Here is a 57,671-nt window from a genome sequence, read left to right on the forward strand (position 1 = left end):
GACAAACGAGACCCTTCACGGAGCATGCCCTGAGCCAAAGCGAGACCCTTCGTTTCACTCAGGGTGACAAAAGCGAAGGGTTCAGGGCGACATTTTGGACACTTTTTCAATTGACTCAATTTAAGGCGTTTTTGAATAATAAAACTTAATTCACGCGTCAATAAAGGCATTGGAGAAATCATGGACAGAAACCTCGTTGAAAAAGTCACAAAACAAGTTATCGCCGACTACAGCCGCAAGTCCTCGTCGCCGCGAAAGATTATGGCGGTTTTTATGGGCGGAGACCGTAATCTCGACGATGCGCTGTCGGCCGTTCGCGAAATAGCCCGCGCGGGCAACGAAACCAAAATCCTGATAACCCGCTCCGCCGCCTCCGTGATAGGCGTTGACAGAATCAAAAATACTACCGGCGTTTCCGACGTGATAATCGACGACGGCAAACAGAATTCCGTGGCGCTTTCGTCGTGGCCGGATGCTCTGGTTATAGCCACCCTCACTCTGAACGGTCTTTCCAAAATAGCCAATCTCATAACCGACACGCTTCACTCCAATATCGTCGTAGGATGTCTTGAAAGACAAGTGCCGGTTATCGCCGCGCGCGACGCGGTTTTCTGCTCCTGCCATCCGGAGCCGTCTTCCGCGAGCGGCCTGGCCAGAAAAGTCGAGTCGATGGTTTACGATCTCAAAAATATGGGCGTAACGGTGACCACCGCCAAAAATCTCGCCCGCGATACGTCCTCGGCGACGGGCGCCCCAATCAAAAAAATTGAAGTTACCGTCGGAACGGCGGGAAAAGTGTTTTCGTACACGCCGCCCGCGGCCGTTGGCCCGGCCGATAATTGTCCTGCTTTTAAGGATGGCGCGGACTGCGCTTCCTGCGGTAAGTGCATTGAGAAAAAACCCGGTTCCGTCGGCGCGGTAATATCGGCCGGCGCCGACCGCGTAAGCGCCAGTGCGGGTACGCTTGCCCCCGGAAAACTCGCCAATTACATCGACCATACTCTCTTGAAAGCCAACGCCACTCAGGAAGAAATCGGCAAACTCTGCGAAGAAGCCGCCAAATATAAGTTCGTTTCCGTTTGCGTGAACCCCGCCTACGTGGCGATGTCCGCGCAGCTTTTGCGCGGCTCCGGCGTTAAGGTGTGCACGGTAATAGGATTTCCTCTGGGAGCCACAACGCCCACGGTAAAAGCCATCGAGGCCAGAGACGCCATAGCCAACGGAGCCGACGAGATAGATATGGTCATAAACGTCGGAGCCCTTAAAAGCGGAAACCATCAGTTGGTTCTTGAAGATATAAAAGCGGTGCGCGAAGCGACGCGCGGCAAAATACTCAAAGTCATTCTTGAAACCGCGTATCTCACGCGCGAAGAAAAAATCAAGGCCTGCGAATTATCCAAAGCGGCCGCCGCGGATTTTGTTAAAACTTCCACCGGCTTCGGCCCGTCGGGCGCGACCGCCGAGGATATAAAACTTATGCGCGACACCGTCGGGCCGTCGATGGGCGTAAAGGCCTCGGGCGGTATTCGTTCCACCGCCGACGCGACGGCAATGGTCGCCGCGGGCGCCACGCGCATAGGCGCCTCCGCCAGCGTGGCCATAGTGATGGGCAAAGACGCCGGCGCGGGAAAATATTAAAAGCAGTGGCGAGTGGCTAGTGATTAGTGGATAGTAAAGTCAAGAAGTTTTTCTAGCCACTAGCCACTAATCACTAGTCACTAACCACCATGGAGGTCGTAAAAATGTCGGAAATCAAAGAAGCGTTGGGTATGATTGAAACCAGAGGGCTCATCGGAATGATTGAGGCCTCTGATGCCATGGTCAAAGCCGCCAAAGTCCGTCTCGTCGGATATGAAAAGATCGGCGCCGGATTGGTCACCTCTATGGTCAGAGGAGAGGTCGGAGCCGTTCGCGCCGCCGTGGAAGCCGGAGCCGCCGCCGCCCAGAAAGTCGGCGAACTCGTAAGCGTTCACGTGATACCGCGTCCGCACGAAGACGTTGAAAAAATAATCCCCAACAAATAAACTTACCGCATCGGCGAATGTCCGGCCGCCGTCCGCGTGTCGGCCGGCATCCTTGCGTTCCGGCGGTTTTTCGTAAATGGATAAAAACGACATAGTCGACGTCGTGGCGGCCGTTCTTTCGTCCGCCCCCGCCCGCTCTTCCGGCGGCGAGCGGCCCGTTACGCCGTTTGGCGAGGCGGCCTCGCGGACGTATAAGTCCGGTGTTTACGCGTCAGGGTATCTGAAGCCGTTTACGGCGCTCAAAAGCGGTCGGCCTTTTCTGAGCGAGTACGACGTAAAGACAATGCTGAGTTCCAATCCGCGCGAAATAACGGTTCCCAAAAACGCCATTATCAGTCCGCTTGCCGAAGATCTTATACAGGAGAAAAACGTAAAAATCAATTATGTATGACGTAAAAAAACTTCTTGGCGCGATGATCCGCAACAACATATCGGACATCCATCTTAAATCTGATTCCGCGCCCTTAGTAAGAGTCAACGGAGAGCTTGTCACCGCGTCCGAGGAAAAGATAACGGCTGAAACGATGAAAACAATCGTTGAATCGGTGCTTTTGCCCGATCAGGCCGAGAAGTTTCGCAGGGATTGCGACATAGATTTTGCATACTCCGTCGAAGGTCTTTCGCGGTTCCGCGTCAATATGAGCATGGAAAGGGGTAATCCGTCCATTGTTCTTCGAGTTATTCCGACGGAAGTAAAAACCTTTGAGGAACTCAACCTCCCCGACGAAGCATTCAGAAAACTCGCCAACGAATCCCGCGGGCTCATACTGATAGCGGGAATAACCGGCTCCGGAAAAACAACCACTCTCAACGCCATTATCAATCACATCAACGAAAATACGCGCGCGAAGATCGTTACCATAGAAGATCCTATCGAGTATTATCATTTCGACAAAAAATCGTCGATCTCGCAGCGCGAAATCGGCCGCGACGCCAAATCGTTTGAGAGCGCGCTGAAATATTCTCTCAGACAGGACCCCGATATCATAGTGCTGGGCGAACTCAGAGATTCCGAGTCGATGAAAGCCGCCATACTGGCCGCCGAGACCGGGCATCTGGTGCTTTCCACCATCCACACCATAGATACTTCTCAGACGATAGACCGCATCATCAGTTCTTACCCTCCGCATCTTCAGTCGGGCGTATGCGCCCAACTCGCCTATGTGGTCAAGGGGATAGTGGCACAGCGTCTGGTGCCTTCCAAAGATTGCTCCGCGCAATACCCCATTTGCGAGATACTTATAGGCACGTCGCTTATAAAAAATATCATCGCGGAGAAAAAGCTCGGCGATATAGCCAAGGCGCTTGAACAGGGCTCTTTTTACGGTATGCGCACGTTCGACCAGGATATATACAAGCTTTTTACCGAAGGTAAGATTTCGTCGGAAACCGCGTTTGAAAACGCCACTAACGTAGACGATCTGTCTTTGCGGCTAAAGGGTATAGAGCGAACCTCATAAAGGGACTTGCCTCCGCCCGCAGAGCCGACATCCGCAGTTGAAAGTCCGCGATCAATGCTCAAAAAATGGGAATTTATCAGGCAGCCGGCGGAAAAAGATTCATCGCGCTGGCGTCTAAAACTCAAAATCGCCGAGGATGACGTCGACAAAATCCTGGGCGAGCTGCCGGGCAATAAGGGAAGGCCGTTTCTGGTCGAGGACGGCGTCTTTGATTTCGGCGCGTATTTTTACAATCTCACGCAAAACGACCACGCGGCCATAGCCGAAATACTCAAAAAGAAGTCGCCCGACGGCAAATGCGGCGGTTTTAACGAAGAAACCGAGGACGTTTTCGCTTCTCTGGCCGCCAAAATCGACGAATCCGCCCGCCTATCGCCGGTTTCTCAGGAATCCGCCAATCGTCCCGCGCCTCCTGCCGCGCCGCCATCCGGCCCACGCAACGGTCATCACAACGGTAATAACGTCCCTGCTTCGCAGGCGGGCGCGGATGCTGCGGTCTCGCCGCAGGAAACTTATTCCGGCGCATTTCTCGTGGAGGATATGCCGCTTAATCCGGAGTATATTTTCGAGCAGTTTGTCGTGGGTTCCAATAATCGCTTTACCCACGCCGCCGCGCTCGCCGTGGCCAAGGCGCCCGGTAAAACTTACAATCCTTTCTTCATACACGGCGGCGTCGGCCTGGGTAAAACCCATTTGATGCAGTCCATCGGGCATTACGTCAAAAAAAACTTTCCGGATTTGAAGGTCCTCTATGTCACCACGGAGAAGTTCGTAGGCGACGTCATCGACGCCATAAGCCACGGCGAAAACAACGCTCTGAGGAACTTTTATAAAACCATCGACGTGCTTCTGGTCGACGATATACAGTCGCTGTCGCAATCCGAATCCATGCAGGACGAATTCTTTCATATTTTCAACCTGTTGCATCAGAATAAAAAACAGATAGTCATAACCTGCGACCGCCCGCCGAAACTTCTTAATATTCTGGAAGATCGGCTTCGCTCCCGTTTCGAGTGGGGGCTTATTGCCGATATGAAATCTCCCACACTGGAAACAAGGGTCGCGATACTTAAGAAAAAAGAAGAAGCCGAGCATCTGGAACTCGACGATAATATACTGCTTTACATCGCTTCCAAGTTGAAATCCAATATAAGAGAACTCGAAGGTTTCCTGAAAAGAATAACCGCGTATTCCACGCTGACTAAGCAGGAAATCAATATTGCCCTGATAAAAACGCTTATGGCGGAACTTCTGCCCGGCGAGGAGAATCCGGATATTACCATGGCCGCCGAACAGGCAGCCAAGTCGCCTGTGCCGCAAATGCCGCCGCAGACAATTCCGAGTCAAAAAATACCCGAACACGATTCGCCCGAGCCGGAGCGTCCGTCTATGGATTCGCTTAGCGAGGCGGACATCAAAATAGTCCCCAAAGGCGTCCAATTTTCGCCCTCGCCGGCGCACACGATACCGCAGCCGGTTCATCAGCAGCCGTCCGTTCACGCCGCCGCGCACGCGTCATTGGATCCGACACTGCGTCCGGTTGATGTGGTGTTCTTTTTTCCGTCGGGGAAAGAGAATGAACTGGCGAAAATAAAAGACAAGTTCGCCGAGGTCATCAAAAAACACAAACTCAAATTTCAACTCGTTTCCGTATTTGACAAACCATACGAAAATAAGGGCAAGATAAATTACGCCATGTTTACCGAACTCTGCAAGACAAACAAGGTCGGCATCTCCGTGGTGCTTGCGCCCCCGCCGGATGCGGGCATTCGGGAAGAGGATTTTGTCAATATTCTGGGAGCGATGATGAGCGATGAAAAAATATCTCTTCAACTGGTTCCGTGGAACGAGATAAACAAGGACTACCGCTATCTCAATCTGGCGTTGGATATAACACTTTCCGGCGCCGACGGCAAGTGACGCCTCGACGATGAAAAAAACGGGATTTTTGCACTCTCTGATTCTTTTTGCTTTCGCCGTGCTGTGGGTCGGCGGCGGTTTGTGGATTACGGTCTGCGCTACGCGTTCCTATGCGGCCGCGCGCGCCGTATCGGCGGCGAAGTCGGCAGTTTCTTCAGGGACGTCGCGCGGCATATATGAGCATTTCGCATCGGAGAAGACACTGGTCAAGATCGGACGCGTATCCGCCAAAACGGGCGCGATAGAGAAGCCCGTGACAAAGACCTCGCGTATGCCGGTGGAGTTTTTCTCCGCGGAGTTCGAGGCAGGGGGGGAATATTACAGAATGTGGTATGCGGCGGCGTTTTATCTGGATTCGCTCAAGCATAAGATGACGCCGGTGGCAATCGGTTGGGTAGTGTGGCTGTTCGCGGGACTTTTTGCGGCGCACTGGCTCAACAGAAAACTTTTATTCGATCCATTGGATGCCCTCTCGTCGATCGAATCCTCGCCCGCCAGAATTCCCAAGGCCATCGAGGCCGCCGCAAGGGCGGTTTTCGACGCGCGATCCCATCTGGCGCTTCATTCGGTGCACTCTTCCGTGTTGCTGCAGGCCGCCAAATCCATATCTTCGCACGTGGACCTCAATCACGCCGTCTCGCGCATACTCGACATAGTTGTGGAGAAATTCCCCGACACTTCCTGCTCCGTGACGTTTCTCGACGATGACGGTTTCATAAGAATAAAAAACACCCGCGGGCTTTCCGCCGAGTTTATCAAAAAAATCAAGCTTCGCCGGGGAGAGGGTTTTGCGGGGGAATGCGTTGAAACCAAAAAAACCATAGTGGTACAGGATACCGATAAGACGTCGAATGCGGCCACCGATAAATTTGTCGCCGGTGAAAACATCAAATCGTTCGTCCACGTTCCCATAGTCGTCGAAAATCGCGCCATCGGGACATTCAATATCAACTCGTACAAGAAGGACTATTTTACCCGCGACATTCTCAGCGTGGCCGCCACGCTCAGCGAATATCTGTCCGTGGCCGTTTCCAACGCCAAACTCTACGAACGTCTGCGAGATTTCAACCGGCGTCTGGAATCGGAAGTGTCCTACACCACCAGCGAATTGCTCAAGACCAACGCGAAACTGGTGCGTAAAATCAGAACGATGAAGAGCGCCATGGAAATCTTCGGCTATTTTGAATCCGAATCCCCGTCGACCGAAATATTGACGAAAGTATTTACCAAAATCCGCGACGTTGTCGGCGCCGATTTTATAGCGTTTGTCACTTGCGACGCGGCTTGCGGACGGTTTAGGCCGCTTTTCAGGGTATCGGGTCTCGGCGATAACGAAACCGCTTTCGGCCGGACGGAATATGCGCCCGCCGAAGTCCCGCCCGCCGCCGAAGCTTTGGCGTCCGGCCGGCCCGTCATCAAAAATTCCCCGACGTCCGACGCTAAATGGAAGATAGTTCCGGAAGGCGTATTCATCAAAACGTCGGCGGTTTTTCCCGTTTTTGCCGGAGGAACCGCCGCGGGAGCCATAATACTGGCAAATAAAATCGGCGAAGGTTTCGACGACGCCGACGCGGAATTCGCAGTTATGGCGGCTTCCCGTCTGGGCGTTTATATACACTGCGAGTACCACTGTCACAAAAAAACGCCCGTTGCGGCGAAAAAATAATAATGCCTTGTCGATCCGGCCTCGCGCCGGCGGCGGCAAAAAACACGGAGGTTTTACAATGCAAATCAGATTAGCCGACAGATTGTCGCGGCTCGGCACCGAAACAGCGTTTGAAGTCCTGGCCAAAGCGAAAGCGCTCGAGGCCAAGGGCAAGGAAATGGTGCATCTTGAAATCGGCGAGCCGGATTTCGATACTCCTAAAAATATCCGCGACGCCGCCAAGAAAGCCATCGACGACGGATGGACGCATTACGGGCCGTCGGCCGGGCTTCCGGAACACCGCGCGGCGATAGCCGAATATATCTCAAAAACCCGCGGCATAAAAGTGCTCCCGGAGGAAGTGGTGGTTACACCCGGCGCCAAACCCATAATCTTCTACACTATGCTCACGGTGTTGAAACCCCGCGACGAGGTTATCTATCCTAACCCGGGTTTTCCGATATACGAGTCGATGATAAAATTCGTCAGCGGCATACCCGTGCCCATTCCCCTGCGCGAAGAAAACGACTTTAACTTCGACATAAAAGAATTCAAAAAACTGGTTACGCCCAACACCAAGGTCATAATACTCAACTCGCCTCAGAACCCCACGGGCGGAGTTCTTCCCAGAAAAGTTCTCGAGGAGATAGCCGATATAGTTCTTCAGCGCGACGACATCGTCGTTCTTTCCGACGAGGTTTACTCCCGTATGCTCTACGACGGACAGGAACATTTTTCCATTGCGTCCATACCCGGAATGAAGGACCGCACGATAATAATCGACGGATATTCCAAAACCTACGCGATGACGGGCTGGCGCGCGGGTTACGGCGTTATGAACAAGGAATACGCCGGCTGGATGACTAAACTTATGACCAACTCCAATTCCTGCACGGCTTCTTTCACGCAGATGGCCTGCATAGAGGCGTTGCGCGGCGACCAGAGCGAGGTCGACAAAATGGTTGCGGAGTTTGCCCGCCGCAGGGATGTTATGGTCGAAGGATTGAATAAAATCCCCGGCGTGAAATGCAAAAAACCCAAGGGAGCGTTTTACGTGTTCCCGAACTTCAGCGAATTCGGAATGAAGTCCAAAGAAATGGAAGAGTTCCTGCTGGAAGAGGCCGGCGTGGCCGCGCTTGCGGGAACATCCTTCGGAGATTACGGCGAGGGATACATACGTTTCTCTTACGCCAATTCCGTGGAGAACATCAAAAAGGCGCTTTCTAAAATAGAAACGGCCCTGAAGCGTCTCCGCTGATAAAAAGCATTTGACATCTCGTCGATAATTTCGTAGAATGTTCGGCTTTCCCCGATAGCCGCCGGGTTGTAGTTCTTCCGGCGGTCCGACGAAAATATCCACGCTTTGCGGATGGGCGTCGCGGCGCCGCTTCAAATCGCTTTCCCGACACAGTCGTTCCACAATATCAAAAGGAGGTCGGAAACCCTTCCAAAGAAAAAGACGGGGCTTCCGGTAATAACTATGAGTCAGAAAGAAATCGTGAGCGCATCGGCGCTGGCGGCAAAAACATCGTATCCATCCTCGGAAATCGCATCGGCCGAACGGCTATTCGCGGCATATCGTTCGATAGTCGTAATGCTGTTCAACTTCGTGCAATCGGGCCATCCGGGCGGGTCGATATCGATGGGAAGGCCGCTGCTTAACATTACCCTCAATAAAAACACCAAACTCGATATAACGGACCTCGACCGCCCCGACTCCGACATTATAGGTATGGCCGCCGGTCATAAGGCGCTGGGGCTGTATTCATATCTGGGGCTGCTCTTTGAGATAGTCAAAATAAAAGACCCCAAACTTTTTGAGTCGATAAAACGCAAAATGCGGTTCGAGGACCTTCTGGGCTTCCGCAAAAATCCCGCCACCGAACTTCCTCTGATGAAGAAATTCTCTTCCAAGCGGCTCGACGGACATCCCACTCCCGAAACACCGGGCGTAGTGGTGGCTACGGGAGCGTCGGGCGTGGGTTTCGGCGCCCTGGGCGGATATGCTTTTGCCAAAAAAGAGTATTACGACGCGCCTCCGACGATAAACATTATCGAGGGAGAGGGGGGAATGACTCCCGGCCGCGTGCACGAGAATCTCGCGCATTTCTGGGCGCTGGACCTTTGGAATCTTATAATTCACGTCGACTGGAACAACGCATCCATCGACGCCGACAATGTGTGCGCCACGGACAAGTGCCGCGGACAATATGTCAACTGGTCGCCTCACACGCTGGGAGCATTGCACGGCCTCAACGTAGTTTACGTCGAAGACGGACGCGACCCTTCAAAAGTCCGCGCCGCGCAGGATCACGTATTCGGCGAATTTATGAGCCGGAAAGAATCGCCCAATATGATAGTGTACCGCACGGTGAAGGGCGAGGGATACTGGGAAGGAAGAAAGTCCCACGGCGCCGGATTCAAGACGGACGCGCCGGAGTATTTCGCCGCGCAGAAAACTTTCGAGGACGCTTTCAACGTAAAAATGATACCCGCCCCCGAAAAACTGACTCTTGAAACAAGAGAAGAGTATCTTTATAAAAATCTGCTCGTCGTCGAACAGGCGTTGAAATCCGACACGAAACTCGTCGACTATGTATTCAACGCGCTGATGTCGTCCCGCGACGCCCTCAATAAAGCCGGCCGCAGGCCCGCGGCAAAAAGCGCCGATATATCGACGGTTAAGGCGCCGTCCGGCAAGTTCTCGGAAACGAATCCTCCCGCCGAAATCATCCATAAACCCGGTTCCGCGGTTACACTCAGGGAATCGCTCGGCAATACGCTTCATTACTTCAACGCTTACACGGGCGGCGGTCTTTACGGCTTCGCGGCCGACCTCGTGGGTTCCACAAGCTTAAATCTTATGTGCGAGGACTTTCAGAAAAAGGGATTCCTCACCTGCGAAAATCCCTACGCCAAAATAATTCCCACGGGAATTTGCGAAGACGGCGGCTCGTCGCTGATATCGGGCATTTCGGCCACCGGACATTATGTGGGAGTGGGAAGTTCGTACGCCACTTTCATGAGCCCCATGGGATTTACGGCCGCGCGGCTTTTTGCCATCGCCTACCAGGCGAAGCACGGCGCCGATATGGCTCCGATGATACTGATTAACGCTCACGCGGGTCTTAAAACCGGAGAGGACGGACCGACTCACGCCTGTCCGCAGACCCTTTCTCTGTGGAAGGGATTTGATAAATTAAACGTGAAAGTTGTCACGCTTACTCCCTGGGATCCCAACGAAATCTGGCCGCTTATGATAGCGGCTCTCAAACTTCGTCCCGCCGTCATAATTCCTTACGTGACGCGGCCGGCCGAGACGGTTGTCGACAGGGAAAAAATAGGACTTCCTCCCGCCGCCGTCGCCGCCGCCGACGGCATATACCGCGCGCGCACCGCTAAAAAATCTTCGAAAACGGTGATATATCAGGGCGCCGAAGTCGGCACGGAACTGCCGGGAGTGCTTGAAGCGCTGGACAAGGATGATGTTGACGTCAACATTCTCTACGTCGCGAGTTCCGAACTTTTCTCCAATCTTTCCGCCGATAAACGGGAAAAAATACTGCCGGTCGAGTTCAAGAAAAACGCTATGGCCGTCACCGGTTTTACGATTGATACAATGTACGAATACCTGCTTTCAGAAGAGGGCAGGGCAGCGTCGCTGCATCCTTTCAAGAAAGGCGTTTTCCTTGGTTCGGGACCGGGTTCGGAAGTGCTCAAACAGGCCGGACTCGACGCCGCTGCGCAAGTCAAAGCCATAAAAGAATTCGTCGGTAAGTGACTATGTCATTCTGAGGAGTCACCTTGCGGGTGACGACGAAGAATCTTGTCTTAATAGATTCTTCGCTTCTCTCAGAATGACGTGATTCGGACAATAATTATGCAGATAAGCGAACTGATTCGCGCGGCATCCGGAAGCGTCAAGCCGGATTTATGCCTGAAAAACGGCCGGGTCGTCAACGTGCTTTCGGGCGAAATCGAACGCGCCGATATTCTGGTGCACAAGGGCTATATAGCGGCCGTCGGCGCGCATTTGCCCCGCGCCCGACATTCCATAGATATGGGCGGATCGTTTGTCGCGCCCGGTTTTATCGACGGTCACGTGCATATAGAGTCGTCGATGATGTCCGTATCCGAGTTCGCCCGCGCCGTGTCGTCGCGCGGTGTGACATCGGTAATCACCGACGCCCACGAAATCGCCAACGTTCTTGGCATCGACGGAATAAAGTATATGCTTGAATCGGCAAAATATCAGCCGCTTAATGTATTTTTTATGCTTCCGTCGTGCGTTCCCGCCACCAAAATGGAAACGGCGGGCGCGCGTTTGTCCGGCTTCGACCTTTATCCGTTTCTTAAAGAAAAGTGGGTGGTCGGCCTGGGCGAAGTAATGAATTTTCCCGGCGTCATAATGGCCGACGAGGATTTGCTCGACAAAATGAAGATTGCCGCCGGCAAAAGAATCGACGGGCATTCTCCCGGACTTTCCGGAGCGGGTCTGGCCGCCTATATAGCATCCGGCATAACGTCGGACCACGAATCCACCACCCTTGCGGAGGCGCGCGAAAAACTTCGCAGAGGAATGTACGTAATGGTTCGCGAAGGCACTTCCGAGAAGAATCTCGCATCCCTGATACCTCTTGTCAACGAAAAAAATTACTCGCGCTTTTTCTTTGTTTCCGACGACAGACATCCGCACGACCTGGTGAAAGAGGGTTCCATAGATCATCTTGTAAGAAAAGCCGTGTCTCTGGGTCTGGCCCCCCTGACGGCCATAAGAATGGCCACGATAAACACTGCGGAATACTTCCGTCTTCCGCGCATCGGCGCGCTGGCTCCGGGTTATCAGGCCGACATCGCCGTGTTCGACAGTATGCGCGCAATTCGTCCGCGAATGGTTATGCGGCGCGGCGCGGTAGTCGCCAAAGACGGGAAGTTCGTTGCGCGCAAAGTCCGCATCGCGGCCCGTCTCAGAGGTTCGGTAAATGTGCGATGGCTCGACGCAAAAGATTTCGCGGTGCGCGCCGAGGGAAAGCGCATTAAAGTAATCGAGGTCGTTCCCCATCAAATAGTAACCCGCAAAAAAATAATGCGCGCAAAGGTCGAAAAAGGCCTGGCCGTTTCCGATACGGCGAACGACGCGCTTAAAATGGTCGTGGTGGAACGGCATCAGGCGTCGGGCGCAATCGGCAAAGGATTTGTGAAGGGCTTCGGTCTTAAAAGGGGCGCGATAGCCCAGTCCGTCGCGCACGACTCGCATAATATCATAGCGGTCGGCGCCGACGACCGGTCCATTTATTCGGCCTGCGTCGACATAGTAAAAATGGGCGGCGGTTTAAGCGTTGCCGACGGCGACAACATTCTTGCGCGTATGCCTCTGCCGATAGCCGGACTTATGACCGACGAGCCGCTTGAGTCGGTAGTGACGTCTCTGGAAGAACTGCTTGCCGCGGCGCGAAAACTCGGCTGCGGATTGCCCGATCCGTTTATGACGCTGTCTTTTATGGCGCTGCCGGTAATACCGGAACTGAAACTGACGGATAAAGGTCTTGTCGACGTAAATAAAATGAAAATTACGGAGCTTTTCGAATGACGCGCAAACTCGTCGCGCTTGTCATACTCGATTCATTCGGCGCGGGAGCCCTTCCCGACGCCGCTGAATACGGCGATGCGGGCGCCGACACGCTCGGTCACATCGCCGGACAAACCAAGAATTTTAATCTGCCCAATCTGGCGCGGCTGGGACTTTATGAATTGATAGCTCCTTCGGCCCGGCCGGCTTTTCCGCCCGGAAAAATCACCGGCTGCTACGGCAAAATGGCCGAGGCCTCGGACGGTAAAGACACGCCCATAGGCCACTGGGAGATAACGGGACTTATCACCGAAAAACCGCTGCCCACTTATCCCGACGGCTTTCCCAAAGAATTAATCGAGCGCTATGAAAAAATCATAGGCGTCAAAACCCTCGGCAATTACGCCGCCTCCGGCACGGAGATTTTAAAACAACTCGGCGACGAGCATTACAAAACCGGATATCCGATAGTATACACTTCGGCCGACAGCGTTTTTCAGGTGGCCGCGCACGAGGATCCCAAAATTTTCGGGCTCAAAAAACTTTACGAAATATGCGAAGCCGTCAGAAAAATGCTGGCGCCTCCGCATAACGTGGGCCGCGTTATCGCGCGGCCGTTTATCGGCGAGCCGGGGGCGTTTGCGCGCACGTCGAACCGTCACGATTACGCCCTCGACCCCGCCGGCGAGACGCTTCTTGACAAACTCCGGAAAGCCGGCGTGAGAGTGTCGGCCGTCGGAAAAATATACGACATATTCAACGGTAAAGGCATCGACGAAACCGTTCGCACGCGCGACAACCGCGACGGAATGGCGCGAACGCTTGAAGCCGTCCGCAAAGCCGTCGACGGGCCGTCGGGAACCAAAACTTTCGTGTTCACGAATCTGGTCGATTTCGATATGCTCTGGGGACATCGCAGAAATGTCGCGGCTTATTACGAGGGGCTTAAGGAGTTCGACGATTTTCTGCCGCGGCTGGAAGATGCTCTCGGCGATGAAGGCGTTCTTCTGATAGCGGCCGACCACGGCTGCGACCCCGCCTACGCCGCTCATACCGACCACACCCGCGAACACGTGCCCGTGCTTGTCTCGGGACAAGGCGTTAAGAAAGGAATAAATCTGGGCGTCCGCAAAACCTTCGCCGACGCCGGGCAGACAATATCCGAATTGTTCGGGGCGGAGCGAACCGCCGCGGGAGTTTCATTCGCCAAGGAAATAGTTCTTTGAGCGCTTCCTTGTTACTTATCGTTTTGATAGTTGTTGTCGCGTTGGCGTTCGATTTTACCAATGGATTCAACGACTCCGCCAATATTGTGGCGGCCGCCATAATGTCCCGCGCCATAGGACCGTCGACGGCGTTGTTGTTGGCGGCAGTTTCGGAATTCGTGGGAGCGTATTTTTTGGGAACGGCGGTCGCTTCAACGGTAGGGAAAGGCATCATAGACCCCGCGGGATTTACCGCTTCGGGCGGCGCCGCCGGCGGACTTGCGATTCTTTCGGCGCTGTTCGGCGCCATAGCGTGGAACGTAACTTCGTTGAGAATGGGAGTGCCGTCGTCGTCTTCGCACGCGCTCATAGGCGGACTTATCGGAGCATTCATAGCACTGGCCGGATTTCACAGCGTTTACTGGAACAAGGTCGCGCAGGTAATCTCTATAATGATAATATCGCCTGTCATCGGAATTGCCTCGACTTTTATATTCGCGAAACTCACGTTGCTGTTTGCATCGTGGAGTTCTCCGCGCATAAACAAGATATTCCGCAAGTTTCAGATCGTCGCTCTCGTGACACAGGCGCTTGCGCATGGCACCAACGACGCGCAGAAGACAATGGGAGTGATAACTTTTGCTTTGATAGCGATGGGCTTTCTTGCCGCGCCCGATGCCGCCGCCGCGCTGGTCGTGCCCAAATGGGTAACAGCCGCCTGCGCCGCGGCGATAGCGCTTGGAATGGGTTCGGGCGGACGCAAGATAATAAAAACTCTCGGCGGAAAACTTTATAAAATCCGGCCCGTTCACGGCTTCGCTTCTCAGACGGCTTCGTCATTGATAATCGCGGCGACATCGTTTTTCGGATATCCCATTTCGACGTCGCAGGTCATTTCGTCTTCGGTGATGGGCGCCGGCGCGGCATTCCGCCCCAAAATGGTCCGGTGGCAGGTCGCAAAGGATATGGGTATGGCGTGGCTCGTAACCATACCGGTGAGCGCCCTTGTCTCGGCTTTGATTTTTTCGGTCGTCAAAAAGATTTTACTTTAACAAAAACCTCGCGGCATAAGGAAGGTTAACATGTGGCCTTTTAAAAAACGTCCCGATTTTTTCGATATGCTCGCGGCGCAATCGGCAAAAGTCGAGGAAGGACTGCAGACGCTTGTCGAGTTTATGGATGAACCGTCCAAAGAAAAAGCAAAAAAAATTAACGATCTTGAGGAAGAGGCGGACGAACTCCGCAGAGTGTTAATCGACGAATTGAACCGCACTTTCGTCACGCCGATAGACCGCGAGGATATATTCGCCCTGTCGCGCGACATCGACGATTTGATAGATTACGCTAAATCCACCGTCGAGGAAATGACTCTTTTTGAAGTCAAACCGGATATATCCATAAAAAGCATGGTCGAAGCTCTTTCCGGCGCGGCGCGCGAGATAAACTTTGCGATGAAAAATCTCAAAGAACGTCCCGGCGTGGCCGAGGAACACATAGTAAGAGCCAAAAAAATAGAGAATTATGTAGAACATCGTTACAGGGAAGGTTTAGCCGAATTATTTAAGACAAACGACACCATAAATATAATGAAAACACGCGAGATTTACCGCCACCTTTCCAACGCGGCCGACCGCGTATCGGACGCCGCCGACGTTATGGGCGATATTCTCGTTAAAACCGCATAAAGGGAGACGTAGTAAGATGACTATAATTGAAAAACTCAAAGAATCCGAAAATTTTCTTGAGACCAAAACATCCATACGGCCCGAGATAGCGCTGGTTCTGGGCTCAGGTCTCGGCGGCGTGGTGGATATTATCGGGAACAAAACCGTGATACCTTACAAAGATATACCGCATTTTCCCGTGTCCACCGTTTGCGGACACGCCGGACAGCTCGTATTCGGAACGCTCGAAGGCAAGTCGGTCGTGGCTATGCAGGGCCGCGTGCATTTTTACGAAGGGCATCCGATGAGCGTAGTCACCTATCCGATACGCCTGATGAAAAAACTCGGCTGTTCCAAATTGATACTGACCTCCGCGGTGGGAGGTATAAACGAGAGCTATGCGCCCGGCGACGCCGTGGTCATAACCGACCATATAAACTTTATGGGCACGAATCCTCTTATAGGCGGGCATTGCGACGATTTCGGACAGAGATTCCCGGATATGAGCCGCGTATACTCGTCGCGCCTGGCGGGCATTGCGATTGATACCGCCCAAAAAATGAACATCCGCGCCCACGTCGGCGTTTATTTCGCGTCGACCGGCCCGTCATACGAGACACCTTCGGAAGTCAGGGCTTTTGCCAAACTCGGCGGCGACGTCGTGGGAATGTCGGTTGTGCCGGAAGCCATAGTGGCCAACCAGTCGGGCATTGAACTTCTGTGCCTTTCTTATGTGTCGAATATGGCCAGCGGAATTTCCAAAAAAGGACTCTCTCACGAAGAAGTCATGGAAGTCGGACGTGAGGCCGGCGGCCGCCTGTCTAAACTTATTGCCGCGGTCGTTAAGTCGGCTTAAACGCGGGAGATATATATGAGAATATACGACATAATCTATAAGAAGAGAAATAATCTGGAACTTTCCGCCGACGAAATTAAATATATCGTCGAGGCGTATACCAAAGGCGACGTCCCCGACTACCAGATGGCGGCCTTTCTTATGGCCGTTTTTATACGGGGGATGGCCGACGCCGAACTGGCCGAACTCACGGCCGCTATGACCGAATCCGGCGAGATAATGGATTTGTCCGACATAAAATCGCCCAAAATCGACAAACACTCCACGGGCGGCGTGGGCGACGGCATATCGCTGGCGCTGGCGCCCCTTGCGGCCAGTTTCGGCGTGGTCGTGCCTATGATGTCCGGCAGAGGACTGGGGCATACCGGCGGCACTCTGGACAAACTCGAATCGATACCCGGTTTCAGGGTGGATCTTTCCGCGGGCGATTTCAAAAAGCAACTCGATAAAATAGGCGTCGCGATAATAGGTCAGACGGAAAAAGTCGCCCCGGCCGACAAAAAAATCTACGCTCTGCGCGATGTCACCGCCACGGTCGACTCCATACCTCTTATAGCCGCTTCCATAATGTCCAAGAAACTCGCCGAAGGCGCCGATGGTCTTCTGCTCGACGTAAAAACCGGCTCCGGCGCGTTTATGAAAACGCTCGAAGATTCAAAAAAACTAGCCGGAGTTATGGTAGCCATAGGCCGCAAGTCCGGTAAAACTATGCGTGCCGTGATTACCGATATGAGCCAACCGCTGGGGAATGCGGTCGGTAATTCGCTTGAAATCGAACAGACGGTTTCCGTGCTCAAAGGCCGCGGCCCCGAAGATTTCAGCTCGCTTGTCGTAGAACTCGCCGCGCGGATGATAGTGATGGCCGGCGTTTTTGACAAAATTGAAGACGCCCGTTCCGCCGCCGCAAAAAATCTTTCGTCGGGCGCCGCGCTTGCAAAATTCGCCGCTATGGTCGAAGCTCAGGGCGGCGACCCCGAAGTGGCCGCGTCTCCGGATAAAATTCTGCCTCGCTCCAAATTCGCGGAGGACATAAAAATTCCGGGCGGCGGTTATATATCGGAAATTAAGACCGACGACGTCGGCATATGTTCTTTGGAACTGGGCGCCGGCCGCGCCAGTAAGGAAGATAAGATAGATTACTCCGCCGGAATAGTCCTGCATAAAAAGGTCGGCGACAAGATATCGTCCGACGAGGCCGTCGCGACATTTTCGTATAACAAAGCGCGTTCGCCCATTTCGGAAATAAAGAAAAAGTTCGCCGAATGTTTCAAGGTGTCTCAAACGCCGCCGCAAAAGCCGCGGATGATTCACGACGAGATAAAGTAAAAGTGAATAGTGGTTAGTCTTTTACTATTCACTAACCACTAACCACTTGTCCTACACACTACAATGACAGATAAATGGCAAGTAGCAGAAATAGACCGTGACAAAGTCAGGGAGTTTTCCCGGGCGCTGGGCATAAAGCCCATAGTCGCCCAACTTCTTCTTGTCCGCGGTGTCAAAAATCTCAAAGAGGCCGAGGCGTTTCTTAACCCGGATCTGGCCTCTCTGCCCAACCCGTTTCTGCTGCGCGACATGGAAGCGTGCGTGGAGCGGATACGCAAGGCCATCGCCGCCGGAGAGAAAATCCTCATTTTCGGCGACCGCGACGTCGACGGTATAACATCGGTTTCCATACTTAACAGGACGATTAAAACTTTGGGTGCCAAGCACGTTTTCTGGTATATACCTTCGACGGAGGGTTACGGGCTCAACGTGCCTGCCGTCGAGCGATTCAAAAAAGAGCACAATATAACTCTCCTTATCACGGTAGATTGCGGCATATCGAACAGAGAAGAGATAAAAATCATCCGCGAAATGGGCATAGACGTAATCGTGACGGATCATCACGAACCTCCGGAAAAAATCCCTGAGTGCACGGCGGTGCTCAATCCGAAACTCGCAGGTTCGCAGTATCCGTTCAGGGATCTGGCCGGATGCGCCGTGGCCTTCAAAGTCGCGCACGCTTTGCTTTTTTCGTACAACCCTTATTATAACGAGGAACTTGTGGCCGTCGACATAGAGACCACGGGGCTTCATCCGCGCTATTCGGAAATATGCGAGATAGGCGCGGCCCTTACAAAAAACGGCGGGATAACGGCCACTTTTCAGACGCTGGTAAAAACGAAAAAACCGATCCCCTCGGATGTCTCGGCGATTCACGGGATTACCGACGATATGTGCGTTTCGGCGCCGCCTCTTAAAGAGGCGCTCGTGAAACTCGCCGACTTTATCGGATCGAGGCGTCTGCTCATACACAACGCTCCTTTCGACCTTTCCTTTTTAAGACACGCTTTCAAGGCGGAGTTGCGCAGCTCTCTTGACAACGACTGCATAGACACGCTGAGGATGTCGCGGCTGCATTTTCCGTTTAAGTCGCACGCGCTTACTTCGCTGGTGTCCGATATGAAAATAAGCGTCAGCGAGCACCACAGGGCGCTTGCCGACGCAATGGCCTGCGCGCAGGTATTCTGGCGCCTGCAGGAAATGTCCGATGCGCGGGTAAAATATTTTCTTGAGGACCATCTCGACCTTGTTTCCGTCGGCACTCTTGCCGACATAATGCCTCTTGTGGGCGAAAACAGAATTCTCGTAAAGCGCGGACTCGAACTGCTTACCAATTCCAAAAAAGCCGGAGTAAAAGAGATTGTCGAAGGCGCGCTGCGCGAGCGGAACACGCTTTCGCTTACGTCAAAATACGTTACGTGGAACATAACGCCGCTCCTTAACGCCGCCGGAAGAATGGGCAAAGCCGACGTGGCCTGCCGGCTTTTGATGTCGACAAAGACCGACGAGGCGCGCGACCTCTACGGCGAAGTCGTAAAACTGAATCTTGACCGCAAGGAATTGCAGACAGTAAACGTAGAAAAATTTTTCTCGAAACTCAAAACACAGTGCGATACCCAAAAAGACAGAATAATAGTCATATCCTCCGACGAAGCCGAGCACGGCGTCACGGGAATAGTCGCCTCCAATATCGTCAGGTCGCTCAAAAAACCGGCCATTCTTTTTGTCGTCAAAGACGGTATAGCGCAGGGCGCCGGCCGCTCTTCCGGAGGTTTCAACCTGCTTGCGGCCGTCGAGCAACTCTCGGGGATGCTGATAAAATACGGCGGACATAAATCCGCCGTCGGGCTTTCTATGAAAGTCGAAGACGTCGACGAGTTCCGCAGAAGGATAAACGAGATCGCCGCCAAAGAGCCGCCGCCCGTCGAGGAACCGGTGATACTGGTTGATGTCTGCGTTGCTCCGGAAGACATAACCTCTGATTTCCTCAGGCAGATAGAGCAGCTCGAACCTTTTGGCCTTGAAAATCCGGCTCCGGTCTTCTGGGTCAAAGGCCTCAGAGTTCAGTCGGTCTCGCGGATGGGCGCCGGCGGTGAGCATTTAAGATTGCGTTTCGCCAAAAACTCAACGGGACTCTCGGCCGTCGGATGGGGACTCGGAAGTATGAGCGATGACATTTCGCGCTGGGACAGTGTGGACGTCGTCGGTCAAATCGAATCGAATTTCTGGCAGGACAAAGAGTATATGCAGCTGCAGATAATGGATATAAGCCCCGCGCCGCTTTGAGCGTCCGGAGAACTACATAAGGAGACACAATCAATGAGTTATGCCGATTTCATTTCCGAACGCCTGTCCGCCGACGCGGGTTTTGTCGCCGTCGTATCGAAAATCAAGTCCCTTAAAAAGGGCGACAAAGTGCTGCTGTTCCCGCACGACGATCCCGACGGCCTTACCGCCGGCGTCATACTCGAAACTCTTATGAAGTCGCGCGGAGCCGACGTCCGCACCGTGATACTTCCGACTTACGAACTCAGCGCCGCGGAACTCGACGCAAATCTTAAAGGTGAAAAACTGGTCGTCATAGCCGACAAAGGCACCATAGGATATTACGACGACTACACGACCAGGGCCGAAATAATGGTGGTGGACCATCACCCGCCCCAGAGCGGCGAAATCAAGAAGGCCATAGTGTTTAATCCGTCGGTAAAACAATACACGCAGACATCCACATCGCATATGGCGCACATGCTCGCCGCCGCGCTTTCATCCGCCGACGCCAGGACGGATTATCTTGCTCTCGTCGGAATGAAAGCCGACTGGGCGATAGAACCCGCCACGGATTTTGTGTGCGAATACTGCAAGCCGTTTTACGCCGAAGCTGCCCTGAAATATCCCTCGCTGACGGCAAAGGTAAAAGCCGCTCCGACGATGTTCGAGGTAAAACAGCGCGAAGTCACGACGCTGCTCAACCAGATAAGCGAGTTCTATTTTGTGCTTTCGGGAGGCGGTTTTCAGTATTATTACGAGCCCCGCCAGAACGAGTTTGCCTACGAAGTGCTCAAAGCGTCGACCTTCGCGTCGTGGAGCGATTTCGCCGCGTTCCGGTCGTCGCTTTCCGAGAAACTCATAACTTCGGCGATTTACGAGCACTTCCGCGAGGACTGGTCGAGTTTGTCCACGCTGTTCGATTATTCCGTCGAGATCGGGACCAAGGGAAATCAAAAAGTGTTTTTCTTCCTGGGTAACGACGTGCGCTGGATGCCGATGGCCGGCTCCGTCAAACTTTATGATTTAAAGACCCGTGCCGGCGGAGGCGAAGCGGCCTTCATTATGACGAATCTCGAACCCGGCGGTGGAGTGCATTTCTCGTTCCGCTCGACGGGCGGCGATATTCATTTGGGAAAACTTGCGAGTTCCACCGCCGAGGCGCTCATAGCCAAATACGGTCAGCGCGGCGTCATTTCAGGCGGAGGACATCCGGTCGCCGCCGAATGCAAAACCCGTTCGGCAGGCGTGCCCCTTGCGGAGGCCTTGAAGATATTTTTAGAGACACTGCCGGAAGCGTTGAAGTGAAAAATTGAGTCAATTGAAAAATACTCCTTTTTCCCGTATGTCATTTCCGAATGTTGTTATCGGGAATCCATACTGCGGAGGAAACCTTGAATTTCCGCTTTAGCGGGAATGACGTGACAAGGGTTTTTCAACGGTCTCAAATTAAGAAGTCGGTGAATTTAGCGATGGAAAGCGCCGGACGCCGACAGCGTCCCGGTGTTTTTCTGATATTTGCGGAGGCAATATGGCTGACAAAGACAAGCTGCCTGTGGTAAAAATCGGAGTTATAGGCGGCAGCGGAGTGTACGAAATCGAGGGCATTAAAAACTTAAAGGAATACGATATCCCCACACCCTTCGGGAAAACATCCGACACGATAATCGTCGGAGAACTCGGCGGCGTACCGTGCGCTTTCCTTCCGCGCCACGGCCGCGGGCATCGCATTTCTCCGTCGGAAGTCAACTCCCGCGCCAACATTTACGCGATGAAAGCGTTCGGTGTGGAAAGAATTATCGCCGTGTCGGCGTGCGGCTCGCTCAAAGAGGAAATAGAGCCGGGCGATTTCCTGATACCCGATCAGCTCTTTGACAGAACCCGAGAGCGGCCTCGCAGTTTTTTCGGCGAGGGAATTGTGGGACACGTCGGTTTCGCGGAGCCGTACTGCAAACAATTAAGCGAATTGCTGTTCGCCAAAAGCAGGGAACTCGGCATTAAATCGCATCTCGGCGGCACATACGTCTGCATCGAAGGCCCTATGTTCTCGACCAAAGCCGAATCAAAGGTCTGGCGCGGGATGGGATTCTCCATCGTCGGTATGACCAACCTGCCGGAAGCGCGCCTGGCGCGCGAAGCCGAAATATGCTTCACCACGGTGGGGCTCGTGACCGACTACGACGTTTGGAAAGAAGGCGAAGAGGTTACCGTCGAGAAGGTGGTCGCCACCATCACCAAAAACGTGGCCAATGTCAAAAAACTTTTGAAGGCGCTCGTCGGAGAAATCAAGCCGGAACGCGATTGCGCCTGCAAAGACGCTCTGCGCGGCGCCATAATGACGGCGCCCGAAGCCATAGATAAAAAGACGTCGGAAAAACTCAAACTGATAATAGGCAAATACATATGAAAAAAACAGCGTCATCGCCGTCCGCCCGAAAAAAATCGGCCGATTCGTCCATACTGGTAGTCGGTTCCGTGGCGCTCGACAGTGTCAAGACGCCCTTCGGCGAAGTCAAAGACGCCCTCGGCGGTTCGGCCACATACTTCGGCGTGTCGGCGTCGTACTTCGCGCCGGTAAAACTTGTTGCCGTAGTCGGAAAGGATTTTCCGTCCAAGCACGTCAAACTGTTGAAGTCCCGCGGAATCGACACGAGCGGTCTGCTCCGCGCGCCGGGCAAGACGTTTCGCTGGAAGGGCTATTACGAATATGACCTCAACAACGCGCGCACACTCGACACCAAGCTGAATGTCTTTGCCGATTTCAAGCCCGAACTCGACGATGCCGCCCGCGACAGCCGATATGTGTTTCTGGGCAATATAGACCCCGAAATACAGACGGGAGTTCTTAAAAAAATCAAAAAACCGCGCTTAGTCGGCGCGGACACCATGAACTTCTGGATAGAGCGCAAACCCGAAGCGCTCAAAGAAATGATACGTTTCGTCGATGTCCTCATAATCAATGAAGGCGAGACCAGAGAGTTCGCCAAGGAGAAAAATCTCGTGCGCGCCGCCCGACGGATAATGTCGTGGGGGCCGCGATGGCTCGTCGTAAAACGCGGAGAGTACGGCGCCCTTCTGTTTTCGCAAAGCGAAGTTTTCGCCGCGCCGGCGTATCCGCTGGAAAATATTTCCGATCCCACGGGCGCGGGCGACAGTTTCGCCGGCGGCTTCATGGGCGCGCTGGCGTCGTCGGGAATGTCGGCTTTGTCCGGGAAAATATTCCCGTCGATGGCCTCCGCCGTCGTTTCCGGCAGCGTGATGGCTTCGTTCAATGTGGAATCATTCAGCTTGGGCCGTCTGGCCAATCTCGACGGAAAAAAGATTGCCGCGAGGTTCGGGGAGTTTATTCGTCTTACGCGATTCGCCTGAAAGCCGATCGCCCGGTAAATATCGCCGCCGCGCATATCGCGGCGCAATGGAGAAAAGTTATGATGAAGATAGGAAGAGATTTCACGAACCTGCTGAACACTTCGTTTCTGACGGAGTCGGAAAGAAAAGACCTTAAGTCGGGAAAACTTGCCGTGTCGGACATGGACGCGCGCGTGCAGATTCGCGCCAAAGCCGACGTCGTAAACCAGATAAAGGTCGCCAAGGAAACCGGTCTCGATCATGTGGAGTTAGATGGAGGCGTGCCGAATCCGTACCTTGAGCTTTCGTCGGACAAAATAGCCGAAGCGCGGGAATACGCCGTAAAAAACGGCATCTCCCTGTCATTTCATCTGCCCTACACTTTCGTGGCGGCGGCAACGGCTTCCTTCCAGGAGTCCGACCGGAAAGTCGCGGTGGAACTTCTGAAAAAATACATAGACGTGGCCAAAGCGCTGGGATGTAACAACGTTAACATGCATCCGGGCGCAGTGCCTTTTTACCAGGCGGTGGGAGAATACAAAAAAATCGTGAAGTCCAGCGTGATAAAATCCCTGGAGGAACTTGTTCCCTACGCGGAGTCGAAAGGTCTTTCCTTCCATATGGAAAACAACACGGCTTTCGATTCGATTTGTTTTGAAGTCGCCGAATGTCTGGAAATTATCGACGCCGTCAATAAAAAAGGTTCCAAGGTCAAGTTCTGTTTCGACATAGGTCACTGGTTCACAAGAGCCGACGTGGGGATGACGATTCCGGAACCTCCCGAAAATATAATGAACGAAATTCCCGCGGGCTATCTCGGGCAGATACATCTCAACGACTACATACCCGTCATAAAGAAATTTCATCCGCCCCTGCACTACCAGAAGGGTCTTCTGAAAAAAGACAATCTCGTCCGTCTGGCCAAAATGCTCAAAGATAAAGGCGCAGACCTGATAGTGGTTGAAACGGCCGTAAGAGACGTCGACGAGTTGCTCGCCGCCCGCGAAATAATGGATGCCGAGAGTAAGTTTTTGAGGGACGTGCTTAAAGAAGCGGGAGTGTAATGTTTTTGTTTCCGGCGCTTTTTCTTTGGACAAGTAAAAAGAGCGAATAACCAGGAGGATTACGAATGTTCTACATTTTTCTTATGGGAAGACCCGGCTGCGGCAAGTCGGAAATTTACCGCCGCGTGGCCGAAGAGCTTAAAAACCGAAAACTCGCGTCGGATTTCCTCAGAGTAGACGATTTTCCTAAACTCTGGGCCAAGTTTCAGGGCGATGACGCCGCTGACAAAGCCGGCACACCGCGCAAATATTCGCGCGCGACGGCGGACGGCGGTTATCTCGTCACCAACGACGGAGTATGGGACGAAATCCTCAAAGAAGTCGACGCCGACCTCAAAGACCTTTCGCGGCCCGGACGCGCGATATTCATAGAGTTTTCGCGCCCGAATTACGTGCATTCGATACTGGAAAATTTTTCCGGAAGCGTGCTCGACACCGGAGTCGTGGTCTACATCGACTGCTCCTTTGAAACCTGCTGGCAGAGGAACGTCAGACGTCACGAGGCCGCCGTCGCCGCGGGCGGCGACGACCATCTGGTAAGCCGCGAAGAGATGGAAAAAACTTATCTTCACGACGACCGCGACGCTCTCGTGAAAAACAACAGGATACCGGTTGTCGTCGTTGATAACGAAAAAGACGGCACCGAGCATCTTGCCGCCGCCACCGCGGCCGTGCTCGCGGAAATGGAGAAAATCGTCAAGTCAAGAAAAATAAGCATCTAAAAGAGGCGTACAATGATAGACGCAAAAACAGCACACCTGCTTCCCAAGGCCGACCTCCACTGCCATCTCGACGGTTCCGTGCGCACTTCCACGATCCGCGATCTGGCCGGGAAGGCCGGCGCTAAGCTTCCTGCCGAAGACCTTGCCGAACTGGAAAAATACGTCAGGGTGCCCGAAACCTGCCGGTCGTTGACGGAGTTTCTGGCGTGCTTCAACTTTTTCTACGACTTCTTGAAATCGCCGGAAGCCGTCGAAAGGATAGCTTACGAGCTTGTCGAGGACGCGGCCAAAGAAAACGTGCGTATAATCGAGGTGCGCTTCGCCCCGCCCCTGCAGGAAACCGATAAGTTTTCCGCCGACGAAGTGGTGCGCCGCGCGCTTGCCGGTCTTGCCGCCGGAGAGAGTGATTTTAAGGTAAAGACGGGAGCCATACTTTGTTTCTATCGGTCGCTTTCCGAGACCCGGAACGACGCCACGCTTTCGTCGCTCAAAAAATATTTCGGCAACGGCGTGATAGGCGCGGATCTTGCTGGCGACGAGTCGCGCTATCCGTTTTCGCTCTACGCGAAATATTTTCGCGCCGCGGTGGATATGAAAGTGCCGCTTACAGCCCACGCCGGCGAAGCCGCCGGGCCCCAGAGCATTAAAGCGGCTCTTGACCTCGGCGCAAAAAGAATAGGACACGGAACGCGCTTGCGCGAGGATTCCGAATTACTTAAACGGGTTGTCGCCGAGGGCGTGCCGCTTGAAGTGTGCGTCACGTCGAACGTTCAGACGCAAACAGTGCCCGATTATTCCGATCATCCGATAAAAAAATACTACGACGCCGGCGTCAAGGTGACGTTAAACACCGACGACCGTTCCGTATCGGGCATTGATTTGAGCTACGAAGTAAAAAAAATATCCGAGGTCTACGGATTCGACGATAAAGACATAGCCCGCATACTGGAAAACGGATTCGATGCGTCGTTTATCGACGAGAAAACAAGAAAAGAAGTTTTATCGCGGGCCTCAAAAGAGATAAAAGAAATACTGAAAATTTAAAACGGAGGTTTCAAAAGTTTATGGATAAAAAATATCAGGAATTGCTCGAAGCCGCAAAAGCCGCCCGCAAAAACTCTTACAGCCCCTATTCAAAGTTTCCCGTGGGAGCGGCTCTCTTGACGGAAGACGGAAAAATCTTTACCGGCTGCAATGTCGAAAACGCCTCCTACGGTTTGACTAATTGCGCCGAGCGCACCGCGATATTCAAAGCCATTTCCGAGGGCTCCAAAAAATTCAAGGCCATAGCCATAGTGCTCGACGCTCCCGATTACGGAGCGCCCTGCGGCGCGTGCCGTCAGGTTATATACGAGTTCGGTCCCAATATCGACGTCATAATGGGCACGGTGTCGGGTAAGTCCGAGGTAAAAAAAATCTCGGAACTTATACCTCTGGCATTCGGACCGGAGAATCTTTGATAGAAAAACAGGAGTGTAGCGGCGGGATTGCTATCCCGCAATAATATGCCGCATAGCAATGCGGCCGCTATCATCTCCGCTAAAAAGGAGAAATAATGACGAGAGAACTCAATCGCCGCAAAGAAACGAACGAGTTGCTTCTGAAACTATCCGCCAAGTACGGACTTCCGAAACTTGAAGCCGTCGTCAAGGACGAAAATTCCATACTTTTCGGCAAGGACGTGTATGTGTGTCTGCACGACATCGTGGCCGCGTCCATGGAGACCGGGGATACTCTTGAAAATCTGAAAAACGCCAAGAATATTTATAACTCGCCGGTGTTCGCCGTCAACGCAGCCAAGGGAGTATTCAGAATACAGAATAAGCCCGACTTTCAGGCGGCTCTCGAACAGATGAAAAAGTATTCCAATCAGTTCGCGCTGAGCCCGTACGCGGTAATCAATACTTTTCTGGCGGTCATAGCGGCCGGCGTCGCGGGTTTTAATCTCGACGAGCTTTTGAAAAAAGGCGTGGGACATATCGAAGGGTTCATTGCCCACCAGATACAAAACGCCGCCGGATGGGACGCGAAAAATCTTTCCTCCGTCAACCCCGCTCTGATAATGCCCATCGGCGGCGCGGGCACCGGCAAATCGACTTTTTACCGCGAAATGCCCAACGTGCTGAATTTGTCCTGCGACAACGTGCGCTACCTGCTTTTCAAAGAGTTCGGCCCGTGTTTCGCTTCGTGGGAAAGCACTTTGGCCTGGTGGGTGGTCAATCAGCTGACCGACCTGTATATCGGCAAGGGAATGAGCGTATTTTACAACGGCGTAAATACCGATATGGAGTATCGTTCTCCGATAACGATGGAGAACCGCGACCCGCTCTATGCCGGCATTCCGTATAAGATAAAACTTGTTTACTTCGAGCCGCCCGTGCGTCTCAACGCGGATGAACTTTCGGAGCTTAAAAAAATAAATCTGTGGGCCGCTCCGATAGACGCCGTTGACTTCTCGAAACTTTCGCCGAATGTCGCCAAGATAATGGAACTTATCAAGAACAATTATCAGCGCACGCTGTCCCGTACCAAAGAAATATCGGAAGGCAAAAAAACGCAGGATCCCTACGATATTCTTTATTCCGTGCCCGCGGCGATAGTTAAGCTGTTCATAGAACAGTCGTTCGACGAGCCCAAAGGCGGCAACGTAATTTTCGTGCCGCGCCGCGAAATCTCCGACGAGAAAGAACGCGCCGCGTTTTATAAGGAACAAGCCGCAAAAGTGCTGAGATAATTTGTGACAATTGAAAAAGTATCCAAAATGTCACCCTGAACCCTTCGTTTTTGTCACCCTGAGTGAAACGAAGGGTCTATCTTGTCGTCGAAAGACGAGATTCTTCGCGGAGTTTATCCTGAGGCATTATGAGATTCTTCGCTACGCTCAGAATGACGCCGCCGAAGGACCAGAATGACAAATACGGGGTTTTTCAACGGCCTCAGTTTGTGATGACCGCTTTTTTACGGGAGATACATAAAATGAAAAGAAAAATGTTATTCGCTTTGGCTTTGGCAGCCGTAATATTTTCGCAGGCATATGCCGCGAAGATAGAAATAGTATCGGGCAACAAGCAGACCGGTGTCGTCGGAGAAAAAAGCGACGAATCTCTGGTAGTGCGCGTTCTGTCGGATGCGGGCAAGCCGCTGTCCGGTATGCGGGTGAGTTTCAGAATCGATCAGGAGCCCGGTCAGCCGTACAAAAAAGGACGGAAGGCGGAACTTTCTTCGGCGAGCGCCGCGACGGACAAAAACGGAACGGCGTCCGTGGACATTATTTTCGGGGAGCCCAAAGCGGGACAGTACGCCGTAACGGCTTTTATCGACGATAAAAATACAGTTCCCGCGGCGTTTGAACTCATGTCCGTGAAAAGCGGATGGCTGGTAATGGTCGCCCTCGGGGTTTTGGGCGGCCTGGGCGTTTTTCTGTTCGGAATGTTTTTCTTGAACGACTCTCTTCAAAAAGTCGCCGGCAACAAACTCAAAAACCTGCTGATAATGCTGACCAATAATCCGCTCAAAGGCCTGATGACGGGGCTTGTAGTGACCGGAATAAATCAGTCCTCGTCGGCCACTACGGTTCTTGAAGTCAGCTTGGTCAGCGTCGGTCTGATGACTTTTTACCAGTCGATGGCCGTCACCGTGGGCGCCGAGATAGGTTCCACGCTTCTGGCGCAGCTGGTGGCGTTTAAGGTATCTGATTTTGCGGCCATCATCGCCGGTCTCGGCTTTTTTATAACGTTTTTCAGCAAGTCCAAGAAAATCAAGCAGGTCGGCGATATCATACTGAGTTTCGGCGTGCTTTTTATCGGAATGAAGATAATGTCCGATTCTCTGTCTCCGCTTAAAACTTATCAACCCTTTCTTGAGTTGATGGAAAACGTCGCCAATCCGATAGTGGGAATTCTCGTCGGACTGGCCTTTACCCTCGTTGTTCAGTCGAGCGGAGCGACTACCGGTATAGTCATATCTCTGGCGCTGGCCGGCACCATCACATTGAAACAGGCCATTCCGCTGAATCTCGGCGCTATGGTCGGCACGTGCATTACCGCCATACTCGGCTCCATAGGCCGCGGGCGGGAGGGAAAACGCGTGGCGTTTTTCCACGTGCTTCACCAGATTGCGGGCGTCGCCCTGGTATTCCCGTTTATGACGATAATAAACTATAAGGGAGCGCCGGCGTGGATACATTTTACGGAATGGTTCACGCTTACGTTTTTCGGCACCACGGACGTCACGCGTCAGATAGCTATGGCGCATACGCTGATTTCCGTGTTTAACGCCGTATGGATTCTGCCGATTTTGCGTCCGGCTTACCGGCTTATCAATCTGGTGCTTCCGTCCAAGGAAGAGGAAAAACCTTTCGGGCCCATTTATCTCGACGAAAATCTTGTGGCGACTCCCGATCTGGCTCTGGTGCAGGTCCGCAAGGAAATAGTCCGCGAGGGCGAGATTGTCGTCGAAATGCTCAAGGAGACCATAAACGTTTTCGACTGCCGCGAGATAAGATTGTGCGACACGGTCTCCCTGAAGGACATCCGCGTGGACATTTTGCATAATGCGATAGTGCCTTACCTGACCAGAATAGGCCAGCAGGTGCTCAACGACGAACAATCCAAGGAACAGACGGCGCTTCTGTATATTACCGCGGATGTTGAGGCCGTGGGCGATATCATAGATAAAAATATTATGCCGCTTGCCCGCAAAAAATTCGAAAACAAACTCTGGTTTTCCGACGAGGGCTGGGAAGACATAATGCAACTGCATACGCGCGTTTTGAAGGTAATCGAACACGCCGTCAGGGCGATACGCGACAACGACAGGGAGTACGCCCAACTCGTCGCCAATTCCAAACCCGAAATCGGCAGTTACGAAGACGAACTCAGACGCAAGCACATCGCCCGCCTGAACGCGGGTCTCAAGGAATCGCTGGATACGTCCAGTATTCATATAGACCTCATCGATCAGTTCAAGCGCATCAACTCGCACACGTCGGCGATAGGTTTCGTTATTCTGTCCTGACGGCCGGTGCGATATTTTGACAAGGAGAAGTAAGTTATGAGCGAACAACATCAGCAGCAGCCCGCGCTTTTCAACGAAGACGAACTCTCAAAATTAAAAATCACCAAGGTGATCAAACGCGACGGCCGCATAGTGGCCTTTAACCGCGGGAAAATCGTCGATTCGATTTTCCGCTCGGCGGTCGACGTGGGCGGCTCTGACCGCGCTCTCGCGGAGTCCCTGGCCGACAAAGTCATAACGCTGATGAAACAGATATATCCCATAGCCGCAATGCCGTCCGTCGAGGAAATACAGGATCTGATAGAAAAAGTTCTGGTCGGCAACGCGCATTACCGCACTGCCAAGGCGTACATTCTTTACCGCGACGAACACAGAAGGTTGCGCGAACATAAAGACGCCAAAATCGTTGTGGAGGACAATGTGCCTTATAAAGTTCTCTGGAGAGTTTATTCCTGGAATGTGGATCACGGCTGCGACACGACCGAGAATATAGAAAAAACAATCCGCGACGGCAGGTTCCCCGAATTGGTGGCGGCCGCCGAGAAGCAGTACCACGACAACATAGGCGACGTCGCCGACAGAATACTGGAAAGAGCCGACAAAATAAAACTGGTCATCGTCGCCGGTCCGTCGTCGAGCGGCAAGACCACTACGACTCTTAAAATCGGGGAAAAACTCGCCGCAAAAAATCTTTCGTTTGTCTCCATCGGGCTGGATAATTATTTTAAGGACCTCCAAGAGCATCCCAAGGATGAATACGGCGATTATGATTTTGAGACGCCGGAAGCGCTCGACTTGAAACTCATAAACGAGCATCTCTTTGAATTGATGAAGGGAAAAACCATAAAGATGCCCCTGTATGATTTCAAAACGGGCAAGCGCAAACTCAACGCTCAGGAATTCCGTCTGGAAAAAAACCAGATTCTTCTCATTGACTCGCTGCACGGTCTTTATCCGGCCATGACGGCGTCGATTCCGCACAACAATAAGTTCAAATTCTACATCGAGGCGCTCTGTCAGATAAAGGATTCAAAGGGCGAGTTTATGCGCTGGTGCGATTTAAGAATGCTTCGCCGCATGATCAGAGATTCCTGGCACCGCTCGTACGACCCCGTGCGCACCGTCGGGCACTGGCATTACGTAAGGCGTTCCGAAAAGCGTCACATTGTGCCTTTCATAAATAAATCGGATTATATTTTTAACGGGTCGCTTCCTTACGAACTTCCGCTTCACAAGAAATATCTTTTCAAATACTTTGATTCGATACTCGGCGCTTATAAGGACGATCCCAAAAAGATAGACGCCTACATCCGCGCCAAGCGCGTTTACGATATATTATCGGAATTCAAAACGGATCCCGACGACACTTGCGTCCCCGACAATTCTCTGATGAGAGAGTTTATAGGCGGCAGTAAGTACAGCTACTGAAAAAACCCGACGGCGTAACAATATCCGCCCGCGATTCGTCTAATGCGCGGGCGGGCCGTAACGGCTTCTATATGCTCAGTGTAAGAGAGACGATCGAGGAGCGTGAAAAGACACTTGCGCCGCAGGCGCAGCTGTCCGGTAAAACCCGCGGTCGGGCATTAAGCGAAGACGAATGCCCCGTGCGCACCGTGTATCAGCGGGATCGCGACCGCATTCTCCACTCTCTGGCTTTCAGGAAACTCAAGCAGAAGACGAACGTGTTTCTGTCGACGACAGGCGAACAATTCCGCACACGACTTACCCATACGCTTGAAGTTTCCGCCATAGCCCGTACGATTGCCCAGGCGCTTAACCTTAATTCCGACCTCGCCGAGGCCGTAGCCCTCGGACACGACCTGGGGCACACGCCTTTCGGTCACGCCGGCGAGGATGTCATAAAAAAAATCGATCCGGAATTTCATCACGCCCGACAATCGGTAAGGGTAGCCGAATTTTTCGAGAAAGAAGGCAAAGGGCTTAATCTGACGGTTGAGGTTCTCGACGGAATTCTTAAACACACGAAAGGCAAAAAAAAGATAAGCGAATTCGACGGCAACGGACTTTACGGCAAACCTCTTACTCTTGAGGGTATGATAGTGCAATACGCCGACTGGGTCGCCTACATCAATCACGACCTTGATGACGCTATGCATATGGGACTTGTTTCTGAAAGCGATGTTCCGTCGTCCGTGGCAAAAACTCTGGGAACACGTCATTCGCGTCGCGTTAACACGATGGTTCAGGACATAGTGGAGTGTTCGGCCGGCCTCGAAGTCATTAAGATGAGCGCCGGAGTCCTTGCGGCCACGGAAGAACTCAGAGATTTTTTATACCGCGACGTGTATCCGCGCCCGGAAGTTCTGGGAGCGGAAAATCAGTCCGAGCGGGTTATTGATTTCTTGACGGAAGGATTGACAAAACGTCCCGATATTATATATAAGGAATACCCTTGGTATCCGAGGGAAATACCGCTAAATTCGGCCGTAATCGATTTTGTCTGCGCCCTCACCGACAACGCCGCGCTGGCTCTTTACGGGGAGTTAAAAAAATGAAATGCTACGTCGACCGTATCGAAGACGGCAAGTACGCGGTGATAAATGTGACGGGCGGCGGCGAGATGATAATTCCCGTGAAGCAGTTCAAGTTCAAAATCCGCGAGGGGATGCATCTTGACGCGGATTTCCGTTGCGACAAAAAATCCGAGCGCGCAACTCTCGACAGAGTAAAAAAACTTCAGGCCGAACTTTTGGCGCGTTCCGGTAAAAAAAACAAATGATAAAAAGAGCTTCCGTTATTCTGGCGGCACTCGCCGTCGCGGCGCAAATAGCCGTTGCCTCCGACGACATCAAGATATGGTTCTCGAATCCGGACTCATCTTTGCCAAGCCCTCTTTCGCACGATACTTCCAAAAGAATAGACGCGGCGCTCTATGATTTCATAGATTCGGCTCAGAGCGGAACCACCGTCTACGTCGCCATTTTTGAAATGAATCTCGACGGCTCCGGCGATGCCTCGGCGCTTAAAAACATAAAAGGCCTGCTTAACTCCAAAAGCGCCGACGGCGTCGCAATTTATGTCGTCGGGCACTCCACTGTAACTCTTGCCGGTCTCACTTTCCCGACTACGGTCTACCGCGCCGCTTACGAGGGCGAAGGCACCGAGGGTTCCGGCGGCCTCATGCACAACAAGTTCGTCGTGCTGAAGGATTCCGCCGTCTGGACGGGGTCGTACAATTTTACTCTCAGCGCGACTTTGCAGCAGGACAACAACGCCGCGGAGATATTCTCGCCGGAACTGGCCGGGGTTTTCGAGACGGAATTCATCAATATGTACGGGCCGCTTGCCGTCGCTTCCAAAAAATTCGGCGACATTAAAACGTCTTCGGCGTCGGCGGCCGGCACAAACGTAAACGGCAGTTCCGTCACTATGCGCGACGGCACCGTCGTAAAAGTTTATTTCAACCCCTACACGACTCCGCAGACGGTAGCCGCGGCCATCGAAAGCGAAATCGCGCCGTCGCCTGTTTCGGGTATACCCGCGCCCGCGGAAAGCGTCGGTTTTGCCGCGGCGTGGTTTTCCAGAACGTCGATATCCGAAGCCATGAAAGAGGCGCTCGCGGCCGATGCCGGTCTTGATATATCAGGAATAATGGACGATCAGAGCAGCAATACGTCGAATTTCTGGAGTTTGAAGACATCGACGATAAATGTCGTGTGGGACTCGCGCCGCTCGTCATTCGGGCGGGGGCTTATGCACCATAAATTTATTTTTATCGACCCGCGACGCTTAAACGGCCGTGTCGTTACCGGTTCGGCCAACTGGTCCAACTCAGGCGCGACTTCCGACGGCAACGACAACGACGAAAACATCGTCATAATATACAACTCTTCCGTAAGCGGTAAATATTACGACGAGTTCCGCAGAATGTTCGCGCTGACGGGTCAGGTTTCGGCGGGCGCCGTGGCAAAGGCCGTCGACAACGTCATAATGTATCCGAGTCCCGCGCGGGCTTCCGCGGCTATAGGTTTCGATATCTCGGCGGTCGTCGAGAAAATCACCATCAAGATATACACGCTTTCGGGCGAATTGGCGCGGTCCATTACCCCTGAAACATATTATCCCGGGTTTTACAACGAGGTCGTCTGGAACCTGAAAAATTCCACGGGGCAGCGTGTCGCGCCCGGTCTTTATTTCATAAAAGTCGAAGCCGAAACTCCCGACGGAAAGTTTTTCGCGCTCAAAAAAGCCGCGGTGGGGAAGTGATGGTGATTAGTGGCGAGTGGTTAGTGATTAGTAAATAAAACGGATAGCATATGAGCAAATTGTGTCTTTCGAGCAGTGTTCCGACGGCGCCCCGCGGACGAGGATGGCTCCTGCGACGGATTGCCCTTGTCCTTGCCTTTACTATCCACTATCCACTCGCCACTAACCACTTACTATACGCCGCCGGTTCGTCCGCCGGAGAGTTTCTTAAAATAATTCCCGGCGTCCGCGCCGCGGGTATGGCCGGGACTTTTACCGCTCTTGCCGACGATAAAGCGGCATTGTATTACAACCCTGCCGGACTTTCGCAGCTTCGCTGGAACGAGGCGTCGCTGTCCTATAACAGGTGGATAATCGACACTTCTCTGACGTCGCTGACCTACGGGCACACATTCGGCGTCAACGGCTCGGCGGCCGTCGGGTTTACCTATTACGATTCGGGCGATATAGAAAAACGCGGCGACACCAAAGACGCCGAGGGCAGTTTCAGGCATACCGGATTGGCCGCCCGCGCCGCTTACGGCAATGAATTTTTTGAAGGCGTGTCGCTCGGCATGGCGGTAAAATACGCCGCGGAGACGCTCGACGGCGATTCCACCGGCGCCATCGGCTTCGACGCCGGAGTTCATTATAAGACCATTCTTGATTTCGGCGAAACATCTTTCGGCGCCGCCGCGCAGAACATCGGCTCCAAGATGTGGGAACAATATGATATGCCTTTGCTTATTCGCGCCGGCGTCGCGCTAAAACCATCGAAAGATTTTCTTACGCTGGCCGCCGAATACGTCGCGCCTCAGGCGGGGATACCGTATATGGGGGTGGGTATGGAAATCACCCCCGGCGATTTGTCGCTGCGCGCGGGTTATAGGGCCGGCGTCTCCGACGTGTCGGGTCTTTCGGCCATCACGCTGGGATTCGGTTACAGATATACGCAGGATTACGACTATCTGTTTAATTACGCCTTCTCGACGCAGGGCGACCTCGGCCTTATGCACAGGGTCGAAGTCGCAATGGCATTCTGATAAAAGGTCGTTGGCCGATGAAAAGACAAATAAAACATTATCGATATTCGGCGCTCATGCGCTTCTTATCCATTTTCGCGGCGCTGTCGCTGCGATGCGGCGCGGCCTTTGCCGACACATCGATACTGAAGGTTCATTTTCTCGACGTCGGACAGGGGGATTGCTCTCTCATTCAGACGCCCGGAGGAAAAACTCTGTTGGTGGACGGCGGGCCCGAAGACGACTACTTCGACGCCGGCCGCGAAATTATTGTTCCGTATCTTAAAAAACTCGGCATCAAAAAAATAGACGCGATATTTGTTTCGCACGCTCATCGCGATCATATAGGCGGCATTCCCGAAATAATAAAAAACTTCGAGGTAGGCGCTGTTTACGATACCGGCTACGCATATCCTTCGCCGATTTATGAAAAGCTCCTCCGGCAGATAAACGCCAATAAGATAACTTACATACAGGCGCGCGCCGACACCAAAGCGGTAATAGACCCGGACGTGGAAATAAAGATTCTGGCCCCCCCGAAGAAGCTTCCGTGGGACGATCCGAACAATAATTCCATGGTGGTACGGCTTTCGTACAAAGAAATCTCGTTTCTGTTTACCGGCGACATCGAGGCGGACGCCGAGGATTCTCTCGTCAGAATTTATCGCTACGGCCTGGAATCCAACATACTGAAAGTCGCGCACCACGGCTCCAAAACATCATCCGCCGATTATTTTCTGGAAGCGGTTAATCCCGAGGCCGCGGTCATACAAGTCGGACGCCGCAACCGTTTCCGGCATCCCAGCCCGTCTACCGTCAAAAAATTAAAAGATTTCGGGATGAACGTCTACCGGAACGACATCGACGGCACCGTCGTCGTCGATACCGACGGTCATGTCTTTGAAGTCAAAAAACTCGGGTTTCAGTAATCCTGCGGCACAATAAATATCCATGATTGTAAAAAAAACAGCACGATTGTCGGCTGCGCTTTTTTTTGCCGTTTTACTGACGGGCTGCGCAACCGCTCCGAAGCGCGCAACTCGCCTCTTTGTCGCGCCTGCCGATTACATATCGGGCGACACCGACATCAAAATACATATGATAGACGTCGGCCAGGGCGATTCCATCCTTATACAGACGCCCAACGGACGCAATATGCTCATAGACGCCGGAGGCGTGCCTTCGTTTATGGGCGGGAATACCGATACCGGCCGCGAATACGTCATTCCGTTTTTACAGCGGCATTTGCGCCGGGGATTTACTCTGGACGCGGTTATAATGTCGCACCCGCACGCGGACCATATAGGCGGTATGCCGACGGTGCTGGAGAATGTGAAAGTCCGCAAGGTATACGATTCCGGCTACGCCCGCGGCGACAGCGAATACGGAAAGTGTCTTGAAATTATCAAGCGCAAGAATATCGACTACGAGGTCGTCTCCGCCGGAGACGTCATAGAACTTGACCCCGACCTGGAAATAACCGTGCTTTCGCCGCCGTCGGGCATATCATTCGAGGGCGCTAACAACAATTCCGTGGTAGTGCGGATAAAATACAAGGATTTTGTGACGATATTGACGGGCGACGCCGAGGTCGAAGCCGAGAACTATATGGTCCCAAGTTTTCGCGGCGGACTTCAGGCCAGCTTGCTTAAGGTCGGTCATCACGGGTCGCGCACTTCTTCCACGCCGGGATTTATAAACGCGCTGATTCCGGAAGTAGCCCTGATACCATGCGGGAGAAACAACCGTTTCGGTCACCCTCATTCCGAAACCGTTTCGCGTCTGAGAGGGGCCGATACATATGTTTATCGCAGCGATTACGACGGCGATGTCACCGTTACTTCCAACGGATTCAGTTTCACCGTCCGGACTTCGCGCAGATAATCAAAAAAAAACCTTGAATTCGCGCGTGGATTTGTGTATAATCAATCCCTGTTGAGTTTCGCATAATCAGTTGACATTTTGTCTCTGCCGTAATCGGCGGTTTTACCCGCGATGGACTGTGTTTTCTGCAAAATAGCTTCGGGAGTATTGCCGTCATCCAAGGTCTACGAGGATGACAAAGTGTTCGCTTTCAGGGACATAACTCCTCAGGCGCCCGTGCATATACTGATAGTGCCGCGCCGACATATCGAGGGTCTTGATTCATTGAGCGATACCGACGCTGATGTCTCCGCCGCCATACTTGCGGCCGCAAAAAAAATTGCCGCCGCGGAGGGCCTTAAAAACGGATGGCGGCTGGTCTCAAATTGCGGTCCCGATGCCGGTCAGGCCGTGGCTCATCTTCATTTTCATCTTCTCGGAGGACGCAAGTTTTTGTGGCCCCCGGGTTAAAAATACAAGCAATAAATATACCAATGAAAGGTGGTGTTATCATTAATGGTTAACGTTGTCGTCCGTCAGGGCGAAACTATCGAAGAGGCGTTGCGCCGTTTCAAGCGCGAGTGCGAAAAGCACGGAGTTCTTCAGGAAATCAAAAGAAGAGAGTACTACAAACCTCCCAGCGTCGTCAAAAAAGAGAAAAATAACGAGATAAAAAGAAAGCTCCGCAGGAGAGCGTTCAAAGCGGCCAATCAGCGCAAGCGCCGCTTGCGCGTTGTGCGCCGGCCGGGCTCCCGCCCGCCGAGTCGTCCGTCGTCCAGATAATCGAGGGGAAAACTTCGTTTATTTCGTTAAAAAGGAAACTTGCATGGCTTCATTAAAAGAGATATACCGCGCCGCCGTGGACGCAGGCATAAAAGCCGACCCGCGCGGCGAGGAGTTTGTCCGGCGCGAGTTGGCGCGCGAAAAGGAAAAATTCGAGAAGCTTTCGGATATCGAAAAGTCCGAGTTCGACCGCGAAAAACTCGAAAATCCCTACTCCGACACCCGCATCCTCAACGATCCGTCCGGCGCCGGCATAAAAACCGCGCTGACGGGCATAGATATGGAAGCGCCGGAGATACTTCTGTTCGACGCGCTCAAAAGGAAAGGTCGCTCGATAGACGCCGTAATCGGGCATCATCCCGAAGGCCGCGCGTACGCCAGGTTCTACGAAGTCATGAAGATGCAGGCCGACATTTTTTCGGCTGCGGGCGTGCCTATAAATATAGTCGAAGGCCTTACCGCCGAAAGAATGTCGGAAGTCGCGCGCAGGGTGGCGCCCGCCAACCATGAGCGCGCCGTCGACGCCGCCAAGTTGATGGATGTGCCGTTTATGTGCGTCCACACTCCGGCCGACAATCACGTCGCCTCGCACCTTTCGCGGCTCTTCGCCGAGAAGAAGCCCGAATTCCTCGACGACGTAATCAAAATACTCAAGGACATCCCCGAATATAAAATAGCCGTGGAGGCCGGTTCGGGGCCATTTATACTTGTCGGCGAAAAATCCCGCCGCGCCGGACGCGTCATAGTGGATATGACGGGCGGCACCGAGGGCTCAAAGGACATATTCGATTCACTGGCCACATCGGGCGTCGGAACCGTCGTCGCCATGCATTTGAGCGAAGATCATTACAAAAAAGCCAAGGAAAACCGCGTAAACGTGGTTGTGGCCGGACATATATCCTCGGACAATCTGGGGCTTAATCTACTCTTCGACGCGCTTAAACTTCGCGGGATCGAGCTTGATACGGTTCCCTGCTCCGGTTTCCGTCGAGTCAACCGTTAATTTTTGTACTTAATGCAAGCGCCGGTTCGACACCGCGCGTCCGCCCCTTTTTTTGTATGGCCATCCCCTCAAAAACCATCGAAGACATAAAAGCGAAAGCCGATATAGTGGCCGTTATCGAGAAGTATCTGCCGGAGCTTAAAAAATCCGGACGCAACTATCGTGCGCGTTGTCCTTTCCATAACGAAAAAACCCCCTCGTTTTTCGTCAATCCCGACAAAGGGATGTACCATTGTTTCGGCTGCGGAGCCAATGGCGACGTGTTCAAGTTCGTGCAGGAATACGAAAAAATATCCTGGCCGGAGGCCGTGCGAAAAATTGCCGCCGACGTCGGCATATCCGTGCGCGACGAGTACGAAAACTCGGCCGCCGCCGCCGAAGACCGTCGTCTTTACGAGGCGCTCGAGCGCGCCGCGAGCCATTACAAAAAAACTCTTTTTGAAACGTACGCGGGCAAAAACGCGCTCGAATATCTTAAAGGCCGTTCGATTACCCTCGATACTATAGAACGTTTCGGCATAGGTTTTTCCCAGGGCGACGCCGTCCATGCGCTGGCCAAAGAGGGAATAACCGCCGAGCAGCTTGCAAAGGCGGGCCTGTCCCGCGACGGCGACGGAAGGACGTTCGAATACATGAGCGGGCGGCTGGTTTTTCCCATCAGAGACGCGCGCGGAAGAATAGTGGCTTTCGGAGGCCGTTCGCTGGACGATACCCGTCAGCCGAAATACCTCAACACTCCCGAAACGCGCATTTACATAAAGGGACGTCATCTGTACGGTTTTTTTGAGGGTTCCGAGCGCATAAAAAAATCAGCCGAGATAATAATTGTCGAAGGTTATGTCGACGTGGTTGCGTCGCACCAGTACGGCCTTCCTAACGCGGTTTCCTGTCTGGGCACCGCTTTTACGGAATACCACGCCGCGCTCGTCGGGCGTTTCGTAAAAAAAACGGCTCTGATATTCGATCCGGATAAAGCGGGACTTACCGCGGCTGTCCGCGCGGCGGAACATCTTATAAATACCGAGACGGAGTTTTACGTGGTCACTCTGCCCGATAAGACCGACCCTGACGAATATATAATTAAAAACGGAGCCAGGGAATTTGTCGACTACATCAGGCGCAGCAAAAAAAACTTTTTCGATTTTCACTGCGATTATCTTGCGGCCAAGCACGGCGCGGCTACGCCGCTTGAAAAACTCGCCTGTCTTAAAGAAATTTTCCCCAACGTGTCGCGCATAAAAAGCCCGCTGATCGCTCAGGAGACGCTCAAAATCGTCTCCCAGAAACTGGGAATTGACCTTAATATTGTGGCCGCCGAATACTCCATCGCGCTTAAAAAACTCGGCGGACATTCCGGCAATCGTTTTCAAACTTCGGAGCGGGTATATCCGTCGAGAGCGCCGTCGGAGCCCGCGCGGGCTCACGCCGCAAAAACTTCGTCAAGACCGCTTTCGGGCGAGGAGACGCTTATTTCGGTGCTCTTGCGCAGTCCCGAGCGTTCCGCCGATTTCAGTCAGGAGATGTTTCTGGAACAAGGGTGTCTGTCCGTCTGGAAAAAGATCCGCGAAGATTATACGCATCGCGGCAAAATCGACGCCGCGGCCATAGCCGCCTCTTTGCCCGACGACGCAAAGGAATGGTTCTCTTCTCTGGCCGTCCGCGAAATAAATCTTTCCGTGCACGAATGCGTCGAAAGAATCCACGGCGAAATGTCCGAGGCGCTGCTGCGCAAAAGATTGAAAGCGCTTGAGCCCGAGGTGCTCGCTTCGCTTGTCGGCGGTCGCCCAGATGCGGCCAAATGCGAGGAATACCAGTCGATACTGCGTCGTCTCAAAAATCCGCGCCCGCCGCGCGGCGCGGTCGAAAATGCCGCCGAGGTCAGCCCCGCCAGACGCTAAAAGGATAAAAATAAATGTCTAAAAAAATACTTAAAAACATAGTAGAGTACGCCAAATCGCAGGGTTCGCGGATAACTTACGAAGACCTGAATTCGCGCATACCGCCCGAATATTTTTCAAAGGATTTCTACGACAGTTTGCTCGATGTCCTTAAGTCGTCCGGTATAACCGTTGCCGACAAAAATGAGGAGCATCAAGGCGAGTCCCACGAAGCCGCCGTCGAGCATCATAAGGCCGAGCTGGCCAGCGCGATAGAAAAAGAGGCGCTGGAAAATCCCGTAAGAATTTACCTTCGTGAAACCGCCAAGACGCCTCTTCTGACATGGGAAGAAGAAATCGACCTTGCCCGCCGCATTCGCGATAACGAGAGAAAACTCGAGTTGATGATTCTCTCCTCGCCGATCATTTTCAAAGAAATCAAAAACTGGGCCACCCTTATCGACCAGGATGAAATGACCGAGAAAGAGCTTATGCAGCGCGGCCGCAAATCCGAGGGTCAGCTCGCCTATATGCGCCGCAAAATCCGCAAGGTCGTCAATTCCATCAACGCTTCGGAGCGTGTGCTCAATCGTCTGATAGAAGAGGCGGCGTCAAAAAATTTAAGCGTCCGCGCCAGAGAGAGCATAACGGCCCAAAAAGAGGCCGCCAAGCTTAAACTTCTCAATCAGATAATTTCGCTTAATCTCAACCAGAATAAAATAAAACGCCTGACCAATAAAATAAAAACTCTTGCCGAAAAGGGAATGGAGTTGAGACGGCATTTGGACGCGGTGGAGCGGCGCATAAAAATTAGTTTGTCTGATCTTAAAAATATATACGCCAAGTTGATGCGTCGCAAGATTTCGTCCCGCGATTTTGCGGCCAAGACGCATATCAGCTCCGCCCTGGCCGAAAAAACTTTAACCAATAACGCCGAATATATCGCGAGTTTCAAGGATTTCGAGTCGGCTCTGCCGATGCCGGTTGCGGATCTTTTCTATATGAAGGAACGCATAGAAGTTCTCGAAAAACAGATCCACGACGATAAATCCAAACTTATCAGCGCGAACCTCCGCCTGGTGGTGTCTATAGCCAAAAAATACATAAATCAAAGTCCTCTTGAACTCGCCGATCTTATACAAGAGGGAAACCACGGGCTTATGCGCGCCGTCGAAAAGTTTGAATGGAAAAGGGGATTTAAATTCTCGACATACGCCACATGGTGGATAAGACAGTCCATAAACAGGGCAATAGCCGATCACGGCCGCACAATACGCATACCCGTGCATAAAAAAGAGATGATTTCCAAGATTTCTAAAATTCGGCGGAAGTACCAGCAGGAACATGCCCGCGACCCGCTTATAGCCGAATACGCCAAACACCTGCATCTGGGCGCGGCGGAAACCCGCGAGATACTTTCGCTTATGCAGGAGCCCATATCCACCGCGACTCCCGTCGACGACGACGAATCGTCGCGTATAGAGGATCTCATCGAGGATCAGAACTCGCTTTCGCCTTCCAAGGCGCTTTATCAGATGCGTTTGCGCATAGCCATAGAAAAAATACTCTCCACCCTGCACGCCCGCGAAGCCGAAATCATCAGAATGAGATTCGGACTTGACGGGGGACATCAGCGCACACTTGAAGAAGTCGGTCAGGCGTTTAACATAACGAGAGAGCGTGTGCGCCAGATAGAAGCAAAGGTCCTGCGCAAACTCAAACATCCCTCCCGCAGCAAGCATCTCAGAGAGTATATTTAACCCTATCTCCTGCCCCCGCCTCTTTGACTGCCCCCGCCCCATTTTGCTACAATCTCCTTTCGAGTAATTGGGCCCGTAGCTCAGTTGGTTAGAGCAGACGACTCATAATCGTCGGGTCGTGGGTTCGAGTCCTACCGGGCCCAAACTTAATGCGGCAGAGTTGAACAGGCGGGGGTAAGGCGCAAAAAACCTTAACCGTCGTTTACTGCTGTCCGTTTTTCTCGTCGGACGGTTAGCTCAGCGGTAGAGCATTGCACTCACATTGCAAGGGCCGCAGGTTCAAATCCTGCACCGTCCACCAGATGTCTGCCCGCGCCGCTAAATTATGCGGCGTATAAAATAATGTCGCCAAAATAATGTCAATAGTATCGGACACACTTGCAAAATTGATTAAACTTCAGGCGCTGGATGCGGAAGCGGCGCGTCTGGCGTGCGCGCTTGAGGGTATCCCCGCGCGCAAGAAAAGTGTCGAAGACGCGCTGGCGGCGAGTAAAAGGGAATTCGACGAAAAACAAAATCTCGCGCGGCGTTTGCAACTCGATCTTAAAAACAAGAACGCCGAACTTGAGGCGGCCGAAGCCGCCGTGCAGAAACACACCGCCGAACTTAACACCGTAAAAAGTAACCAGGCGTATCGGGCGTTGCTCGACGAGATCGAGGAAGCCAAGAGGCGTTCGTCGGAAATAGAAGACGCCATACTCAAAATCCTCGATTCCGCAGACAGGGAAAACAAGGCGGCGCTCGCCGCTTCGGCCGTAATAAAAAAGATGGAAGCCGATGCCGCGTCCGAGTTATCCGGAATCGACGAGGAAACGCGCAAAATTGAGTCGGAGTCGTCCGGTTTGCGCGCTCAAAGAGAAGCCGCGGCGGCCGAAGTCGATCCGAGATTCTTGAGCATTTACACTCATATGCTATCGGCCAAAGGCGGAATGGCGATAGCTAAGCTTGAGGGCTCCGGTTGCGGCGGTTGTCATATGAAACTGTCCGTGCAGAACATAAACGAGCTTGAGCGCGTGTACAGCGCGGGTTCGCAGTCGGTCGAACTTGTTCGCTGCGAAAATTGTTCCAGAATACTTTACTCGGAAAAATATTCAAAGCGGAGTTGATGGTTTGATGTGCCCGTTCTTTTATAAATAACGGCTCGCCGCGCGTCGGCGTGTCGCCCCGTCCCGCTTTTCCCGCGATAAATCGCGGGAAAAGCGGGGCGGGGAGGAACTTCCGGACTCTCGTCCTTCCGCCTCGTTTATTCGGGGACGGGGGAACAGGTAGCGGGTAATTCCCGTCGTCCCGCCTTGGCGGGGCAGAGGTGCGAACAGAAACGGCACGCGGCGAAAGTCGCGGGCCGCCCCGGCGTCAAGACCCGGGGCGAGACGCTCCATAAGCGCGCGAACGCATTAATTTGTGTGCGCGCGGACAAAGAGCGGATGAAACGGCTAAATCCTTACCCGAGAGCAAGGCCGAACATGGTGGGCCGCTTGACCCCGCCGGTAACGACGGGGCTTAGAGTAATGACACGCGTTCCGCCGCAGTATGGCGGGATACGAAATCCGGAGTATAGACGCGCGGCAGGTCGTCAAATACAGGGGGCGGCAAAATGGATATCGCGGCTCTTATCAAGCATCGTATTTACACATACGCCGAGTTTGCCAGGTACATTTTCGGCAGAGTGACCGGCAGTCGCTCGGCCGACAGGGAAAATAATTACTGGGGATATATCGCCTCCCTGACCGAACATCGCCGCAAGAAGTGCCCCCACGCGTCTCTTCGGAAAATTTCTTCTACGAAATTTTTTTGCGAGAAATGCGGCGCCGAAGTCCGCTACATCCGCGAAGAACTCTCTATCGCGGCCGAAATTACGACGGTGCTTCTTGCCGCCGCGTTGGTTTACAAAATCCTCAAAAAACCCCGCTCGTAAAACAACCGACCCGCCTGAGTTTATTGACCCGCCGACACTTGACAAGGTCTCCGCTATTTTGTACACTTATCGGGAAACGGTGGATAAAAGTGGCGGAAAGTGTTGATTTTCCGCATCTTCCGCGGGAGTCCGTCGATGTATGTCGGCTATTTCCTTCACGCAGTAGACAAAAAAAATCGAATATTCATACCTTACCGCTTCCGCTCCGGAAAAAACAATTACGTCCTTTCGCGCGGTCTGGAAAAATGCCTTTGGCTTTTCGATTCTCCGCGCTGGTCGCAAATCCTCGATAAATTTGAAAATCTCTCCTGGCAGGACAAATCCAAACAGAGGGCTTTTAAAAGAACGCTTCTGGCCGGCGCCGTCGAGTGCGGTATGGACTCGCAGGGCCGTCTGATAATCCCATCGCATCTTATGGAGTACGCGGGCATCAGGAAAGAGTCGTCGGTAATCGGCATGGGCGACCGCATAGAGATATGGGACAGCGCCGTCTGGAAGAAATACTCCACGGGCTTCGGCGAAAAATCTTTTGCGGCGCTGGCTGAGAAACTGGATATATAGATGAAGCACATCCCGGTGCTCGTCGAAGAAATCGTGAATTTCCTGTCCCCCGTCACGGGCGGATTTTACGTAGACGCTACCCTGGGGACGGGCGGACACTCAAGAAGGATACTTGAATCCTGCCCCGACGCGCGGGTGACGGGAATGGACGTAGACCCGGCGGCGGTGGCGCTGGCCGTCGAGAATCTCAAAGATTTCGGCGGCAGATTTACCGCCGTGACCGACAATTACAGAAACATCGCCGCGGTTACGGAGCGATTCGGCAAAGCCGACGGCATACTGGCCGATCTGGGGATGTCGTCGCTGCAGCTCGACGACCCGTCGCGCGGGTTTTCGTTCGGCGCGGACGGCGTCCTCGATATGAGAATGTCGCCGCGGCTTCCGTTGACTGCCGCCGACGTCGTGAATAAATTCCCCGCCGACGAGCTTGAAAGAATATTCCGCGAGTACGGCGACGAAAGATACGCGCGACGGATAGCCGGTGCGGTCGCCTCGGAAAGAAAATCGCGCGCGTTTTGCGGCGCGGCGGATTTTGCGGCTTTTGTGGCTTCTAAGGCGCCGCGCGGCCGCGGGGGAATACATCCGGCCACGCGGGTTTTTCAGGCGCTCAGGATATACGTCAACTCGGAACTGGATAATCTCGACGCCCTGCTGGCGGCCGCTCCCGCCGCGCTCAAATCCGGAGGGCGTTTGGCGGTGATAAGTTTTCACTCGAAAGAGGACGGCGCCGTTAAAAGAGCTTTTAAGTCGATGGCGGCCGACGGAACCGCGCGTTTGCTGACCAAGAAGCCCGTGAGGCCGTCGGACGGTGAGATTGCGTCCAACCCGCGCAGTCGCTCGGCTAAGCTGAGAGTAATGGAAAAAATATGATATCTCGGGCGGTATTCTTTGAATGAAAGAAAAAGTAACAGGGCTGGCTTTGGTTTTTCTGTTTCTGGGCGTGATAGTTTGGCAAAGCGTCTCAGTCGACAGAAATCGTTATATCCTGCGGGAGTATTTCGCGCGCAGAGACGAGCTTTCCGCGATAAACCAAAAATATTTTTTGCGCCTTAAAAGCATTATGTCGTCGGAAGCGATGATGCGCTACGCCTCAGGAAAAAAATATCGCTTCGCCTCCGCGAGCGATATAATCATAGCGGAACAATGACAAAAAAGAGATTCGCCGGGATATTTATCGGAGTTTGCGCGGCATGGCTGCTCGTCGCCGCCCGTCTTTTTATGTTGCAGATTTGGTCTCCGCCCGACGGGTGCGATGGATTCGCTCCCAAAGAGACGGTCGAAAACGGCCCGCGCGGAACCATTTATGATCGCAACGGCGAGGTCCTTGTGATGAGTCGCAAGATGACAGGGCTTTTTATGGACGCCAAGCTTGTCGAAGAGTCCGGCGGCGTTTCCTCGCTTTACGAAAGAATCAGATCTGTTTCTTCGATGAGCAAAAGCGAACTTGCCCGCATGGCCGCCACAAAAAGAAGATACATACCGCTGGACATCGAGTTTCCCGCCGATGAAATCGCGGCGATAAGGTCCTTGAATATTCCGGGGATAGGCATGGAAGAGCGGGTGAGGCGGGTATATCCCGAGGGCGAACTCGCCAGAGAACTTCTGGGCATATGCGGCACACACGCTAAAACCGGCGCCGAGCTTGCCTTCGACGGCCAGTTGAGCGGCCACGCCGTGCGGGTAAGAAAGCAGCGCGACGGCGCGGGCAGAAGCATTCCCGAAGATTTTTATTTTGAAGAAGTATCCCGCGGCGCCGACGTTTATTTGACGATAGACAAAAACATACAGCATATAGCCGAGCGGGCCGCCGCGGAATCCATGGAAGCGACAGGGGCCGCGGGGGTCGTCATCATCGTGCAGAATCCTGTCGACGGGGAAATACTGGCGGCCGCCACCCGACGGAAAACGCCGTCGGCCAGAATATCTCCCATTGCCGAGGTGTTCGAGCCGGGCTCGACGTTCAAGATATTTACGTACGCGCTGGCTTTTGCCGAGGGCGCCATCAAGGATGACGAACTGATATTTTGTGAAAACGGAAAGTATAAAATTTATGACAAATACATCGGCGACCACGAAAAAAAGGGGACGTTGACCGTGCGCGAGGCCTTCGCTTTTTCGTCAAATATCGCCTGCGCAAAAATATCGCAGCGCATTTCCGTCGACAAAATCAGGACGTCCGTAAGAAATTTCGGTTTCGGCGCGCAATCGGGCATCAAGCTGCCCGGCGAAGAGAAAGGTCTTATGCCCCGTAAATGGGACCCGTTTACGACCGCGACGGTTTCATTCGGACAGGGTATCGGAGTTACGCCCATACAGCTTGCCAACGCATATTCGTCTATAGCAAACGGCGGATGGCTTCTGGAGCCCAGGATAGAAAAAAAAATTGTGTCGGCCGACGGGCGGCGCAGGGCGCAGGAAAGCGGCCGCACCGTCGTGCGGCGCGTTGCCGACGACAAAACAGTCGCGGCTCTTAAGGAAATGCTGGGAGATGTGGTCAGTTACGGCACGGGACAGCACAGCGCGGTGCCGGGTTACAACATAGGCGGCAAGACCGGCACGGCACAGAAAATCGACGTCGCCACGGGACGCTATTCTAAAAAACATTATGTGTCCTCTTTCTGCGGGATAGTGCCTCTGGAAGATCCGCGGCTTACTGTTTTTGTAATGGTAGATTCGCCGGCCAAGGGCGATTACTGGGGTTCCACCGTCGCGGCGCCGGTATTCGCCAGAGTGGCGGGCGCCGCCGCCGCGTATATGAGGATACCGCCGTCGCCTTCCGGCGCGAAGCTGGCTTCGATCAAATGAAACTTTCAGAACTGCTTGCAAATATCCCCGGAATAAACGCGGAACATAACAATATCCCCGATGTGGAGATATCGGGCGTCCGCACGGATTCAAGAAAGACGCGCCGCGGCGATCTTTTTGTGGCGCTCGATGGAGCCCGCGCGAAGGGCGCGGATTTTGCGTCCGCGGCGTTTGCCGCCGGAGCCGTCGCGGCCCTCGTTCCCGCGACGAGCGGTCTTGCCCCCGAAGGCAAAATAATAACGGCCGCCGACATCAACGCCGCCGTCGCCGCGATAACTTCGCGGTTTTTCGGAAATCCTTCCGCGAAAATGCAAGTGATAGGCGTGACGGGCACCAACGGCAAAACCACTTTCACTTATCTTATGGAAGCGATATCTTCCCGCGTCAAAAAAACAGGCGTTATAGGCACAATAAATTATCGCTACGGCGGAAAAATTTTCCCGGCGCCCAACACGACGCCGTTTGCCGGCGATCTTGCCGAACTTTTGGCGAATATGAAGTCGCGCGGGGTCAAGACCGTCGTTATGGAGGTGTCGAGCCATTCGCTTTCGCAGCGCCGCGTCGACGGTGTGGAGTTCGACTGCGCCGTGTTCACCAATCTCACGCAGGATCATCTGGACTATCACGGAGATATGCAGAGTTATTTTGAAGCCAAGAAGCGCCTGTTCGCGGACTTGATGGCCAAGAGTCCGAAAAAGAATAAAACCTGCGTGGTCAATATCGACGATGAATGGGGGGGGAAACTCGCGCAGTCGATTGCTTCCATCGAGGGCGGCGCGCGGATTGTGACTTGTTCCGCGCAAGGTTCCGCCGACGCGCGGATGTCTGACTTGCGTATGAGCCCGCGAGGCGCCGCTTTTACGTGCGAGATATCGGGGCTCAAACATAAATTCGAGACGCAATTGATAGGGAGATATAATATTTCCAACGCTTTTCTGGCGGCGGTCGCGGCGCTGTCCTGCGGGTTTTCCGCGTCCGACGTCAAAAAGGGCATATCAGCCCTGAAGCGCATTCCCGGACGTCTGGAAACTATTCATGCCAGAAAAGGTTTTACAGTCGTCATAGATTACGCGCACACTCCCGACGCCTTATCCAAAGTGATAGGCACTCTGCGGGATCTTCGACCCGGCCGTCTGATAACCGTTTTCGGATGCGGCGGCGACCGCGACAGAACCAAGCGTCCCATGATGGGCGCCGCCGCCGCGGAGGGCAGCGACTTAGTCGTGGTGACGTCGGATAATCCCCGCACGGAGGATCCGCATAAAATAATTCTGGATATCGAGATAGGCATAAAAAAAACCGGCGCTTCAAATTACAGCATAATAATGGACAGAAAAGAGGCCATCGGCTATGCCATAGGAGCCGCCCGTCCGCGGGATATTGTGCTTCTTGCGGGCAAGGGCCACGAAACCTGCCAGATAATAGGCGAAGAAAAAATACCGTTCAGCGATTATGACGTCGCCGTCGAGGCAATTAAAAACCGCGCATGAATACGACTCGTCTGATGGATTTCGTCAAAATTGTCGGAGGCGTGTTTATCAGCGGCGACCCGCACGAGTGCTTCCGCTCGGTTTCCGTGGATACGCGCACTCTGGCCGCCGGCGATTGTTATTTCGCGCTGGTCGGCCCGGTTCACGACGGACACGATTTTATAAAAGAGGCGGTTTCAAAAAACGCCGGAGTAATAGTGTTTTCCCGCGGCGATATAACCCTCTCCGAAAACAAAATATCCCTGGGCATCCCCGCGCTTATAAAAGTTGACGACACTCTTAAGGCGCTCGGAGATTACGCGGCGGCTTCCAGACGGGAGTTTGACGCGCGAGTGGCTGTCGTAGCCGGTTCCAACGGCAAGACGACGGTAAAAAATATGCTTTCAGACATTCTGACTCTCGAAGGCAATACTCATAAGAGTCCTTCTAATTACAATAATCTGGTGGGATTGCCGTTATCTATACTGGGCGCGTCCGGCGACGAAAAATTTGTCGTGCTTGAGGCGGGCATATCGGTGCGCGGAGAGATGGAGCGGCTGGGAAAAATCGCCTCTCCGGACGTCGCGATTTTAACAAACATAGGGGCCGAGCATCTTGCCGGTTTCGGCGATATGGAAGGAGTTCTGCGGGAAGAGACCAAACTGCTCGATTCGCTGCGGCCGGGAGGCGTGGCCGCGCTTAACATCGACGACGAACGCCTGTCGGGCGTTTCGCGCACACTGAAAAAATCGGTTATACGTTATTCGGTTCGTTCAATGCCCGGCGCCGACATTTCGGCGGCGTCGGTGACCGTCTCTCCGGACGGTGTGGAATTTATAATGGATTATGCCGGCGAGGCGCTGGATATAAATCTTCGAGTCAACGGGGTTTTCAATGTTTCAAACGCTCTTGCCGCCGCCTCCGCGGCCAAGGCCTTCGGGGCGCCGGCCGAAAAAGTTAAAGCGGGTCTTGACGGCTTTGCTCCGGTGGCGGGCAGGATGCAGAAGTTGAAACTGCCGAACGGCGGAGTCATAATAAATGACGCGTATAACGCAAACCCGGATTCTATGAGGGCGGCTCTTGCGGCTTTCTGCGAGGCATATCCCCAGTGTTCAAAAATTTTCGTGCTCGGCGATATGCTTGAAACCGGCGCGGCCGAAACCAAAGAACACGAAGCGCTCGCCGACTTCATAATGACGCTGCCCTTCGACGAGGTGTTGCTTGTCGGAGAAAGAATGCGCCATGCGCTGCGACGCATGAAAACTCTGCATCCTCCGGCGCCCGTACGCCATTTTGCTTCCGTGCGCGAATTATCGGAAGAATTGCGCGACCCCAAATACACGTCCGGCTCTTCGGCCGTGTTTTTTAAAGCGTCGCATTCAATCGGACTTTCTGAGCCGGCAACGCAGTTATATGCGGATCATTCCCGCGAAATATAGGTATTCAAGGAGCCGCGGATGCTTTATCATTTACTGTTCGGTTTAAGGAACATCTTTTCGCCGCTTAATATTTTCCAGTATATAACCTTCCGTGCTTTCGGCGCCATATTTACGTCTTTCATCCTGACGATTATTCTGACCAATCTTATGGTCGCGTATATGAAGCGCCGCATGATTACGCAGCCGATAAGAGACGACGGTCCCGCCACGCATCACGCCAAGCAAGGCACCCCGACAATGGGCGGAATAGCCATACTTGTTTCCATGGCGGTTACTACCGCGCTTTGGGCGCGACTTGATAACAGGTTCATACTCTGGCTTCTTGGCGGTGTTATATTTTTGGGGATGCTGGGCTTTGCCGACGACTATCTTAAACACGTCAAGAAAAATTCGCGGGGACTGTCCGCGTCAAAAAAACTTGCAGGGCAGATTGTTCTGGCCGTATCCGTGGCGCTCTACCTGAGGCAATATCCGGCGGCGGCGGCTTTTGCCGACACCATCAACATTCCGTATCTTAAAGACGCCTACATAGGCCTCGGCGCGCTTTATGCGGCGTTTGTCGTATTCGTCATTCTCGGCGCGTCCAACGGCGTAAACTTTACCGACGGGCTCGACGGTCTGGCCATAGGCAATCTTGTGGTGGCGGCTTTCACTTTTTCGATTTTCGCTTATCTGGCCGGCAATGTGCGTTTTGCGCAGTATCTTAAAATAATTTATGTGCCGGGAGCGGGCGAAATAACGGTTTATCTGGCGGCTATGCTCGGCACCGGTCTGGGTTTTTTATGGTACAACACGCATCCCGCGCAGATATTCATGGGCGATACCGGTTCGCTTTTTCTTGGCGGCGGATTGGGCATGGTGGCGGTTTTCATAAAACAGGAACTGCTTCTGGTTATTATCGGAGGTGTTTTCGTGGCCGAAGTTTTATCCGTGATACTGCAGGTGCAGTATTTTAAAAGAACGGGCAAAAGAATTTTCCGCATGGCGCCGCTGCACCATCATTATGAACTCGGCGGGTTATCCGAACCCAAAATAACCGTAAGATTCATAATAATTTCGATAGTGCTTTCTCTGGTGGCGCTCGCTTCGTTAAAATTGCGTTGATATGAAAATAGGAATAATGGGTTTCGGCTTAACCGGAGCGGCGGTTGCGCAATTCGCTCTGGATTCCGGATGCGATGTTTTCGTGTCCGAATCGCGGGCTTCCTCGCCGCTTGCTCTTGATCCGTCGCTGCGCCGAAAAAAAACTTTCGGCGCGGAATTCGGCGGGCATACCGCCAAGCTTCTTGACGCCGATCTGATAGTCAAAAGTCCCGGCATCCGTTCCGACGAGAAAATTCTTCTGTCGGCCGCAAAAAAGGGAATTCCGGTCACGGGGGAACTTGATTTCGTGTTCGCGCGGATTCCCCGTCCCGCAAAAGTAGTGGCTATAACCGGCACCAACGGCAAGACCACGGTCACGGCGCTTGCGGGCGCGATACTCAAAAAGAAATTTCCGAGAGTATTCGTTTGCGGCAATATAGGGCTGCCTCTTGCGGCGGTGGCAAAAAAAATCGGTCCGAGGGACGCGCTTGTTCTTGAGGTTTCAAGCTATCAGCTCGAGGATGCCCGGTTTTTTCGTCCGGATGTGTCCGTGATACTCAATGTGACTCCCGATCACCTGGAACATCACGGCAATATGAGCGCGTACGCGGCCGCAAAGAGCAGAATATTTTTGAATCAGCGTCCTGATGACCGCTGCGTACTCAACTTTGACGACAAAATCTGCCGTCATCTTGCGGCCAAGGCGCCGTGCAAAAAAGTATTTTTCAGCGTTCGCCGCAAACTTTCCCGCGGGGCTTATTATGACGACGGTGTGTTTAATCTGAATCTGTCGGGCCGCGCGGAAAAAATAAAACTGAATCTGGCGATTCCGGGCGAGCACAACATATCCAACGCTCTGGCGGCTTTCGCCGCGTGTCGTTTGGCCGGCGCCGGTGTGGCTCAGATAAAATCCGCCGGCTCGAAATTCAATGGCGTGGAACATCGCATAGAGTCCGTCGCGGTAAAAAAAGGAGTCGGATATATCAACGATTCCAAGGCCACCAATGTATCTTCCGTCGAAGTGGCGCTCAAAGCGCTGCCCGTCGGCATTTGGCTGATTATGGGCGGACGCGATAAGGGATCGCCTTACGCGCCGCTGCTGCCGCTCATACGGAAAAAAGTAAAGGGTATATTTCTGATAGGAGAGGCCGCCGTCAGGATAGGCGCCGAGCTTCGCGGTTCCGCCGCGGTATATTTCAGCGGAGATTTGAAAACGGCCGTTTCGTCGGCCGCTAAAAAGGCGCAAGCCGGCGATATCGTTTTACTGTCGCCCGCGTGTTCGTCGTACGACCAGTTCGAAAATTTCGAGCGTCGCGGAGAGGCCTTCAAAAAAATCGTGGGGGCTCTCTGATTCCGGGCGTTTCGGTTTGATGAAGATATTTATTATGAATAAAATCCAGCGCACCGACACAAAACTGCTTCTGGCCGTGACGGCTCTGGCGCTTTTCGGGGCTGTGATGGTGCTATCGGCCAGTATGCTTCTGGCGTTTAAGCGCTTCAACGCGCCTTACAGTTTTTTCTTCAAACATCTTATGTGGATGACCGTCGGTTTCGGATGTCTCTGGTCGGCGGTGCACATAAAAACGGCTTTCGTCAGAAAATACGCCCGATGGTTTTACATCGGCATGACGGCCATGCTGGGCGGAGTTTTGCTTTTCGGCCGCGAAATAAACGGGGCAAAGCGATGGTTTGATCTTGGTTTTACGACCTTTCAGCCGTCGGAAGCCATGAAAGTGGCTATGATAATATTTCTGGCCGATTACCTTGACAGAAAAAAAAGCCGTCTTAAAACACCCGCCGGTTTCGCGCAGCTGGCGGCGCTTGTGGCAGTGCCGCTCGGTCTTATACTCGTGCAGCCCGACCTCGGCGGCGCGATAGTAATCGTCTGCGTGGCGCTGGCGATGTTTTTTCTGGCCGGCGTCAAATTGCGATATCTTGCCGCGGCGGGTTTGATTTGCGTCGCGATAGGCGCTTCGGCGATAGCCGTTACGCCTTACCGTCTCGCCAGGGTCAAAAACTTCGCCGCGACGGCCTTGTCGCCGTCGCGTGGATCCAAAACTCCGAGCGGCCCCGCCGAAGTCGAAAGTCAGCAGGGCGCCGCTCTTGCCGCGCTTGCCCGCGGCGGATGGCTTGGCGCCGGGCCGGGCTCGAGCCGTCTGAAAGTGTTCTATCTGCCGGAGCCGCACACGGATTTCGTTTTCGCGGTAATAGGCGAAGAGTTCGGCTATCTGGGCGCCATAGTCGTAATAGGTCTGTTTTTTGCGGTTTTTGCGCGAGGTCTGAGGGCCGCTTCCCTGAGCAACGATATGTTTGTGTCGCTGGCGTCGGCCGGCATAACGATCTATTTTACCGTGCAGGCGCTGTTTCACATAAGCGTCAGCTGCGGGCTTCTGCCGACAAAAGGTCTGACTCTTCCGTTTATATCCTTCGGCGGGAGTTCGCTGGTCGTAACGCTCGCCGCCGCGGGTATGCTGCTTAATTTTTCGTCGGGAAAGGGAGAACGCGCGCGATGAAAAACATAAAGGTTCTTATAGCCGCCGGCGGCACGGGCGGACATCTTTATCCGGGGATAGCTTTGGCCTCGGAGTTGATTTCACGCGGATGCGAAGTTTCGTTTGCCGTAAAAAATGACGATCTCGGCAAGGATATACTTTCCGAGCTTAAAATAGATTACGATTGCGTCGTCGCCCATCCTTTTCCGCGCCGCTCGCCGTCGGCGCTGGCGGTTTTTGCCGCAGTCAACTTAGCCGGTATAATCTCGGCGGTACGGCTGCTTAGGCGCCGCCGTCCGTCCGTGGTGGCGGGAATGGGCGCTTACGTCTCTTTTCCGGTTATCGCGGCCGCGCGTTTGTCGGGCATACCGACGATCATACACGAGCAAAACTCCGTGCCGGGCCTCGCCAATAAAGCGCTGTCGTATATCGCGGACAAAATAGCGATCAGTTTTCCGTCGTCGGAGGTTTTCTTCAAAAAAGCCAAAACGGTCGTGACCGGGAATCCCGTTCGCGGGGCCATATCCTCGGCGGAAAGAAACCTTCGCAAATTCGATCTCGAAGACGGCAAGCGCGCGATTCTTATTTTCGGCGGAAGCCAGGGCGCCTCCGCAATAAATTCCGCGGCCATCGGAGCGTTGCGGCATCTCGAAGAGTTTAAGTCGAGAATACAGTTTCTGCATCTTACCGGCGAAGCCGATTATTTCCGTGTAAAAGAGGCCTACGCCGCTTCCGGATTCCGCGCGGCGGTGTACCCGTATCTCAGGGAAATGGGAACCGTGTACGCATCCTCGGACATTGCCGTGTGCCGAGCAGGAGCCACCACCATAGCCGAACTGGCCGCCACGGGACTTCCGGCGATACTGGTTCCGTATAAACGCGCAACGGCGGATCATCAGACGAAAAACGCTCAAGCCCACATCGCCGCCGGATACGCGGCCGAAATCATCTCCGAAGACGACCTGAATCCCGGGATACTCGCCAAGAAACTGAGCGAATCCGCGCTTAATCCCGTCGGAAGGCGCCGCGCCGCTCCGCACGGATCGGCGGCGTCCGACCTCGCCGCAGTCGTACTGTCGCTGGCCGCCTCCCGCTGAAAATAGCGTTCAAACATGCAATAATTCCGACGCTTTTTTTACGGAATCCCGGGCATAATTTGCTATTATCTTCCGTGCGACGGACCATCCGCCAACCGAAAGGAATTCCCTTAATGAAAAAACGAACGATACTCGTGACCAACGACGACGGCATTCACGGCGCCGGTTTGCGGCCTTTGGTGTCCGAACTTAAAAAAATAGGCAGGGTAATAGCCATCGTTCCTGATCAGGAACGCTCCGGCATGAGCCATTCCATAACCCTGCATAAACCGTTATGGATAAGAAAGGTCGATGACGATTTTTATATGACCACGGGAACTCCCGTCGACTGCGTGCGATTTTCGATACTGCATATGTTCAAGAAAAAAATCGACATGGTCGTTTCGGGCATAAACACGGGGCCGAATCTGGGCGAGGACGTCATATACTCCGGCACCGTCGCCGGCGCCCGCGAAGGAGCGCTTCTGGGCAAACCGTCGCTGGCGGTATCTCTGTCTGATCTCGGCAATATCAATTTCCGCGACGCGGCGATATTCGCGAGGCATTTGGCCGAAAAAGTTTTCGCCCAAGGCATTCCTGACGATATTTATCTGAATGTGAACTATCCCAAAGTGAAGCGGGGGGTGGAAGTTACCACCCTGGGCAAGCGGGTTTACGACGAGAAAATATTGACTCGCCGCGATCCGCGCGGCGGAACTTATTTCTGGCTGTCCGGCAAGATACTCAAAAGCAAGTTCGTAAAAGGCACCGACACCGGAGCCGTCGATCGCGGCCGCGTTTCCATCACGCCTCTGCGCATTGAGACGGCGAATCCCGCAATATACGGCGAAACCGCAAAGTGGCTGAAAGATTTAAGCTGATATCGCCGTTTGCGCCCGCCGGCGACCAGCCGGGGGCTATAGACGCTCTCGCCGACGGAGTCCGTTCCGGCAAGAAGCACAACCTTTTGCTCGGCGTTACCGGCGCCGGCAAAACTTTCGTAATTGCTTCCGTCATAGAAAAACTCCAGAAACCCGCCCTGATAATCTCGCCCAATAAAATTCTGGCCGCGCAGCTTTACGCGGAATTCAAGAAATTCTTTCCCGAAAACGCCGTAGAATATTTCATCTCGTACTACGATTACTACCAGCCCGAAGCGTATATTCCTCGGACGGATACTTTCATAGAAAAGGACTCCGCCGTCAACGAACATATCGACCGGCTCCGTCTGAAAGCCACGTCTTCGCTGATGTCGCGCAGGGACGTTATCGTAGTGGCGTCGGTATCCTGCATTTACAATCTGGGCTCTCCCGAGGACTACAAAAAATTCTCGGTTCTCGTCGAAAAAGGGGCGTCCAAGGGCATCGGGGATCTTCTGCGGGAACTTGTGGCCGTGCAGTATGCCAGAAATGATTTTGAGCCGTCCAGAGGGCATTTCCGCGTGAAAGGCGATATCGTCGACGTGTTTCCGGCATATCTGGAAACGGGCGTCAGGATTGAGTTTTTCGGCGATATCATCGAGAGCGTATCCGAAATAAATCCTCTTACCTCCGAACGTCTGCGCCCGCTTGAAAAAATCTATATATATCCGGCCAAGCACTTTTTGACCGAGCCGCAGAAAATCTTGGACGCCGTTTCTGTAATCGAGGCCGAGCTCTCCGTGCGCGTAAAATATCTTGAGTCGATAGGAAAACTCGTCGAAGCGCAGCGTATCGCCCAGCGCACCCGTTACGATATGGAAATGCTCAAAGAGACGGGTTTTTGTCACGGCGTCGAGAACTATTCGAGGCACCTTTCGGGACGCCCGTCGGGCGCCCGCCCGGAATGCCTGATGGATTACTTCGGCGAAGATTTTCTCGTCGTAATCGATGAATCGCATCTTACGGTTCCGCAGATAAGGGGAATGCACGAAGGCGACCGCGCCCGAAAGACCACCCTTGTCGATTTCGGATTTCGTCTGCCGTCCGCGCTCGATAATCGCCCCCTGAGATTCGACGAATTCGAGTCGATGGTCAAGACCGCGCTTTACGCGAGCGCGACGCCGGGCGAATACGAAATATCACGTTCGGGATCGCCTGCCGAGCTTGTCATACGTCCGACGGGACTGGTCGATCCCGATGTGGAGATAAGGCCGTCGGAACGCCAGGTAATGGACGTCTCGTCGGAAATAGAGAAACTTTCGCCTCGCGGCCGCATCATAGTAAACACTCTTACAAAAAAAACCGCCGAG

Annotated in this window: 51 protein-coding genes and 2 tRNA genes (1 of these 53 running past the window's edge); 52 read left to right on the forward strand and 1 reads right to left on the reverse strand. The window is 53.3% G+C overall.

Annotation, left to right across the window (positions count from 1 at the left end; translation table 11 throughout):
• The first annotated feature begins 180 nt into the window (after nucleotides 1-180).
• The 39 genes from deoC to CVU77_07850 all read left to right on the forward strand — a co-directional run bounded on the left by deoC (nucleotide 181) and on the right by CVU77_07850 (nucleotide 43,707).
• Nucleotides 181-1,638: a deoxyribose-phosphate aldolase gene (gene deoC / locus CVU77_07660; GenBank protein PKN00892.1), complete on the forward strand. Its 1,458-nt coding sequence runs from the start codon at nucleotides 181-183 to the stop codon at nucleotides 1,636-1,638.
• A gap of 104 nt (nucleotides 1,639-1,742) precedes the next feature.
• Nucleotides 1,743-2,024 carry an ethanolamine utilization microcompartment protein EutM gene (locus tag CVU77_07665; protein PKN00948.1) on the forward strand — a complete coding sequence of 94 codons (282 nt, stop codon included), beginning with the start codon at nucleotides 1,743-1,745 and terminating at the stop codon, nucleotides 2,022-2,024.
• Between the two features lie 76 nt (nucleotides 2,025-2,100).
• Nucleotides 2,101-2,415, forward strand: coding sequence for a hypothetical protein (locus CVU77_07670; protein ID PKN00893.1), 315 nt, complete (start codon nucleotides 2,101-2,103; stop codon nucleotides 2,413-2,415).
• Nucleotides 2,408-3,484: a type IV pili twitching motility protein PilT gene (locus CVU77_07675; GenBank protein PKN00894.1), complete on the forward strand. Its 1,077-nt coding sequence runs from the start codon at nucleotides 2,408-2,410 to the stop codon at nucleotides 3,482-3,484. The genes CVU77_07670 and CVU77_07675 overlap by 8 nt, the downstream gene beginning before the upstream one ends.
• A 540-nt stretch (nucleotides 3,485-4,024) precedes the next feature.
• Nucleotides 4,025-5,404 (forward strand): hypothetical protein, encoded by a 1,380-nt coding sequence (locus CVU77_07680; GenBank protein ID PKN00949.1) that lies wholly within the window; start codon nucleotides 4,025-4,027, stop codon nucleotides 5,402-5,404.
• Nucleotides 5,405-5,414: 10 nt separating this feature from the next.
• Nucleotides 5,415-7,070, forward strand: a complete 1,656-nt coding sequence (locus CVU77_07685) for a hypothetical protein (protein PKN00895.1) — start codon at nucleotides 5,415-5,417, stop codon at nucleotides 7,068-7,070.
• A gap of 58 nt (nucleotides 7,071-7,128) precedes the next feature.
• Nucleotides 7,129-8,307, forward strand: a complete 1,179-nt coding sequence (locus CVU77_07690) for an aspartate aminotransferase (GenBank protein PKN00950.1) — start codon at nucleotides 7,129-7,131, stop codon at nucleotides 8,305-8,307.
• A gap of 111 nt (nucleotides 8,308-8,418) precedes the next feature.
• On the forward strand, nucleotides 8,419-10,830 hold the full coding sequence (locus tag CVU77_07695) for a hypothetical protein (protein ID PKN00896.1): 2,412 nt from the start codon (nucleotides 8,419-8,421) through the stop codon (nucleotides 10,828-10,830).
• Between the two features lie 99 nt (nucleotides 10,831-10,929).
• Nucleotides 10,930-12,639, forward strand: a complete 1,710-nt coding sequence (ade, locus tag CVU77_07700; GenBank protein PKN00897.1) for an adenine deaminase — start codon at nucleotides 10,930-10,932, stop codon at nucleotides 12,637-12,639.
• Nucleotides 12,636-13,844, forward strand: a complete 1,209-nt coding sequence (locus tag CVU77_07705; protein ID PKN00898.1) for a phosphopentomutase — start codon at nucleotides 12,636-12,638, stop codon at nucleotides 13,842-13,844. Before ade ends, CVU77_07705 begins: the two co-directional genes overlap by 4 nt.
• Nucleotides 13,841-14,875 carry an anion permease gene (locus tag CVU77_07710; GenBank protein ID PKN00899.1) on the forward strand — a complete coding sequence of 345 codons (1,035 nt, stop codon included), beginning with the start codon at nucleotides 13,841-13,843 and terminating at the stop codon, nucleotides 14,873-14,875. Before CVU77_07705 ends, CVU77_07710 begins: the two co-directional genes overlap by 4 nt.
• A gap of 30 nt (nucleotides 14,876-14,905) precedes the next feature.
• Nucleotides 14,906-15,508, forward strand: a complete 603-nt coding sequence (locus tag CVU77_07715; protein ID PKN00900.1) for a DUF47 domain-containing protein — start codon at nucleotides 14,906-14,908, stop codon at nucleotides 15,506-15,508.
• A 16-nt stretch (nucleotides 15,509-15,524) separates the two neighbouring features.
• Complete coding sequence (locus CVU77_07720) at nucleotides 15,525-16,343, forward strand: purine-nucleoside phosphorylase (protein ID PKN00901.1); 819 nt, start codon at nucleotides 15,525-15,527, stop codon at nucleotides 16,341-16,343.
• 15 nt (nucleotides 16,344-16,358) lie between these two features.
• Nucleotides 16,359-17,669 carry a thymidine phosphorylase gene (locus tag CVU77_07725; GenBank protein ID PKN00902.1) on the forward strand — a complete coding sequence of 437 codons (1,311 nt, stop codon included), beginning with the start codon at nucleotides 16,359-16,361 and terminating at the stop codon, nucleotides 17,667-17,669.
• Nucleotides 17,670-17,732: 63 nt separating this feature from the next.
• Nucleotides 17,733-19,955, forward strand: a complete 2,223-nt coding sequence (gene recJ / locus CVU77_07730) for a single-stranded-DNA-specific exonuclease RecJ (protein ID PKN00903.1) — start codon at nucleotides 17,733-17,735, stop codon at nucleotides 19,953-19,955.
• A 33-nt stretch (nucleotides 19,956-19,988) separates the two neighbouring features.
• Nucleotides 19,989-21,242, forward strand: coding sequence for a hypothetical protein (locus CVU77_07735; GenBank protein PKN00904.1), 1,254 nt, complete (start codon nucleotides 19,989-19,991; stop codon nucleotides 21,240-21,242).
• A gap of 223 nt (nucleotides 21,243-21,465) precedes the next feature.
• Nucleotides 21,466-22,341 carry an S-methyl-5'-thioadenosine phosphorylase gene (gene mtnP, locus CVU77_07740; protein ID PKN00905.1) on the forward strand — a complete coding sequence of 292 codons (876 nt, stop codon included), beginning with the start codon at nucleotides 21,466-21,468 and terminating at the stop codon, nucleotides 22,339-22,341.
• Entirely contained in the window at nucleotides 22,338-23,303 is a 966-nt protein-coding gene (locus CVU77_07745) for a sugar kinase (GenBank protein ID PKN00906.1), read from the forward strand. Before mtnP ends, CVU77_07745 begins: the two co-directional genes overlap by 4 nt.
• A gap of 59 nt (nucleotides 23,304-23,362) precedes the next feature.
• Nucleotides 23,363-24,346 carry a hypothetical protein gene (locus CVU77_07750; GenBank protein ID PKN00907.1) on the forward strand — a complete coding sequence of 328 codons (984 nt, stop codon included), beginning with the start codon at nucleotides 23,363-23,365 and terminating at the stop codon, nucleotides 24,344-24,346.
• Nucleotides 24,347-24,411: 65 nt separating this feature from the next.
• Nucleotides 24,412-25,068: a hypothetical protein gene (locus CVU77_07755; protein PKN00908.1), complete on the forward strand. Its 657-nt coding sequence runs from the start codon at nucleotides 24,412-24,414 to the stop codon at nucleotides 25,066-25,068.
• Nucleotides 25,069-25,080: 12 nt separating this feature from the next.
• Nucleotides 25,081-26,112 (forward strand): adenosine deaminase, encoded by a 1,032-nt coding sequence (gene add, locus CVU77_07760; protein ID PKN00909.1) that lies wholly within the window; start codon nucleotides 25,081-25,083, stop codon nucleotides 26,110-26,112.
• Nucleotides 26,113-26,132: 20 nt separating this feature from the next.
• Nucleotides 26,133-26,528 carry a cytidine deaminase gene (locus CVU77_07765; GenBank protein PKN00910.1) on the forward strand — a complete coding sequence of 132 codons (396 nt, stop codon included), beginning with the start codon at nucleotides 26,133-26,135 and terminating at the stop codon, nucleotides 26,526-26,528.
• Between the two features lie 95 nt (nucleotides 26,529-26,623).
• Nucleotides 26,624-27,802 (forward strand): hypothetical protein, encoded by a 1,179-nt coding sequence (locus tag CVU77_07770; GenBank protein PKN00911.1) that lies wholly within the window; start codon nucleotides 26,624-26,626, stop codon nucleotides 27,800-27,802.
• A gap of 128 nt (nucleotides 27,803-27,930) precedes the next feature.
• Nucleotides 27,931-30,084, forward strand: a complete 2,154-nt coding sequence (locus CVU77_07775; protein PKN00912.1) for a hypothetical protein — start codon at nucleotides 27,931-27,933, stop codon at nucleotides 30,082-30,084.
• A 36-nt stretch (nucleotides 30,085-30,120) separates the two neighbouring features.
• Nucleotides 30,121-31,512, forward strand: a complete 1,392-nt coding sequence (locus CVU77_07780; protein ID PKN00913.1) for a response regulator SirA — start codon at nucleotides 30,121-30,123, stop codon at nucleotides 31,510-31,512.
• A 71-nt stretch (nucleotides 31,513-31,583) separates the two neighbouring features.
• Complete coding sequence (locus tag CVU77_07785) at nucleotides 31,584-32,603, forward strand: deoxyguanosinetriphosphate triphosphohydrolase (GenBank protein ID PKN00914.1); 1,020 nt, start codon at nucleotides 31,584-31,586, stop codon at nucleotides 32,601-32,603.
• The gene (locus CVU77_07790) at nucleotides 32,600-32,827 is read left to right on the forward strand and encodes a hypothetical protein (protein PKN00915.1); all 228 of its coding nucleotides are present in this window, start codon (nucleotides 32,600-32,602) and stop codon (nucleotides 32,825-32,827) included. Before CVU77_07785 ends, CVU77_07790 begins: the two co-directional genes overlap by 4 nt.
• Nucleotides 32,824-34,314 carry a hypothetical protein gene (locus tag CVU77_07795; protein PKN00916.1) on the forward strand — a complete coding sequence of 497 codons (1,491 nt, stop codon included), beginning with the start codon at nucleotides 32,824-32,826 and terminating at the stop codon, nucleotides 34,312-34,314. Before CVU77_07790 ends, CVU77_07795 begins: the two co-directional genes overlap by 4 nt.
• Before the next feature lie 50 nt (nucleotides 34,315-34,364).
• Complete coding sequence (locus CVU77_07800) at nucleotides 34,365-35,336, forward strand: hypothetical protein (GenBank protein PKN00917.1); 972 nt, start codon at nucleotides 34,365-34,367, stop codon at nucleotides 35,334-35,336.
• Nucleotides 35,337-35,353: 17 nt separating this feature from the next.
• Nucleotides 35,354-36,244 (forward strand): MBL fold protein, encoded by an 891-nt coding sequence (locus CVU77_07805; protein ID PKN00918.1) that lies wholly within the window; start codon nucleotides 35,354-35,356, stop codon nucleotides 36,242-36,244.
• 22 nt (nucleotides 36,245-36,266) lie between these two features.
• Nucleotides 36,267-37,199 carry a hypothetical protein gene (locus CVU77_07810; GenBank protein PKN00919.1) on the forward strand — a complete coding sequence of 311 codons (933 nt, stop codon included), beginning with the start codon at nucleotides 36,267-36,269 and terminating at the stop codon, nucleotides 37,197-37,199.
• Between the two features lie 111 nt (nucleotides 37,200-37,310).
• Nucleotides 37,311-37,649, forward strand: a complete 339-nt coding sequence (locus CVU77_07815) for a histidine triad nucleotide-binding protein (GenBank protein PKN00920.1) — start codon at nucleotides 37,311-37,313, stop codon at nucleotides 37,647-37,649.
• 45 nt (nucleotides 37,650-37,694) lie between these two features.
• Nucleotides 37,695-37,961, forward strand: coding sequence for a 30S ribosomal protein S21 (gene rpsU, locus CVU77_07820; protein PKN00921.1), 267 nt, complete (start codon nucleotides 37,695-37,697; stop codon nucleotides 37,959-37,961).
• A gap of 43 nt (nucleotides 37,962-38,004) precedes the next feature.
• Entirely contained in the window at nucleotides 38,005-38,964 is a 960-nt protein-coding gene (locus tag CVU77_07825; GenBank protein PKN00922.1) for an NGG1p interacting factor NIF3, read from the forward strand.
• A 56-nt stretch (nucleotides 38,965-39,020) separates the two neighbouring features.
• Nucleotides 39,021-40,862 (forward strand): DNA primase, encoded by a 1,842-nt coding sequence (dnaG, locus tag CVU77_07830; protein ID PKN00923.1) that lies wholly within the window; start codon nucleotides 39,021-39,023, stop codon nucleotides 40,860-40,862.
• Between the two features lie 14 nt (nucleotides 40,863-40,876).
• Entirely contained in the window at nucleotides 40,877-42,601 is a 1,725-nt protein-coding gene (locus CVU77_07835) for a hypothetical protein (GenBank protein ID PKN00924.1), read from the forward strand.
• Between the two features lie 69 nt (nucleotides 42,602-42,670).
• Nucleotides 42,671-42,744: transfer RNA gene (locus CVU77_07840), tRNA-Met, on the forward strand.
• An 83-nt stretch (nucleotides 42,745-42,827) separates the two neighbouring features.
• Nucleotides 42,828-42,902, forward strand: a tRNA-Val gene (locus tag CVU77_07845).
• 55 nt (nucleotides 42,903-42,957) lie between these two features.
• Nucleotides 42,958-43,707, forward strand: coding sequence for a hypothetical protein (locus CVU77_07850; protein ID PKN00925.1), 750 nt, complete (start codon nucleotides 42,958-42,960; stop codon nucleotides 43,705-43,707).
• A gap of 21 nt (nucleotides 43,708-43,728) precedes the next feature.
• Here CVU77_07850 and CVU77_07855 read toward each other — a convergent pair whose 3' ends face one another.
• Complete coding sequence (locus tag CVU77_07855; protein ID PKN00926.1) at nucleotides 43,729-43,980, reverse strand: hypothetical protein; 252 nt, start codon at nucleotides 43,978-43,980, stop codon at nucleotides 43,729-43,731.
• 215 nt (nucleotides 43,981-44,195) lie between these two features.
• Between CVU77_07855 and CVU77_07860 the strand changes: the two genes are divergently transcribed.
• From CVU77_07860 to CVU77_07920, 13 genes are all read left to right on the forward strand, one after another.
• Nucleotides 44,196-44,516: a hypothetical protein gene (locus CVU77_07860; protein PKN00927.1), complete on the forward strand. Its 321-nt coding sequence runs from the start codon at nucleotides 44,196-44,198 to the stop codon at nucleotides 44,514-44,516.
• A 135-nt stretch (nucleotides 44,517-44,651) separates the two neighbouring features.
• Nucleotides 44,652-45,077 carry a division/cell wall cluster transcriptional repressor MraZ gene (gene mraZ / locus CVU77_07865; GenBank protein PKN00928.1) on the forward strand — a complete coding sequence of 142 codons (426 nt, stop codon included), beginning with the start codon at nucleotides 44,652-44,654 and terminating at the stop codon, nucleotides 45,075-45,077.
• Nucleotides 45,078-45,947: a 16S rRNA (cytosine(1402)-N(4))-methyltransferase gene (locus CVU77_07870; GenBank protein PKN00929.1), complete on the forward strand. Its 870-nt coding sequence runs from the start codon at nucleotides 45,078-45,080 to the stop codon at nucleotides 45,945-45,947.
• Nucleotides 45,948-45,969: 22 nt separating this feature from the next.
• The gene (locus tag CVU77_07875) at nucleotides 45,970-46,224 is read left to right on the forward strand and encodes a hypothetical protein (GenBank protein PKN00930.1); all 255 of its coding nucleotides are present in this window, start codon (nucleotides 45,970-45,972) and stop codon (nucleotides 46,222-46,224) included.
• On the forward strand, nucleotides 46,221-47,882 hold the full coding sequence (locus tag CVU77_07880) for a hypothetical protein (protein ID PKN00931.1): 1,662 nt from the start codon (nucleotides 46,221-46,223) through the stop codon (nucleotides 47,880-47,882). The genes CVU77_07875 and CVU77_07880 overlap by 4 nt, the downstream gene beginning before the upstream one ends.
• A complete protein-coding gene (locus CVU77_07885; GenBank protein PKN00932.1) occupies nucleotides 47,879-49,372 on the forward strand; it encodes a UDP-N-acetylmuramoyl-L-alanyl-D-glutamate--2,6-diaminopimelate ligase in 1,494 nt (497 codons plus the stop codon). The genes CVU77_07880 and CVU77_07885 overlap by 4 nt, the downstream gene beginning before the upstream one ends.
• On the forward strand, nucleotides 49,369-50,790 hold the full coding sequence (locus CVU77_07890; protein PKN00933.1) for a hypothetical protein: 1,422 nt from the start codon (nucleotides 49,369-49,371) through the stop codon (nucleotides 50,788-50,790). The genes CVU77_07885 and CVU77_07890 overlap by 4 nt, the downstream gene beginning before the upstream one ends.
• Before the next feature lie 18 nt (nucleotides 50,791-50,808).
• Nucleotides 50,809-51,894, forward strand: coding sequence for a phospho-N-acetylmuramoyl-pentapeptide-transferase (locus tag CVU77_07895; protein PKN00934.1), 1,086 nt, complete (start codon nucleotides 50,809-50,811; stop codon nucleotides 51,892-51,894).
• 1 nt (nucleotide 51,895) lies between these two features.
• Nucleotides 51,896-53,224 (forward strand): UDP-N-acetylmuramoyl-L-alanine--D-glutamate ligase, encoded by a 1,329-nt coding sequence (murD, locus tag CVU77_07900; GenBank protein PKN00935.1) that lies wholly within the window; start codon nucleotides 51,896-51,898, stop codon nucleotides 53,222-53,224.
• 19 nt (nucleotides 53,225-53,243) lie between these two features.
• Nucleotides 53,244-54,386: a putative lipid II flippase FtsW gene (gene ftsW / locus CVU77_07905; protein PKN00936.1), complete on the forward strand. Its 1,143-nt coding sequence runs from the start codon at nucleotides 53,244-53,246 to the stop codon at nucleotides 54,384-54,386.
• Nucleotides 54,383-55,462: an undecaprenyldiphospho-muramoylpentapeptide beta-N-acetylglucosaminyltransferase gene (murG, locus tag CVU77_07910; protein PKN00937.1), complete on the forward strand. Its 1,080-nt coding sequence runs from the start codon at nucleotides 54,383-54,385 to the stop codon at nucleotides 55,460-55,462. The genes ftsW and murG overlap by 4 nt, the downstream gene beginning before the upstream one ends.
• A gap of 113 nt (nucleotides 55,463-55,575) precedes the next feature.
• Nucleotides 55,576-56,322 carry a 5'/3'-nucleotidase SurE gene (locus CVU77_07915; protein PKN00938.1) on the forward strand — a complete coding sequence of 249 codons (747 nt, stop codon included), beginning with the start codon at nucleotides 55,576-55,578 and terminating at the stop codon, nucleotides 56,320-56,322.
• Nucleotides 56,301-57,671 carry the 5' portion of an excinuclease ABC subunit B gene (locus CVU77_07920; protein PKN00939.1) on the forward strand. 657 nt of this gene lie beyond the right edge of the window, so the window shows 1,371 of its 2,028 coding nt (coding positions 1-1,371); it begins with the start codon at nucleotides 56,301-56,303; the stop codon falls past the right edge of the window. Before CVU77_07915 ends, CVU77_07920 begins: the two co-directional genes overlap by 22 nt.

It is taken from the genome of Elusimicrobia bacterium HGW-Elusimicrobia-1 (assembly GCA_002841695.1).
Classification (GTDB): domain Bacteria; phylum Elusimicrobiota; class Endomicrobiia; order PHAN01; family PHAN01; genus PHAN01.

Coding starts and splice junctions, on each gene's coding strand:
- deoC (PKN00892.1), top strand. CDS start 181: ATGGACAGAAACCTCGTTGAAAAAGTCACAAAACAAGTTATCGCCGAC.
- CVU77_07665 (PKN00948.1), top strand. CDS start 1,743: ATGTCGGAAATCAAAGAAGCGTTGGGTATGATTGAAACCAGAGGGCTC.
- CVU77_07670 (PKN00893.1), top strand. CDS start 2,101: ATGGATAAAAACGACATAGTCGACGTCGTGGCGGCCGTTCTTTCGTCC.
- CVU77_07675 (PKN00894.1), top strand. CDS start 2,408: ATGTATGACGTAAAAAAACTTCTTGGCGCGATGATCCGCAACAACATA.
- CVU77_07680 (PKN00949.1), top strand. CDS start 4,025: ATGCCGCTTAATCCGGAGTATATTTTCGAGCAGTTTGTCGTGGGTTCC.
- CVU77_07685 (PKN00895.1), top strand. CDS start 5,415: ATGAAAAAAACGGGATTTTTGCACTCTCTGATTCTTTTTGCTTTCGCC.
- CVU77_07690 (PKN00950.1), top strand. CDS start 7,129: ATGCAAATCAGATTAGCCGACAGATTGTCGCGGCTCGGCACCGAAACA.
- CVU77_07695 (PKN00896.1), top strand. CDS start 8,419: ATGGGCGTCGCGGCGCCGCTTCAAATCGCTTTCCCGACACAGTCGTTC.
- ade (PKN00897.1), top strand. CDS start 10,930: ATGCAGATAAGCGAACTGATTCGCGCGGCATCCGGAAGCGTCAAGCCG.
- CVU77_07705 (PKN00898.1), top strand. CDS start 12,636: ATGACGCGCAAACTCGTCGCGCTTGTCATACTCGATTCATTCGGCGCG.
- CVU77_07715 (PKN00900.1), top strand. CDS start 14,906: ATGTGGCCTTTTAAAAAACGTCCCGATTTTTTCGATATGCTCGCGGCG.
- CVU77_07720 (PKN00901.1), top strand. CDS start 15,525: ATGACTATAATTGAAAAACTCAAAGAATCCGAAAATTTTCTTGAGACC.
- CVU77_07725 (PKN00902.1), top strand. CDS start 16,359: ATGAGAATATACGACATAATCTATAAGAAGAGAAATAATCTGGAACTT.
- recJ (PKN00903.1), top strand. CDS start 17,733: ATGACAGATAAATGGCAAGTAGCAGAAATAGACCGTGACAAAGTCAGG.
- CVU77_07735 (PKN00904.1), top strand. CDS start 19,989: ATGAGTTATGCCGATTTCATTTCCGAACGCCTGTCCGCCGACGCGGGT.
- mtnP (PKN00905.1), top strand. CDS start 21,466: ATGGCTGACAAAGACAAGCTGCCTGTGGTAAAAATCGGAGTTATAGGC.
- CVU77_07745 (PKN00906.1), top strand. CDS start 22,338: ATGAAAAAAACAGCGTCATCGCCGTCCGCCCGAAAAAAATCGGCCGAT.
- CVU77_07750 (PKN00907.1), top strand. CDS start 23,363: ATGATGAAGATAGGAAGAGATTTCACGAACCTGCTGAACACTTCGTTT.
- CVU77_07755 (PKN00908.1), top strand. CDS start 24,412: ATGTTCTACATTTTTCTTATGGGAAGACCCGGCTGCGGCAAGTCGGAA.
- add (PKN00909.1), top strand. CDS start 25,081: ATGATAGACGCAAAAACAGCACACCTGCTTCCCAAGGCCGACCTCCAC.
- CVU77_07765 (PKN00910.1), top strand. CDS start 26,133: ATGGATAAAAAATATCAGGAATTGCTCGAAGCCGCAAAAGCCGCCCGC.
- CVU77_07770 (PKN00911.1), top strand. CDS start 26,624: ATGACGAGAGAACTCAATCGCCGCAAAGAAACGAACGAGTTGCTTCTG.
- CVU77_07775 (PKN00912.1), top strand. CDS start 27,931: ATGAGATTCTTCGCTACGCTCAGAATGACGCCGCCGAAGGACCAGAAT.
- CVU77_07780 (PKN00913.1), top strand. CDS start 30,121: ATGAGCGAACAACATCAGCAGCAGCCCGCGCTTTTCAACGAAGACGAA.
- CVU77_07785 (PKN00914.1), top strand. CDS start 31,584: ATGCTCAGTGTAAGAGAGACGATCGAGGAGCGTGAAAAGACACTTGCG.
- CVU77_07790 (PKN00915.1), top strand. CDS start 32,600: ATGAAATGCTACGTCGACCGTATCGAAGACGGCAAGTACGCGGTGATA.
- CVU77_07795 (PKN00916.1), top strand. CDS start 32,824: ATGATAAAAAGAGCTTCCGTTATTCTGGCGGCACTCGCCGTCGCGGCG.
- CVU77_07800 (PKN00917.1), top strand. CDS start 34,365: ATGAGCAAATTGTGTCTTTCGAGCAGTGTTCCGACGGCGCCCCGCGGA.
- CVU77_07805 (PKN00918.1), top strand. CDS start 35,354: ATGAAAAGACAAATAAAACATTATCGATATTCGGCGCTCATGCGCTTC.
- CVU77_07810 (PKN00919.1), top strand. CDS start 36,267: ATGATTGTAAAAAAAACAGCACGATTGTCGGCTGCGCTTTTTTTTGCC.
- CVU77_07815 (PKN00920.1), top strand. CDS start 37,311: ATGGACTGTGTTTTCTGCAAAATAGCTTCGGGAGTATTGCCGTCATCC.
- rpsU (PKN00921.1), top strand. CDS start 37,695: ATGGTTAACGTTGTCGTCCGTCAGGGCGAAACTATCGAAGAGGCGTTG.
- CVU77_07825 (PKN00922.1), top strand. CDS start 38,005: ATGGCTTCATTAAAAGAGATATACCGCGCCGCCGTGGACGCAGGCATA.
- dnaG (PKN00923.1), top strand. CDS start 39,021: ATGGCCATCCCCTCAAAAACCATCGAAGACATAAAAGCGAAAGCCGAT.
- CVU77_07835 (PKN00924.1), top strand. CDS start 40,877: ATGTCTAAAAAAATACTTAAAAACATAGTAGAGTACGCCAAATCGCAG.
- CVU77_07850 (PKN00925.1), top strand. CDS start 42,958: ATGTCAATAGTATCGGACACACTTGCAAAATTGATTAAACTTCAGGCG.
- CVU77_07855 (PKN00926.1), bottom strand. CDS start 43,980: ATGGAGCGTCTCGCCCCGGGTCTTGACGCCGGGGCGGCCCGCGACTTT.
- CVU77_07860 (PKN00927.1), top strand. CDS start 44,196: ATGGATATCGCGGCTCTTATCAAGCATCGTATTTACACATACGCCGAG.
- mraZ (PKN00928.1), top strand. CDS start 44,652: ATGTATGTCGGCTATTTCCTTCACGCAGTAGACAAAAAAAATCGAATA.
- CVU77_07870 (PKN00929.1), top strand. CDS start 45,078: ATGAAGCACATCCCGGTGCTCGTCGAAGAAATCGTGAATTTCCTGTCC.
- CVU77_07875 (PKN00930.1), top strand. CDS start 45,970: ATGAAAGAAAAAGTAACAGGGCTGGCTTTGGTTTTTCTGTTTCTGGGC.
- CVU77_07880 (PKN00931.1), top strand. CDS start 46,221: ATGACAAAAAAGAGATTCGCCGGGATATTTATCGGAGTTTGCGCGGCA.
- CVU77_07885 (PKN00932.1), top strand. CDS start 47,879: ATGAAACTTTCAGAACTGCTTGCAAATATCCCCGGAATAAACGCGGAA.
- CVU77_07890 (PKN00933.1), top strand. CDS start 49,369: ATGAATACGACTCGTCTGATGGATTTCGTCAAAATTGTCGGAGGCGTG.
- CVU77_07895 (PKN00934.1), top strand. CDS start 50,809: ATGCTTTATCATTTACTGTTCGGTTTAAGGAACATCTTTTCGCCGCTT.
- murD (PKN00935.1), top strand. CDS start 51,896: ATGAAAATAGGAATAATGGGTTTCGGCTTAACCGGAGCGGCGGTTGCG.
- ftsW (PKN00936.1), top strand. CDS start 53,244: ATGAAGATATTTATTATGAATAAAATCCAGCGCACCGACACAAAACTG.
- murG (PKN00937.1), top strand. CDS start 54,383: ATGAAAAACATAAAGGTTCTTATAGCCGCCGGCGGCACGGGCGGACAT.
- CVU77_07915 (PKN00938.1), top strand. CDS start 55,576: ATGAAAAAACGAACGATACTCGTGACCAACGACGACGGCATTCACGGC.